Here is a 48,430-nt window from a genome sequence, read left to right as displayed (position 1 = left end):
GAAAGTAAAATCAAAACGATGTTTTTTCTTCTTGTTGGACTGTGACTCGTTGTTCTGAGTGCTTGTCCGTGTCAGCGAGGGCGTATATTAAGGATCTACAGATTTAGTGCAACCCTTTTCATGATTTTTTTACAAAAAACTTCAACACATTAATAATTCAGTAACAATCACAAAAAAACATCTATTTTTTGTACTATTTTAATGTCTTTTTCATTAATTTCGGCCTTATAGGCAATCACTTCCACCCCTAAAGCGACAACTTCTTTTAACGCCTCTGCATAGCTAGGGTCAATTGATGAAGCGGGCCGAACATCATCAATGCCCGTATGACTTGCACAAAAGAGCAAAACAGCTCTATGACCTTGATTTACCATAGAAGCCAGCTCATATAAATGCTTCTTGCCTCTTTCAGTTATAGCATCTGGAAAGTACCCCCTTCCATCTTCTTCTAATAAAGTGACATTTTTAACCTCTACGAAGCACAAATTTTCTTTCATATCTTTCGATGAAGACAGCAACCAATCAATCCGACTATTCCCACCGTATTTAACTTCTGACTTATGGAAATCATACCCCTGAAGCTCCTGAATAATACCAAGATCAATTGCTTCTTTAACCAATTTATTAGGGAGTCCCGTATTTATGCATGCAAGATGAGTCTGATCAACTTCTACTAATTCCCATGTATAAGCATACTTCCTTTTGAGGTTACCGCTTTTTGAAATCCAAACTCTCGCACTCTCTTGCTGACAACGCTTCATTGACCCCGTATTTGGACAATGCACAGTTATTACAGAACCATCACCTAACTGAACATCCGCAAGAAAGCGTTTGTATCGCTTAATTAGCCTTGCTTCAACTAAAGCATTTACAAATTCCACTTTAAACACCTTTTTCAATGAATAAAAAAACCGCAAAAAAATGCGGCTTTTTACAATAGTTATTTTAATAATGCGTAGATTAATCCGCTTTTTTATTCCCACTCAATCGTTGCAGGAGGCTTCGAGGAAACATCATAGGTAACACGTGAGATATTTTCGATTTCATTAATAATTCGGCTTGAAACCGTTTCCAACAGGTCATAAGGAAGATGAGCCCAACGCGCAGTCATGAAATCAATTGTTTCAACAGCACGCAATGCAACAACATACTCATAACGACGACCATCACCAACAACACCAACCGATTTAACAGGAAGAAATACCGCAAACGCTTGGCTAGTTTTTTCATAATAACCAGCATTACGCAGCTCTTCTATAAAGATAGCATCCGCGCGACGAAGAGTGTCTGCGTATTCTTTTTTTACTTCACCTAAAATACGCACACCTAAACCCGGCCCAGGGAACGGGTGGCGATAAACCATGTCATACGGCAAACCAAGTTCCAAGCCAAGCTTACGAACTTCATCTTTAAACAATTCACGTAAAGGCTCAATCAAAGACATTTTCATATCTTCTGGCAAACCACCAACATTATGATGCGATTTTATAACGTGAGCTTTACCTGTTTTAGACGCTGCAGACTCAATAACATCAGGATAAATCGTGCCCTGAGCTAAAAACTCGACTTCGTTTAACTTAGAAGACTCTTCATCGAAGATTTCAATGAAGGTATTACCAATAATTTTACGCTTCTTCTCAGGATCTGCTTCTCCCTTCAAACAACCCAAGAATAGATCTTCCGCATCAACCCTGATCACTTTTACACCCATGTTTTCAGCAAACATAGCCATAACTTGATCACCTTCATTTAGGCGTAACAAACCATTATCAACAAACACACACGTTAATTGAGAACCAACAGCCTTGTGCAATAAAGCAGCAACCACAGAGGAATCAACACCACCAGAAAGCGCTAGTAAAACCTGCTTGTCACCGATCTCATCACGCATACGATCAATTGCATCTTTCGCAATGTTGGCTGGAGTCCATAAAGTGTCACAAGCACAGATTTCTTCAACAAAGCGAGATAAAATACGACCGCCTTGTTTTGTATGAGTGACTTCTGGGTGGAATTGAACACCGTAGAATTTTTTGGCTTCGTGAACCATGCCCGCAATAGGGCAACTTTCTGTAGACGCCATTAAAGAAAAGCCTTCAGGCATCTCTGTAACTTTATCACCATGACTCATCCACACATCAAGCAGAGGCACGCCATTGTTCGCAATATGATCTTCAATACCACCAAATAAAGAGGAATTATCATGAGAACGAATTTGCGCATATCCAAATTCACGAACATCAGAAGCAGCAACCTTTCCGCCCATTTGCCCTGCCATGGTTTGCATACCATAGCAAATACCTAAAACAGGAACACCTAACGTAAATACCGAGTCAGGTGCACGAGGGGAACCTGGCTCAGGCACGGACTCAGGACCACCAGCTAAGATAATACCTTTAGGGTTAAAATCTTTGACTTCCTGATCATCCATATCAAAAGCACGAACCTCACAATACACGCCAATTTCACGTACACGACGTGCAATTAATTGCGTATATTGAGAACCAAAATCAAGAATCAGAATTTTATGAGCGTGGATATTTTGCGACATTATTCAGCCTGTCCTTTGCCCTTTATCATCGGGCTAATCAATAAAAAAGATGGGGCAAATAAGCCCCATCTGAAATCATACATACTATTGAGGGTTAACCCGCATGATAGTTTGGCGCTTCTTTTGTAATCGTAACATCATGTACATGACTTTCACGCATCCCTGCACCCGTAATTCTAGAGAATTGAGTTTTGGTGCGCATATCATCAATACTTGCTGATCCAGTATACCCCATTGAAGAACGAACACCGCCCATTAATTGGTGCACAACCGTAACCATAGGTCCCTTACAAGGAACACGGCCTTCAATACCTTCAGGAACCAGTTTTTCTACACCGCTGCTTGCATCTTGGAAGTAACGATCACTTGAACCTTGAGACTGGGCCATAGCCCCCAAAGACCCCATACCACGATAAGACTTAAATGAACGACCTTGATACAAAACGATTTCACCCGGTGCTTCATCCGTACCCGCCATCAAGCCACCAACCATGATGGCACTTGCACCAGCAGAAATGGCTTTTGCTATATCGCCAGAAAAGCGAATTCCGCCATCCGCAATAACAGGAACACCGTATTCAGCCATCGCTTCAGCAACGTTACCCACGGCAGTAATTTGTGGAACACCAACACCAGAAATAATACGAGTAGTACAGATAGAACCTGGGCCAATACCCACTTTTACGCCATCAGCACCTGCTTTTGCTAATGCAATTGCCGCGTCTGCCGTCGCTATGTTTCCACCAATAACTTGAACTTGAGGGAAGTTTTCTTTCACCCAACGAACACGATCAATAACGCCTTTAGAATGTCCATGAGCAGTATCAACAACAATAACATCCACGCCTGCGTCAACCAAAGCAGCCACTCGATCAGATGTATCGGCACCCGTTCCGACGGCTGCACCAACACGAAGTCGGCCCTCAGAATCTTTACACGCATTAGGGTATGCCGTTGCTTTATCAATATCAGTTACTGTATGCATACCACACAATTCAAAATCATCGTTTACAACAAGAACTTTTTCGATACGATGTTCGTGTAATAACTTACGAACCGAACCAGATGAGGCACCTTCAAGAACCGTCACTAAACGATCTTTTGGTGTCATAATATCAGCAACTGTTTTTTCAAAGTTCTTCACAAAACGTACATCACGACTGGTCACTATACCTACAAGTTTTTCGCCTTCTACAACAGGAACTCCTGAAATATTATAGCTTGTTGTTAGTTGAACCAATTCACGAACAGAGGCCGTTGGTGAAATAGTCACGGGATCACGAACAATGCCAGATTCGTATTTTTTTACGCGACGGACTTCAGCAGCCTGCTCTTCAACAGTAAGGTTTTTGTGAATAAAACCGATGCCTCCTTCTTGAGCCAACGCAATCGCCATACGGTATTCAGTAACCGTATCCATTGCAGCTGATACAAGTGGCAAATTCAGTTCTATGTCTTTGGTTATACGAGTTTTTAGGCTAACGTCCTTCGGAAGGACTTCAGAATAGCCAGGGATAAGCAATACGTCGTCAAACGTTAAAGCTTCTTGCGCAATTCGTAACATAATGAGGTGTTTCCAATGCCAACTAGAGGGTTTAAGATGGCAAGTAATTCTATCTGAATAGTCCCCATCGGTAAATCAAAAGTACGAGAGATTGATGAATTATTTTACAACTCCCACAATAAAAGAAACTGCCTTCACTGTATCCAGTTTAAATCGGCAAATACAACAACTACTTGAAGCAAGTTTACCGTGGATTTTAGTAGAGGGAGAAATTTCCAATCTTGCCCGTCCAAACTCAGGGCATTGGTACTTTTCATTAAAAGATGACAAGTCTCAGATTCGTTGTACTATGTTTAAAAACAAAAATAATTTGGTTCGCTTCAAGCCAAAAGAAGGAGACATGGTTAGACTTCGAGCAAAAGTCACTTTTTATGGGCCTAGAGGTGATTGCCAACTTTCTGTTGAATCAATGGAGTCCGCAGGAGAAGGCGCACTACAAATGGCTTTCGAACGACTCAAAGCTAGCTTAAAAAGTGAAGGGTTATTTAATTCTTCAACAAAAAAAGCATTGCCTAAAATGCCTGAAAGAGTCGCTTTAATCACCTCTTCCACAGGGGCCGTTATTCGAGACATAGTAACAACGTTTAAACGCCGTTTTCCTCTGACCGAATTAACACTCTTCCCTTCCACGGTTCAAGGGAATGGCAGCGTTGAGAACTTAATCAAACAATTGCATCGCGCTGATTCCAACAATTACTTCGACGCTATCATTATTGGTCGAGGTGGTGGATCTTTAGAGGACTTATGGAGTTTCAATGACGAGGCATTAGCCAGAGCTATTTTTTCAGCCAATACACCCATTATTTCAGCGGTCGGGCATGAGACAGACTTCACCATTTGTGACTTTGTCGCCGATACGAGGGCCCCCACCCCCACAGCAGCAGCGGAATTATTAAGCCCAGACCAAAACACGCTAATTGAACGTTGTCTACATCAAAGTGATGCCCTCGAGCATCGTATTGAACAACAAATTCAACAACACCAACAACGTCTTGATTTCTTAATAAAAGCCATTCGTCACCCTAAAGAACGCCTTGAACAACAAGACCAACAACTCAATCAACTGACTCAACGCTTAATTCAATCGATTAGACTGACTCTAGAAAAACAGAACACCAACGTCAATCACCTTTCTCAGAGGCTTGAGTATACCTCACCACAGAAAACCTTATCTCAAAACAAAGCACAGCTTGATCAATATCAAAATAGACTTGGAAAAGCATTGCAACAGAACCTAACGAATCAACAGCAACGCTTTATCAACATTATGGAGAAGCTCAATTTAGTGAGTCCTTTAAACATATTGTCTCGTGGCTATGCCATTCCCACGAAAGACAAGCATGTTATCCGATCGATCAATGATGTAACAAAAGGCGATGCCATCCACGTTAGGATCGAAGACGGCATAATGGAATGCGAAGTGAAGTAACAAGAAAAGATACTTTAACAACACAGTGGCCTTCTTGACATAGGCGGCCGTGTTACTTAAAACGCCTGAACGAATCATGCATTAATGAACGTCTAACTCGTAACGTTCTATTTTTTTCAATAATCCTTGCCTTGATAAGCCGAGCTGACGTGCCGCTTGGCTGCGGTTTCCTTGACTTTGCTCTAATGCACAATAAATCAACTGTATTTCTAATTGCTTTACTTGTTGCTCCATTGTCTGTGTTAAGTCTACCGCAGCCGCTGTTTTTTTAACGTTAAAAACATTCTCACTTTCTTCAATAAAACTTGCGTCTTCAAGTGATGCATTATTTGCCATTCCTTCCCCCGCTGTAACAGGTGCGTTAGGATACAACAAAGCAATATCCGATAGGGTCACTTCCCCGTCACGCGCAATAGACACCACACTGTCTAACGCATTTTTCAACTCTCTCACATTACCCGGCCACGGCTGTAATCGAAACCAATTAAATGCATCGCTAGATAAAAAATACGTTTGTTTATGACTTTTTGAAAGCTGCTGTAAAAAATTAGGCACCAATACTGAAACATCTTCCAACCGTTGGCTTAAAGGCTGAGTTTCAATATTAACGCCTTTTATTCGATAATATAAATCCTCCCTAAACTCGCCTTCCTCTATTTTCGTAACAAGGTCAGCATTGGTTGCCGAAATAACGCGAACATCAATGTGCTGCTCTACTCTTCCACCAATGGGAAAATAGGTTCCTTCCTGCAACACCCTTAATAACTTAACTTGCATTGGAAGCGGCATTTCACCTATTTCATCTAGAAATAGAGTGCCATTATTTGCCAGAGACAATAGCCCCTTTTTATCTTTATCTGCTCCAGTAAAGGCGCCTTTCGTGTAACCAAACAATTCGCTTTCCAACAAATCAGCCGGAATCGCCCCACAATGCACAGAAACAAAAGGCTTATCCGCCCGTAAACTCAGCGAATGTAGCGTACGCGAGATCACTTCTTTTCCAGTGCCTGATGGCCCAGTCACCAACACTCTTACATCCGTTGGTGCAATACGTTCGATTAACGCTCGAACTTGTAACGCATTACTAGAACAACCAATAAAGGCACTGGCATCCTTTTCTTGCTTAACCTGTTGCTTTATCTGTTTAAGCTCTTTTTCCAAGAAGCGTTTACTTACAGCACGCTTTACAACAACCTCAAGTAAATCAGGATCAATAGGCTTTGCTATAAAATCCCATGCTCCTTGAGAAATCGCTTCTAGTGCTAATTCCCGATCGGCGTGTCCAGTAATGATAATAACGGGGCGACTACCAAATTCAGGCAGTTTAGATAAGGTTAGTTGCGGACTAAATTCAGGAGGCAATGATAAGTCCAGCAACACAAGGTCTGCATTGAATCTCTTTAACAAAGTCAGCGCTTTATCTATTTGCCCTGCTGTCATCACTTCGTACCCACTATTAGTCAGCCATAAAGAAGCCAGTTCGCAGAACGCAGGTTCATCGTCTATCAGTAAAATTTTACCAAGCGCCATAGTATTACTCTCTTTTCACACCTTCTAAAGTTGCTGTATATGAGGAAAAGTCAGTTCAAATGTTACTGGCCAGCCCAAATCAGTTCTATGATGAATGCTTCCTTTATGTGCATCCATAATGCGTTTCACTATCGCCAACCCCAATCCACTCCCGCCAGAGCGCCGAGTAACAAAGGGTCGAAAAAGCGTTTCATCCGTTAGGTCTTTATTTAACGCAGGTCCATTGTTATGAACCCGCAGCATCATAGCTTGATCGTCCTCGCTTAATAGCGCCTCCACCAATAAACGACTGTCATTTTCATTACGCAAAAAAGCCACCGCATTGTCTAACAAATTAACGATAACTTGTTGAAACCGATGTGTATCCACTTCAATTTTTAACATTGAATCGACATTAATTGTGCAATCGATGCCTTTCATATCCATTTGCTGCACAACCGCGTGGATCAGAGGTGCAACTACTAATGTGTTTTTTTGTATGGTCAACTTACCGGAATAAATCAACATATCTTGAATAAGACGATCTGCTCTTGTGAGTTGGGTTTGTATATGACGTTTCGTTTCTGGTGTCGTGCTATGAGCTGCTATCGAAATAATATTTAGAGGATTGCGTAATTCATGCGCCATTGCCACAGACAAACCACCTAGTTCTACCAAGTGGCGCTCACCCAATCGTTTTCTCTCTGTCTCCGCTAACACTAAAGACTGCTCCAACAACCCACATTGTGTTGAAAACAATGAACCAAACACTTCCGCCGTCAATCTCTGCCCTGGGCTTGCCTCTTCCCAACCGTGTAAAACAAACAACCAACCCGACGATGTTTTATAAACCCACATTTCAGGCACGTTATTATCACAAAAAGAATCAAAATTATCTTTTTCCTGTTCACTAAATACGTCATCGGCATTAATGGTCACAATGACTTTTTGGCCTAACTGTTGCCCTAATATCCCTTCTCCAGTGTTCACTAACTCATGCCAATCTGTTGACTCTTTAAGTAAGTTTGACCAAGACTCAAGCGCCGATTCACTCAACTCTGTACCAGGGTAAACTAAACGCGCAACCAAACGATTTAACGGAGAATAAGTAAAGGTCCCCACTAGCAAAATAACCATTGAGTAAAGCCATAATTGCCAACTAGGAACATTTGCTAATGCCTGCAAACCCAAGCGCCCTGAAACCACACTGACCAAAGCCATCACGCATAACACAACAATCATCATAGCCAACCAAAGCAAAGCCCTATTGGCAAACGCATTGACGGATAGAATTTTATAACGCAATACGGCATACACGAGCAGTAAAAGGTACGAAGGCAACAGCAGCATAGGGTAAGGAAACCAATTAATACCAAAAGAAGGGAACACAAAGCTAGTCGCCAATGTGAGTCCCCAAGCCGCCACACCAAAAATAACCAAAATGGATCGCTTCTTATTACCTTTGTGCTTACGCCAACCAAAGAGCAAAACCGCATGGGCGAACACACCAATAAAGACGGTATAAATTAAGTTAAACCACCCCGAGTCCGTAAAAACAAAAAATACCTCCATTGTTTCTGATGAACTTACTCCGCCAGCATCAACAAACCAACTTAGTAGCACAACAGAAGTACTGACAACATAAACCCAAGGAAGACGCTTATACAGAAGAGATAACCATGTAGGAGACGTAATACCCGTTTTTACAAACGCGGTTGAAAAATGCAGGAAAAAAGTTGGCATTAAAGGGTTCGCTAAAATCAGTTGAACTCCCAAATCAGAAAAATCATGGAATAAAGCACTGTGCCCCAAACACCAAATCGCCATCATAATGGCAAAGCCAGATAACGCTTGTAAATCTCGCTGCTGTCGTGCTCGCCACACGATCCACCCAGCGACTAAACAACCAATAGCGCTGGTCATTAGCATAGCAATTTCAAAAAAAAACGACAGAGACAATATGTAAACCTCGTTGACAGTCAAAAAATCAATTGTGGATTAAGCGTAAACCAAGTTTACACACTTTGTCAGAAAAAATTAAAAACCTTTAAATTCAGTCGATTAGAACCATTTTGGAGTTTGGCCTAAGTTTTGCTTTTAGTGTGTATACAAAAATTGATCCAACTCAAGCTTTTCTTACTTACAGGGTAATCCACTATGAACAACGACATTTTACTGATGGAAGTCATCACAATTAGCAGCATTGTCTGCTTAGCACTTTTACCTAACCTTGTTGCCGCCATTCGAAATAAGAAGTCATAAAAAAGAGCTGTATTTCTACATGTCATACGTTACCGTTTCACTTAATAAGCAGGTCATACTATGGAACTAGATGTTGCCATTTTATCTCGAGTCCAATTTGCTTTTACTGTTAGCTTTCACATTATTTTCCCAAGCATCACGATTGGATTAGCCACGTTAATTGCGATTTGGGAGGGGTTATGGCTCAAAACCCATAATCCGTATTACCTTCAATTAGCTAAGTTTTGGATAAAACCCTTTGCGATTACCTTTGGTATGGGGGTTGTCTCAGGCATTGTTTTGTCTTATGAATTTGGCACAAATTTTTCGGTTTTTTCCGAGTTGACCGGTGCTGTATTAGGCCCATTAATGGCATACGAAGTGCTAACCGCATTCTTTCTTGAAGCGGGTTTCCTCGGAGTTATGCTATTTGGTTGGCAGCGAGTCAGTCCAAAAATGCATTACATCTCCACTCTTGTCGTCACTTTAGGAACTTGGATATCGGCTTTTTGGATCATCGTTGCAAATTCATGGATGCACACACCTGCGGGTCACATTATTGTTGACGGAAAATTTGAAGTCGCCAGTTGGTTTGACGTCATATTTAACCCTTCAATGCCTTATCGCTTTACTCACATGCTTACAGCCAGCTTTATCACTGCAACATTTGTTGTTGCAGGTGTATGTGCTTGTTACTTATTAAAGAAACAACATCAAAACATGGCGAAAAAAGGATTGTCCATGTGTATGTGGATTGCCCTTATACTCACTCCGTTACAAGCCTATATTGGCGATTTGCACGGCTTAAATGTACAAGAGCATCAACCTATAAAATTGGCGGCTATGGAGGGTATATGGCCCGCTGAAGAAAAAAATGTGCCATTACTTTTATTCGCATTGCCCGATATGGAAGCAGAAAAAAACCATGCAGAGATCGGCATCCCCAATTTAGGAAGCCTGATTCTGACGCATTCATGGGATGGCGCGGTACAAGGGCTTAAATCGGTTCCACCGGAAGATCGTCCAAACGTTCCTCTTGTCTTCTGGTCATTCAGAGTGATGGTTGGCATTGGTTTTGGCATGATTGGCATTGCTCTGTTTGCACTTATTTTAAGACGAAAAGGCGCACTGTATAGCAACAAGGTATTTCTTTTCATTGTCACTCTATTCACCCCAACAGGTGTGATTGCGGTACTCGCTGGTTGGTATGTTGTAGAGATTGGACGCCAGCCTTGGCTTGTTCAGGGGTTAGTAAGGACCATCGATGTTGTGTCGCCCCTACCTCCAGAAAGAGTGCTCTTTTCACTGACTTTATTTGTGATCATCTATACCTTGTTATTTGGTGTGTATCTTTACTTTATGCGCAAACTCATTAAAAAAGGCCCTCCAAGTATGGAAGCACTAGAAAAGCAAATGATTGGTATGAAAGCGCCGGGGTATGCCTTAGCTTGGGTAAAAACCCTAAACAAATCTGAACAAGGAGACAAGTAATGGACTTAGCCTTTTTTTACTTCCTCATTCTGGGTTTTGCCATCTTTATGTATGTTTTACTTGATGGGTTTGACCTGGGTATTGGCATCTTGTTTCCATGGTTCGAAGAACAAGATCAACGCGACCATTTAATGCGTTCTATTTCTCATGTTTGGGATGGTAACGAAACATGGTTGGTATTTGGTGGCGTTATTTTATTTGCGGCCTTTCCTGCTGCTTACGCCAGCATTTTATCCATGTTTTATTTGCCAATAATGATCATGTTGTTTGCATTGATATTTCGTGGCGTTGCTTTTGAATATCGCTTTAAATCTGACCGATCAAAACCTTGGTGGGACATTGCATTTAGTGCAGGCTCAACCATTGTCGCGTTTTGTCAGGGCATTTTACTGGGGTCGCTTGTGCAAGGTGTACCAGAAAATGCCATCACGGCATCTAGTTGGATTTGGCTAACACCCTTTTCAATATTAACAGGCTTTGCTGTTATAACTGGCTATGCTTTGCTGGCAGCGTGTTATTTATACATGAAAAGTCGGAATGAAATACAACAAAGAGCATCAAGCTATGCAAAACGCCTGTTGTTAGTCATTGTGTTTTTTATGCTTGCCGTTAGTTTGTGGACTGTCATTGCTCAAACAGACATTCGTCATCGTTGGCTTGATGGTATGAACCCTATTTTATTAAGCCCTCTTCCCATTTTGAGCATTGTTTTGGGCGTTATTACATGGCGCAGTTTGAGTAATACAAAATTTGAAAGCCGCCCTTTTTGGTGTGTGGCGGGGTTATTCCTATTAGGGTTTGCTGGTTTGATTGTGAGTTTGTTCCCTTACTTGATTCCAAGACAACTGACATTTATGGAAGCCGCTGCACCCGACTCAAGTTTGATATTTTTACTCTACGGGGTTTGTATTTTTATTCCTCTTATTTGCGGATACACCTTATGGGGATATCGTGTCTTCGCAGGTAAAATTGAAGATTATCAGGAGGGGTATTAATGATTAATTTCTCTAAGGTCAAAAAGCACCTTCTTTCCAATGAAAAAGGCACAGCCTCTCAGCAGTGGATGTGGTTTCTAGGTCTTTACATTTTAGGTTTCATTGCATTAACAAGCAGCGCTTATTTTTTAAAGGGGCTAATGAGCTTCTTATAAAAAATATCGACATGGATTCCAGCCTTTCCCCTGCTTATCTTGTAATACGCCCTAAATAAGCAGGGGCTTTTAAATCATCAACCCTTATCGATTGAGCTACGAACAGCTAGAGCAAAAAGAATAAAACAGTTTTACGCCACTCGTGCCTTATAAAGCGGACCCTAAAAAAGCTTTTTATCAACGCTGTACAAATTCATCACACAACGCTTAAGTGATTTCAATTTCATTCTAAACAATTAAAAAACAGACCAACCAATACTTGCTGACAAGGCTTCTAATGCCGCCATACCAGCTAGGGAATTACCGGCTTTATTCAACTCCGGAGACCAAACACAAACCGAAAATTGATCCGGTACAATGGCAACAATACCACCACCTACACCGCTTTTTCCTGGTAAACCCACCCGATACGCAAAGTTACCCGCTTCATCATACAAGCCACTTGTCGCCATTAGCGCATTTACTTGTTTGGTTTCTTGACCTGTTAATACGTTTTCGCCACTGTGTGGACAATTTCCTTGATTGGATAGAAAACTAAAGGCCTTCGCCAAATCTACACAATTCATTTTAATCGCACAGTTATTAAAGTAATTACGCAAGACTTGTTCAACATCGTTATCAAAGTTTTTAAACGATTGCATTAAGTACGCCATCGATGCATTTCGTGCTCGAAACTCAAATTCTGAATCCGCTACTCTACGATCGTATTGAATATTTTTATTCCCAGATAAACGTCGAACAAACTCTCGCATGGCATGTTGAGGAGAAGCAAAACGGGATTGATTCATATCGCTTACGACTAAAGCGCCAGCATTTATAAAGGGATTTCGAGGAATACCAGATTCATACTCAAGTTGAACCAATGAGTTAAAAGGCTGACCGGAAGGCTCTCGACCCACTCTGTCCCACATGGTTTCGCCGTAGTGTTTCATTGCCAAAGTAAGACTAAAAACTTTGGAAATACTCTGAATGGAAAACTCCACACGTGTATCACCAATTTCAAACAGCTCACCCATATTACTGTATATGGCAATACCAAACTGATTGGCGTTTACCTCTTTTAACGCGGGAATATAACTCGCTACTTGACCTGTACCAATGAGTGGAGCGACTTGCTTAACAATTTCTTTTAGAATCTGATCCAATGGAATGACCTACTTTTATTATACTTTTGCTTAGCGTGTTAAAAAGACATGCATTTTTCCGCGTAAGTATAAAGCAAGCTCAAATCAATAGAACATATTTACTGCAATAAATTAGCAATAAACATATGTAATGCAGGTATATTAAGAAAAAGGAAGAAACAGTAGAGTGACATGATGAGCGCAGCATTTTGATGAATCTAAGTGCGCTTGATCCGAACAACCTTCATTATTTCCATGGACATACCCGCTACTAACTCGGTATCCGCATAATAGGTTAAATTCACCCGACAACCATCAAGAGACATATATTTTTTTTGCCGCTTAAAACGAAAAGGAACGTCACAATCTTCTAGCATGATAGTGTGTAATATCCACTCACCTTTCTGACGTTGAACATGTGATACCACTCTTTTGGCATCAGAGTGAATCAATTGCTCATTCTTTTTTAGCAAGTCCTTTGGATCTGAAATCACCAGCACACCTCATTTAAAATAATCGTTGCACTAGTATCTCATAAGTACCCATAAGTTTGTGTGTATTTTTTAACCAGCCCTATTCATGACCAACCGAGCCTCCAGATGGTTTAGTCGGTTCATTAGACAGCGTAACGCCCTCATTGGCAATGTAAGACTGCTTCAGTAGTTCAACATTATGACTCGACATTTTAATGACGGCTTTTTGCAATATTAGACTATTTGGATAAGTGATAATGTCTCCACCCAAGCGCTGAATAATCACATGGAAGGTAGAAATTTCAATAATATGACCCGTTATATCTTCATCCTTATCGCATACTTTAATCCAATCACCAATACGGTATGGAAAACCAAAAAAGATCAATAAGCTCGCCGTGATGTTACTTAAAATTGACCATTGAGCAAATAACGCCACCCCCATAACAGCAAACACTGAAGAGAAAAACACCGTCAACTGACCGTATTCAATTCCTAAAATCAAACAAGCCAAAATAATAACGGTTCCTGTCAGTCCTAAATTCAGCATTTTGCTAACGTAACTGACCCTCATGTCACTCACAGATTTCTTTTTACCCAATAACCGAATACTCGATCGAATCAAACGAGAAACAATGAAGTACCCTAGCAACACAAAGCAGACTAACAGCATCTTCATATTATTTCCCAAATCCAGCATAGAAACCTCATTCACAATCAACAGATACTCATAATACGAAGAACAATACCAAAGGAACCACTAATAAACTAAACAGATTCCCGATTAATACAATCGACGCCACTTTTTGGGGCTCCTGTTGATACAATTCCGCTACCATGTAATTTAAAATAGCTGGCGGTAAACAGGCAAAAATCAACAGATAAGTAAAATAATCCGCGCGTAACGCAAACAACAGGTTCCAAATAAATAAAACAATCAATCCACTTAGAGGACACAATATCGCTCCCAATACACCGATACGCCAATTTTTCAGATCCACCTGAGTCATACGTACACCCAATGCAAACAGCATCAATGGAATCGCAATTTGCCCTATCATATCAATGGGCACACTCAAGGCAATGGGCAAATGCCAGCCATTTAAACTCCATATCACGCCTAAAATAGTCGCTAATACCATAGGCATTTTTATAATATTCATGGGATTGGTTCTGGGGTTCATTAGGTACATGCCCAATGTAAAATGCAATATGTTTTCTGTCAGAAATAAAATAACCGCAATCGGTAAAACAGACTCACCAAAAGCCAGAACCAATAAGGGTATGCCCAAATTACCACTGTTATTAAACATCATTGGAGGCAATAAGGTTTTCACAGATATGCCCATCACTCGGCATACGGGCCAAACGAGAAAACCTGATCCGATGATGATCACGCTACTGGCTATAATTAATGTTTGATAATCCGCAATTTGAAAGTTCTTCGACGCCATAACAGAAAAAACCAGGGCAGGAATAAACACGCTCATGTTTACCTTATTTGGAATAGTCATGTCCGTTGGCCTAGCACGAGCATAGAAAAAACCAACGAATACGATGGCAAATAACGGAAACACAGTTTCAAATATTTTAAGGTAAAGCGATGATGTAACGTCCAAAGAAGCCTCTTGTCCATATATTCGTTAGTATTAATAAAAGAAGTGTAACCAGTTCGCTTTTTACGCGCCACTTAAAGTATGATTTAACGTCTGGCGAATCATGTAAACAAACCAAACTCTAAAGAGCTTTACCGTTTCCCTTGTAAAGTAGCCTTCTCTTTAAGGTAGCAATACAATGAATAAATGCACTTACTCTTTTAATAATTCCACTCAAGGCACGATTCAAATATCTCCTGAGAAAACCCTATTAGACGCGTTATCAGAAAACACATTGCCAATGAAAAAAGCCTGCATCAATGGAGCATGCGGAACTTGTCTGATGCAACTGGTAGAAGGTGAAGTTGACTATAATGGCCGTGTACCACGAGGATTAAACAGTAAAGAAATCGATACGGGGCACATACTTCCTTGCATTGCTCGATGCAAAAGTGATGTCGTTATTCGAGCAATATCTCCCCGTAAATAACGCTATTTCATTACAAGCGCTTACAAAGCATCCCTCAACTACGTATTATACGATCATTCAATTTGACGACACCTTCTCATGACAATCGACTCCAGCACACTGCCGATCCATTCTGTAATTCCATCCTTAAAGCAGCAATTAACGCATCGGGATACGGCTATCTTAGAAGCTGCTCCGGGTGCGGGAAAAACAACGCTTGTGCCTATTGCGCTACTTAACGAGCCATGGCTGGCAAAACAAAAAATCATCATGCTTGAGCCAAGGAGACTGGCAGCCAAGTCTGCGGCTCAAAAAATTACGATGAAGCAAAGCCGTAATACAACTTAATGTTTAAGAAAGAATGGTATTTCGCACAAGCGCTATACAGAAAAATACATCCAGTAACACTGCTTACAACTTTAAAATTGTATTTATTTTGATCAACTGGTACAGTTTATGGTCAAAAATATAAGCTTTCAGCTTTAATATAGAAGGTAATAATGCTCAAGTAGAAGGTAATAATGCTCAAGGTCCTCACCCACTACTTCAAAGCGATTGTACATAATTACGCATTTTGCGGTTTGTCAGGTGACGACTTATCTGAGCAGTCAAGAAAAGTTTTACTCATTAACTTATTCTGCTTTGTTGGTGTCTTATTCACTCTTCCATTGGGTTTAATCGCCATCGTAAATCAAGATGTATGGGTGGCCTCTTCAACCTTATTCATTTCATCACTTTATACACTTAATCATGTCTATTTGAGGTTCACTTTAAATTACGAGGTGTCTTCGAATGTTATTCTATACCCTCTTTTTATATTGATGCTTTTTTTAGTCTTTAGTGGAGGAGTCAATCAAACAGGTTTTGTATGGATTTACTGTATCCCTCCTGTTGCCATGTTTTTACATGGGCTAAAGCGAGGCATGATTGAAATTGTATTGTTCCTTTGCGTTTTACTGCTTATTTTCTTATTTCCTTCTGAGCTCGGTGCCACTTATAACTGGTCTCAAGAGCTTAAGAAAAGAATCGTTTATTCCTTTTTAGTGCTGGGGTTCTTATCCGCTGTTTATGAATACTCACGTATGAAATCAATTAGCATGCTGCGTAACCTAAGTGAAGAGTTACAAGTAGCATCTAAGACAGACCCTCTAACCACGCTACTAAATCGTCGAGGGATGCTTGAAGTTATTAATAAGGAGAGCAGCAATGATAAACAGGTTTTTGATAACGCACTTATTATTTGCGATGTGGATTTTTTTAAGAAGGTAAACGATAAATACGGCCATAACATTGGTGATGCGGTACTTATTGAATTATCCAACATATTCAAAGAAAATTGGGGAAAAGATGCTCACATCAGCCGATGGGGAGGAGAAGAGTTTTTAATTTTCATTCCATCGACGCTATTCGATATCATTCACCCTGAAGTCGAACGTTTTAGGAAACGCATTGAAAAAGTACGTTTTGGCGATTTAGATAATCCATTTCATGTAACACTCAGCTTCGGTATTGCACGCTTTAATTACCAAGAGTCAATAGATAACGCCATAAACAGAGCAGATAAGCATTTATACAAAGCAAAAAGTAATGGTAGGAATTGCATTGTTTCTGATTAGTTCTGAGTTTAGGAGTAATTGGCCGTCGTTATGTTATGTCGTATTCATGCCTCAACCCACCCTAGAAAGAGATAGAAAATAATCAATAAAGTGCCTATATGTGTATTTTTATTGGCAGCGAACTCAGACACATTTTTTCAACTTCTTTATCTTTTATTGGTCTTGAGAAGTAAAAACCTTGAAACTTTCTGCACCCAAGCGCTTTTAAATGATCAAACTGTTGCTCCGTTTCAACACCTTCAACAATGATATCGAGATTAAACTGCTCAGCAATACTCATAATACTTCTGATCAAACCATCTCCTTGTAAGCCCATATCAATAACAAAGCTGCGGTCAATCTTTAATGTACTTGCTGGCAGTGTTCTTAAACGAGTCAGCGATGAATAGCCTGTGCCGAAGTCATCGATGTGAATATTTACACCTATGCGTTGCAGTGCTTCAATTTGATAGATTATATTCTCTAAATTAATGTCTTCTAAAAAAGACTCGGTAATCTCTAATGATAATACACTGGCAGGCAAGTCATGCTTGCTTAAAAGCGACTGCACTGAGTGGTGGAAGTTCTCTTCTTTCAACTGTATAGGTGACACATTTACTGAAATAGACAATGCAGGGTTTAATCGACGTAACTCCTTTATGTAGGTTAATGCAGTTTCCAACACCCATTTACCAAAGTCCATTATATGCCCTGTATTTTCAACAACAGAAATAAATTCATCAGGAGGTACCTTTCCTAACAAAGGGTGATCTAATCGTACAAGCGCCTCAACTGCAGAAATCGCACCATACTCATTCACAATCGCCTGATATTCTAAATGGAAATACCGACCGTATTTCTTTTCATGCAGTACATTAATGACACCAGAGGCTAGCTCACTTGTACGAGCTAATTCGTGATTGAAACGCAATATACCACCTCGCTCTCCTTTACGTTTCAAATGCGTTGCCGCTAAATCAGCGAAATGAATGGCCTCTTCGATATTGCTTACGTCTTCTGGGTAATGAGTCACACCGATGGTCATGCGAATTTCTATGCGCTTATTACGAATGTATATCGACTCAGAAAAAGACTTATACAAGCTTGCTAGTACACCTAACGACTCAAGATCATCAATTGAGCAAATAACAAATTCATCGCCCCCCCAACGTCCAACAACTGTGTGTTTAGGTAGAATATCTATTAATAAGCTGCTGATGTGCTGCAACACTAAATCGCCGACTTCATGGCCTTTGCTGTCATTGATTTGTTTAAATCGATCCAAATCAAAAAAATAAAACTTTAAAGATCGGGACTTTTCTGCAAGTTGGCCGCAACGGTCTAAAAAACCTTCCCTATTATTCAGTTGTGTCAGACGATCCGTTAATGCCATTTTCTCTAAATCAGCCGTTCTTTCTCTCACTCGATTTTCTAAACGATGGTTTAGATCAAGTATTTGATTATTTTGCTCTTTTAAATTTTCAACCAAATCATCGTTTTTAAATGTCAACTCAATGTTATTAACAATTTGACGATGATGATTATGATGCCCAACTAACATGACAATACAAAAGAAAGCACCTAAAAAACCTAATAATGGCAACGAAGGAGTAATAAAAATTAATGTGATACTGGTTGGCAACAATGTTAGTACAATAAACACCTTACCTATAATTTTACTCGGGGCTAACACTCCTGTTGCACCACCAGCCAAAGCGCTGGCAATAACGGTAACTAAAAATCGCCCTTCTGTACCTAAATTGGGTAATGCAATGACAGCAATAATGGCCCAAGAAATCCCTCCAAGAGCAACACCAAGTACATAGTATTTAGTCCATACACTCAACGACTGAGGATCAGTAAGATGGTCATCAGAAACATTCTGTTTTCTATACAAAATATCTACATACAAACGACCGAGCATGAAGAAAACAGTGCAGTAGAACCATGAGTCTATATAAGGAATATTTAACGACGCTATTTGGTAGTAAACACTCAATAATGCAGTGAAATTCACTAAAATGCTGTATAAATTATTTTTATACGCAAGTTTTAGCAAACTCGACTCTATGTAAAATTGCTGTGTTTTTCGTTCCATTAACCTTCCTTACTGAACATAAGTAATCAGCATCTAATTTTTATTTATTCAAAGCAAAATTACCAATTAAAAAATGTGTGGTTTTGTCATCTCCAAAAAGCCCTGCTGCCAATATTAGAGAAAAGTCCTAATTTTCTAATATTGAGCATTGTATTTCGTGTAAAAAAGAGCAAAATAAAAAGATCGATAGTTGCATTTGAAACAACTGTTGAAAATTTTATTTTCTTCGTTATGCATGAAGAACTTCTCAGACTTTTAATGAGAATTGTGAATACTTTGTTTTCTATGTCGTACCTAACGACGCTTCCAAGAAAGTATTCAACATAGTCATTAAGCGTCTTTGCTTATCGCTCTATTTTAGGACTTGTTTTTATTATGTTTAAACATCTTAGTGCCGTCCCTGGTGACCCGTTACTGGCCTTAATCACTGCTCACAAAAATGATCCCAATCCCAATAAGGTAGATTTAGGTGTTGGAGTTTACAAAGATGATCAAGGAAATACACCTGTATTAAACAGCGTAAAAAAAGCAGAAGCTATTTTATTAGATCAAGAACATTCCAAAAGCTACTTAGGAATCAATGGCGCGCCTGAGTTCACACCGGTTATTCAAGAACTCCTTTTGGGCGAAAATAGTTCTATTATTGACGAAAAGCGCATATTTTCAGCACAAACTCCAGGTGGGACAGGCGCATTAAAAGTCGCGGCTGATTTTATCAGTTCTAGTTTACCTGATACCCGTATATGGGTGAGTGACCCAACTTGGGGAAACCATTTACCTATTTTTCGCAGTGCAGGTTTGAGTATTGAAACATACCCATACTATGATGCGAAAACAAATGGTGTTCGCTTCGACGATATGATGTCGTCATTAAAAGAAAACGCCAAAGCTGGTGATACAATTTTATTACACGCTTGCTGCCATAACCCTACAGGTATTGATCTGTCTTTTGAGCAATGGAAAATCGTTACTGCTTTTGTTGCAGAGCGTAGTCTATTACCTTTAGTCGATGCCGCTTACCAAGGGTTCGGTGATGGACTAGATGAAGACATGGCAGGGCTTCGTCATATGGCGTCACAGATACCTAATATGCTTATCTGTAATTCATTCTCAAAAAACTTTGGTATTTACCGTGAGCGTTGCGGTGGTTTAACAGTAATTGCAGAGACAACGGAAGAAGCAAGTAATGCTTACTCTATCATTGGCCTAGCCATTCGTGCCAATTACTCAATGCCACCAGCTCATGGCGCTGCTGTTGTGTATACCATTATGAACCATCCTGAACTAAAAGCAGAATGGATTGATGAAGTTAACGCAATGCGAGATCGCATTAATGGTCTACGTGAAAAGTTAGTCGTAAAATTAGCAGCATCAGGCGTATCCAAAGATTTTAGCTTTATACGTAACCAACGAGGCATGTTCTCATATTCAGGACTTACTTTGGAACAAGTCAGAAAGCTAAGAAGTGACTATTCCATTTATATTGCAGATACAGGCCGCATGAACGTTGCAGGCATTACTGACAATAACATTGATTATGTATGCGATGCGATTACTTGTGTTGTAGGATAAAAAAACACATCAAATAGGTTTTCTGTATTTTTGAAAGCACCAAGTTATTAATGTAATTTGGTGCTTTTTTGTACTCTTGCATTCAAGATCTTAATAAAAAGTAGTATTGTTATTTATGAAATACTTATAGACTCATCTCTTCATTAAATGAAACCAAACCTTTCTTGCTTATGGACATTAAGACATTCAAAATATTTCTCCACCTTTCTGAATCATTGCACTTCAGCCGTACAAGTGATGCATTCCACATTAGCCCTTCCACTCTCAGTAGACACATAAAACAGCTCGAAGAAGATTTAGGTTACTGTCTCTTAACGAGAGATAATCGATCGGTTTCTTTAACTAGGGAAGGTCAAGTTTTTCAAAGTTATTGCAGAGAAAGTCTTGCTCATTGGCAAGTGTTCAAACGATCTCTTGATGATCAAAATGCTCAACTGACAGGTGAAATTAGTCTCTATTGCTCCGTTACCGCAAGTTACAGCTTTTTGTATGATATTTTAAGCCAGTTTCGAGGACTTCACCCTAAAATAGAAATGAAACTCCACACTGGAGATCCAGCGCCAGCATTGTCTAGAGTATTAGAAAAGCACGAGGACATCGCTATCGCTGCAAGGCCATCGAATGTCCCTGCAAACTTAGTATTCAAGCGTATTGCTATTTCCCCCTTGGTGTTTATCGCCCCGAATGACGCATTGGCAAACAATGTAATAGGTGTGTCTAACAAGTTGGATCTACAGTGGGATAAAATCCCAATGATCCTATCTGAAGAAGGGCTTGCTCGCTCGCGCTCAGATCAATGGTTTAAACAAAAAGGAATTAAACCCAATATCTACGCCCAAGTATCCGGCAATGAAGCCATAGTAAGTATGGTATCCCTTGGATTTGGAATTGGAATTGTACCTAAAATTGTCTTAGATAACAGCCCATTAGCCAGCAAGATTACAATATTGGACATACAACCGGAATTGGACGCCTTTGATGTTGGCTTTTTTACGCTAAAGAAAAGTTTGAATAACCCTATTGTTAACGCATTTTGGAAACAGATTGGAGTGCGTTGACTATAAAACATATTTATTACAATACACAAAAAACCCATATTAATTAAAATCAATATGGGTTTTAAACATCAATTATACATAAGTAAACAGCATACTAAACCAGCTAGGTCGCGATTAAACACTGAGCACTTTCTCTCCGCGAGCAACACCAGAAACACCAGTACGAACGACTTCAAGTAAATGAACAGAACCGAGAGCACTTAGAAATCCATCCAATTTATCAGACTCACCCACAATTTGAACCGTATATATGGAAGGCGTCATATCAACAATACTTCCTCTAAAGATGTCAACAGTGCGTTTTACTTCTGCTCTTTGAGCACCCGTTGCACGGACTTTCACAAGCATTAGTTCACGCTCAATATGCTGCCCTTCAGTTAAGTCTACTAACTTAATAACATCGACAAGTTTATTAAGTTGCTTAGTAATTTGCTCAACAACTTGATCCGAACCAAACGTTGTCAATGTTAAACGAGATAACGTAGGGTCATCCGTAGTGGCAACATTTAATGATTCAATATTAAAATTACGCTGAGAAAACAAACCTACTACTCTAGACAAAGCACCCGGCTCATTTTCCATTAAAACAGAGATTATATGTCGCATATTAGGTTCGCTCCGTCTTGCTCAAGAACATATCACGCATAGCTCCACGAGGAACTTGCATTGGGTAAACATGCTCTTCTTGGTCTACAAAACAATTAATAAACACAAGTTGATCTTTCATCGCGAAAGCTTCAGCCATCTTCTCGTCCAGTTCGTCTTTGGTTACAATTTCAACGTACTTATGACGATAAGCTTCCATCAACTTAGCAAAGTCAGGCAATGAATCCATAAAGGAGTTTGAATAACGACCTTCGTAGTTCATGTCTTGCCATTGACGAACCATACCTAAATAACCATTATTTAAGCATAATATTTTCACAGGGAGGCCATATTGCAAGCAAGTAGAAAGCTCTTGAATATTCATTTGAATACTGCCTTCTCCTGTTACACAGACAACATCGCTTTCAGGGAAATTCAGCTTCACCCCCATCGCCGCGGGCAAACCAAAGCCCATGGTTCCTAGACCACCAGAGTTAATCCAACGGTTCGGCTTATCAAACTTATAATATTGCGCGGTAAACATTTGATGCTGACCCACGTCGGATGCAACAAAAGCATCTCCGTTTGTGGCTCTCCAGCATGCTTCAACCGCTGCTTGAGGTTTGATTTTTTCACTGCTGGTGTCGTAACGACCACCGTGAACCAAACGCCATTCATTAATTTGCTTCCACCAATTTGATAGACTTGCTGTATCGGCTTTCTTTTCCGATTCATTAACAAGAGACAACATTTCTGTTAACACTTGCTCTACAGGTCCAACAATCGGCACATCAGCACGAATTGTTTTAGAAATTGACGCAGGATCAATATCAATGTGCACAATTCTCGCGCCTGGGCAGAATTTATCAGGGTCATTTGTTACACGATCATCAAAACGAGCGCCAATACACACAATCAAATCACTGTGATGCATGGTCATATTCGCTTCATAACTACCATGCATGCCTAACATACCTACAAATTGCTTATCTGTTGCAGGATAAGAACCAAGGCCCATTAGCGTGTTGGTAACAGGGAAGTTTAGCTTTTTGGCTAATTCGACCAGTAAATTAGATGCCCCACCTAAAATGACACCACCGCCCGCATAAAATATAGGGCGTTTAGCCGCAAGAATAAGATCAACCGCTTTCTTTATTTGACCGCTATGACCTTTTATTGGTGGCGCATAAGAACGAAGCGAGACAGACTGAGGATAAGAATATTCATACTTATCATTTGGCATCGTCATGTCTTTTGGCACATCAATGACGACAGGCCCTGGACGACCTGAAGACGCAATGTAATACGCTTTTTTCAATACCATAGGTATTTCTGACGGATGCTTAATAGTAAAGCTGTGCTTCACTATTGGACGAGAGACACCAATCATATCCGTTTCTTGAAATGCATCCTCACCAATCAAGTAACTCATAACTTGACCACAAATAACAACCATTGGAATTGAATCCATATAGGCCGTTGCAATACCTGTAATTGTGTTAGTCGCCCCAGGGCCTGAGGTAACCAGTACCGTACCAGGCTTGCCTGTTGCTCTGGCGTACCCATCAGCCATATGTGTAGCAGCTTGTTCATGTCGTACTAGAATATGCTGTACATCTGATTGACGGTGCAGTGCATCGTAAATATGCAAAGCTGCACCACCTGGGTAACCGTATATAAATTCAACTCCCTCATCTTTGAGAAAGCGGGCGATCATTTCACCACCGGATAATAACTCCACCTTTTGATACCCTCTATATTTTATCTGTATGCTCATTTTATATGCACGTATTGTAACCGCATCAGCTAAGCAGATAAAAGTTGATTAGACAAATTTGCACAAGATATGCAGACACTTAGTAATTATTTAATTAAATAACACAAAATAATTGCAGTTCAACACTGCCCGCGTCTTTTCGCGAGAAATAACGCAAACAGAGAATCAATGTCGGCGTTATGTAGTATATGAAGAAAGACATGCTTTCTCAGGATAGGCTGTTGGCCTAAAGTAGGAATCCAACAAGGGTGTTTGTTGAAAATATGCACTGATTTTCACAAACTTTCCTTTAGGTTGTCAACATTTTTTATCTGCAATGCATTCAACTATTGCTCTTAAGAAGCCTTCGTGGTGAGATACGCTTAATGACATCTAAAGGAGTCAAAGAAATGGTAAGTGAACTAAACCAACAACGTATTATTGATGAATTTTTACGCTGCTTTCGTAAAATGTTAATGGAACCAGAAATTTCAGCTGAATTGGTTAGAATTGCAAAAGATCACATCAATGATCCTGATGCGTTTAACACCATTGCAATGGAAGTCTCTAATCAAACAACACTAAAAATCCCTGAAGACATGACAGAAGCCGATAAAATGTTTATTAAAACATTGATCGATGTCGTTAAAGGCGATTCGATGCTGTACTAATACGGACTCACCTAACAATTATTTATGTTGTATTTGTTAGGCGAGTTTTTACTGCTTTCTGAGTTTGCCCATTCCCTTCCTATTTGTAATGTTTTATGACCTCTCAATCTGATACCTCTACCGCATTTAATGTGTCTCCAGAATCATTAGATGCACTCACATCAAACATTAAAGAATGGGCAAAAGAGTTTGGTTTTGCCGAAGCGAAAGTGACAGGCATTGATCACAGCCATCACAAAGAGAACTTCGACCAATGGATTGAAAAGGGCTATCAAGGCACCATGTCGTACCTGGAAAATCATGGAGACATGCGCTTTAAAGCGGATTTGCTGCATCCAGGGACACGACGAGTTATTTCTTTAAGAATGCATTATTTACCACAATCGGTAGAAACAGTCAGACGCTTAAAAACATCCGATAAAGCCTATATCGCACGTTATGCTCTGGGGCGAGATTATCACAAGCTCATGAGAAAACGCCTTACGCAACTAGCAAAACGTATCCAAGAACGCATAGGAGACCATGGCTATAGAGCTTTTGTTGATAGCGCGCCAATCCTTGAAAGACAAGTAGCAGAAGAAGCCGGTATGGGATGGGTAGGTAAAAACACTCTATTACTTACACCAAAAGCAGGTAGCTGGTTTCTCTTAGGAGAAATTTTCACAAATCTTCCGCTTCCTATTGATCCCCCTCAACTTACCAAACACTGTGGAAGTTGCACCGCTTGCTTAGACCTTTGCCCTACTAATGCATTCGTTGAGCCTTGGGTATTGGATGCTAGAAAGTGTATTTCGTATCTTACCATTGAATACGATGGAATCATCCCAGAAGAGTTAAGATCGAAAATGGGGAATCGCATTTTTGGTTGCGATGATTGTCAATTAGTTTGCCCTTGGACAAAATACGTAAATTACACCGAAGAAGAAGACTTCCAACCAAGACACAATCTCGATAGCGCCGATTTAACGGAATTATTCTTATGGGATGAAGCATCTTTTTTGAGAAAAACAGAAGGATCGCCAATTCGACGTACTGGCTACATCAATTGGCTCAGAAACATCGCCATCGCTCTTGGTAATGCAAAAACATCCGATGCGATTATTAACGCTCTACAACAAAGACAACACCATGACTCCAACATCGTGACAGAACACGTTTTATGGGCACTAAAAAGGCATCAGAATAATGCTTAATGCCTTTGTAAACACACCCTAACTACGTCTTTTTGTAACGCAATAAACCTTCTTGTACTGTAGAAGCAACCAAGACGCCATCTTGATTATAAATTTGCCCTCTTACAAATCCTCTAGCACTACCAGCAGACGGGCTGTCAGCCACATAGAGCAACCAATCATCTAAACGAAATGATCGATGAAACCAAATGGAATGATCAAGGCTAGCAATGTTTAAGTACGGATTCCCAATGGAAAGACCATGAGGGACAAGTGCGGTATCCAAAAACCCATAATCCGTCGCATACGCTAACATCGATTGACTAATCAGTTCATCATTTGGAAGAGGCGCGATACTTTTAATCCATACATGACGCTTGGCAATACCGTGACGCGGACGAAATGGATTTTGATTCTCTACAATTCTACGTTCAATCGGTCTTTCAGCAAGAAACACCCCTCGTATTTTTTCAGGAAGCTCATTCGAATGTTTTTTATACAGATTCCACTCAGATTCAAAACACTCCGGTCCAGGTACATTAGGCATGGCATCATAATGTTCAAACCCCTCTTCTTGGATATGGAAAGACACAGACATAGAAAGAATCACCTTACCTGCTTGGCTCGCATTTACGTGCCTAACACTAAAGCTACCACCATCTCTTACCGTTTCAACCGCATATTCAACAGGCATACGGGCATCACCAGGGCGTAAAAAATAACAATGCAAAGAATGAGCGGTTCTGTTCTCTACCGTTTGGTGAGCCGCACTTAGCGCTTGACCAACAACTTGACCACCAAAAAGTTTGGGCAAACCTAAATCTTGGCTCTTGCCTAAGAATTTGCCCTCTCCAAGGGGTTCTAGTTTCAATAATGTTATAAGATCTTCTACAATTTGGCTCACAGGAATTCCTTGTTAATACAGACAGCTTTCATTGGTAAGACTAAGTTTTCACAACATAAAACTCAACATCTAAAAACACCGAGCACGTTGAATTCATTTTTACTGACCCAATATGTAAATATAGGGATTCATTTTTGCATATTCATAGGTAATTTGCTTTTATGGACAATATTCTTCATGAGGTAACTTCTTTGAACTCTGCAAACCTTATCGACCCATTTGGGCGCCATATTGACTATGTACGCATATCCGTTACAGACCGCTGTGATTTTCGCTGTACCTATTGCATGGATGAAGATGTCACTTTTTTACCTCGCAAGGACATTCTTTCTCTGGAAGAGATCGTCAATGTTGCTCAGACCTTTATTAAGCTAGGCAGTAAAAGAATACGCATTACCGGTGGTGAACCACTGGTTCGAAAAAATATTCTTTGGGCATTAGAGCAAATAAGCAACACTCCGGGATTAGAAGAATTAACACTAACAACAAATGGTTCTCAGTTAAAAAAGATGGCAAAGTCGTTATATGATGTAGGAGTAACTCGTATCAACGTCAGTCTAGATACACTAGAACCAGAACTGTTCGAGCGAATAACACGCAGGGATCAATTTCATCAAGTCGTTGAAGGTATCGATGAAATGACTCAATACGAGTTTAAGAGAAATAAAATCAACAGCGTCATTTTAAAAAAACACAACGACCATGAAGTTGCTGATTTAGCTCGGTTTGCCTTAGAGCGTAATATGGACATTAGCTTTATTGAAGAAATGCCACTAGGTGTTATTACGGACCATGACAGAGCGGAGGCCTATATCTCTAGCGACGAAGTTATTTCCATATTGGAAAATCATTTCACACTCACTCCCAGTGAGTTAAAGACCAGTGGCCCATCAACCTATTTTGATGTAAAAAATTACCAAGGCCACGTCGGAATTATTTCTCCTCACAGCCATAACTTTTGCGCTACATGCAATCGAATTAGATTAACCGCAGAAGGTCGATTACTTCTCTGCCTTGGTAATGAGCACTCGATGGATTTAAAACCTTACCTTCGAACACCAGAGGCTCAAGAAATTTCATTAGATGAAGCGATAACTCAATCTCTTGCATTAAAACCTGAAAAACACCACTTTAACTTAAACGAAGAACCACAAATACTGCGTTTTATGAGCGCAACCGGTGGCTAGAACGGATCATAAAATGACGAAAACACGTGCACCCTTTAGAGAGCTTAACATTGCCGTATTAACTGTTTCAGACACTCGCAACTTAGCTGAAGATACGTCAGGAGACGCTCTTGTTTCAATGCTTACAGAAGCCGGACACACACTAATTAAGAGAGAATTGGTCAGAGATGACATCTACGACATGCGTGCGGTTGTCTCTCAATGGATCGCAAACAAAGACGTTCATGCCGTATTAATTACTGGCGGAACAGGGTTTTACTCAAGAGACAGCACACCTGAGGCAATGATTCCTCTATTTGATAAAAACATTGAAGGTTTTGGCGAGTTGTTTAGGCAGGTCTCTTATGAAGAAATAGGCACATCAACCATTCAGTCTCGCGCTGTAGCGGGATTATCAAACCGAACACTTATCTTTTGTTTACCAGGGTCAACCAGCGCTTGTAAAACCGCATGGAATAAAATTCTTGCCAAGCAATTAGACGCAACATGTAGACCATGCAACTTCGTCGAAATGTTGCTAGGGCCTTATCAAGCTAACGAATCAAGTTAAATTATTTTGGAAAATGTAAGACCATGTCACACACCCCAATGATGCCTTTTAAAGACGCACTAATAGCAATAGAAGAGGCCAGCGCCTGCATTGTAGGACAAGAGCCTACTGAATTAAATAATGCGCTCAATAGAATATTAGCGGTAGACATCATTGCTGAAATTAACATCCCACCTTCTGATAACAGCGCCATGGACGGATACGCACTAAGCGTGCAAGATTTAGAAGAGGGTAAACCTCTTGCAATAAGCCAGCGCATCCCTGCAGGAATAGCACCCCACTCTCTTCAACCAAAAACATGCGCTCGCATTTTCACAGGTGCAACCATACCGGAAGGCGCTGACACGGTCATCATGCAAGAAAATACAGAGTTCGACCAACAAGGGAGAATTGTATTTAATCACACAGCACAAAAAGGCAATAATGTTAGACTCAAAGGTCAAGACGTTAAAATCGGTCAACGCATACTAACTAAAGGAACACGACTTCAGCCCCAACACATTGGCATGTTAGCCAGCCTAGGGGTTTACGAAGTCACTTGTTTTAAGCAACTAAAAGTGGGCGTGTTAACGACTGGTAATGAGCTTGTCCCAGTAGAGACTCGTATACTCAAAGCGGGGAAAATTTACAACAGCAATGGCCCAATGCTCATTAGCTTAATTCAAAAACTAGGCCATTCAGCCCATTCTTGCTTACATGTAAACGATAATATAATAGAAACTGAAAACGCTTTAAAATCTCTTTCCGAGGACTGCGATCTCATTCTATCAAGCGGAGGAGTATCCGTTGGAGAAGAAGACCACGTAAAAAATGCTATAGAAAAAAACGGCTCTCTGAGCCTATGGAAAGTAGCGATAAAACCAGGTAAGCCATTAGTATTTGGTGATGTTTTTGATACACCGTTTATCGGGCTGCCGGGAAATCCCAGCTCTTCATTGGTCACTTTTCACTGGTTCGCTCGAACCGCTATTTGCGCTTACTCAGGAGAAGTAATCAAACATCCTAAGAAATTCAAAGTTTACCCAAATTTTTCTCGACAAAAAACAATCAGTCGCGATGAGTTTTTGAGAGCAAGCCTTACGGAAGAAAATAAAGCGGTACCTCATCCACAACAAAGCTCAGGCGCTCTTTTTGCCTCTTGTGTTTGTGATGGTTATCTTCATATCCCTGCGAACACATCAATTGATTTGAATCAGCGCTTTGATTTTTACCCATTCTCAAGTTTCTAAACTATACTTTTAATAATCTATAATTATTTAAGACGTAACCAAGAGAGCTCCTTATGAGAAACAAAGAATGGGAATTGTCATTGATAGAACATCAACACTCTATGATTCAACGACTAGACAAATTTAGGAAGCAAAAGAAAAAAAACACCATTAACCAAGATGAAAAAATGGTTATCGAACACTCCTTTCAACTGCTAGTTGCTTCCATGCTGGATCTGGCAAAGTATGTATTACTTAATCACTACCAAACAGAGGCAACATCAAGAAAGGATGTATTAGATCTATTGCTAGAGCACAGAGACATTACATTTGAACAGGGCGAACAAATGAAAGCTCTAATTCATTTAAGAGAGCAAATTTTGTTTGATTATCTAGATGAAAACTTTTCTTTTTTAGAAAGTGCAATGGATTTAAGACGATACAGTCTAGTTGAAGTGCTGGCTAAAGAATGGATAACACAGCTATCAAATGTAGGAGAGAGATAATTAACAGCCCCATTTCAAACATTTGATTACTGTGCTAAAAATTAAATAAATGCTTTTTGTATAATTTCTCTTAACCATTGGTGCCCAGGGTCATATTCATACCTTTCATGCCAAATCATGGAATAATCAAATGTTTTTGTTTCAAATGGCAAATCATAGATCTCCAAATTAGAATGCATTGAAATAATATCCGAAGCAAAAAGCCTAGGGATCGTTAATAACAAGTCACTACTCTCCACAACTCGAACCGCAGGAACAAAATTGGGTAACTGAACAGCTATATGCCTCTGATGACCCAGTTTAGCAAGTATTCGATCAACGGCAGCAAACTCTCTCTTACCCAATACTACCTGTGCATGATGCAAGTTAACATAAGACTCAAGCGTCAATCTGCCATCCAAATGATCATGATCCGCTCGCGCAAGACAAACCATTTCATCGGTATCAAGCTTAACCGATTGAATGCTGTTTGGTGGCTCTTTAGATAAAACCGCAACAGCAATATCGATTTCATTTGAATCAAGTTCAAATGACGTTTCTTCATTCCAGTTTTTAATTTCTAAAATCGCATTGGGCGCAGCCTGTCGAAAATTATCTAAAATTTTAGGCAAAACCGTTAACACACCAAAGTCGGTCGTCGACAACGAAAATCGACGACTCGAAGTTAAGGGTGTGAATTCTGGCGGCTGAATAAGGTTTTCCAACCCCTTAAGCGTGTCTGTTAGAAAGGGGGCCAAACTTTCTGTTCTTGCAGTAAGAGATAATCCATGTGATGTTCTCACAAAAAGAGGGTCACCAAATACCTCCCGAAGACGAGATAATGATCTACTTACAGCAGGTTGACTCACATTTAAGCGTTGAGCTGCTTTGGTCACATTCAGCTCTTCGATCAAAACTTGCAAAATATACAACAAATTCAAATCGACCTCAGATAACTTTATTTCCTGCAAGAACACACTCCATTAAATTAATTGTTTAAATGTCAGCAATTGCTCGAATCTCTGACGAACTCATACCAAGCAAATATAAAATACCGTCCAGACCTAGCGCATTAATTGGTTGAGGCGCTTCCTTCCTAACCAAAGGCTTAGCATGCAAAGCCACACCCATTGAAGCGGTATTTAACATCAATAAATCGTTTGCACCGTCACCACAAGCGATTGTCTGCGTCCATGGTGTTGCACTAGCTAGCACAATTTCTTCTAATAATTGCTTTTTCCGAACTGCGTCCACAATCGGACCTATATGCTTCCCTGTTAATTTTCCTGCTTCGATTTCCAAAACATTTGCATGAACCTCAGAAATTGAATATACCTCTGCAATACGATCTGCAAAATACGTAAAGCCTCCCGATAGGATAGCGGTACGCCACTGAAAATGATTTAACACTTTCATTAATGTACCAACACCTTCCATATGAGTTATTCGATCATAGACACCATCCATGACATCACTTTTCAAACCATCTAATAACGCAAGACGCTGAACAAAGCTTTCGGTAAAATCGATTTCACCTCTCATCGCGCTCTCAGTAATACTCGCTATTTGCTCACCGATACCAAACTCCACAGCCAATTCGTCCATGACTTCTGCTTGTATCAAGGTGGAATCCATATCGAAAACAGCCACCCCAGGTAACGTTATATCAATGGAAATAGATTGATATACGTGATCAATTTTTGTACTGTCTGATAAGGATAATAAATGAGCTCTAATTTCCGACGCTTTAGTGTCATAATAAGCATTTCTCAAATTATATCGAATAACAACATTAATATCCGAGTTATTTGTTAACTTTTGTTTATTTGTAATTGAATTATCTTTATTCAGCCATGCTTCAAAGCTTTCTTGATAAGACGGAGTAACAGAACCAATTAACGTAATACTAGCAGACATAAGACTTCCCTAATTCAAGTTAAGCACACTATATCAAATTTATTAATTTACTCTAAGTAAACGTTTATATTAAAGATTCTATTTTATAGCCGATATAGAATAGATACTGAGAACTCAACACCACAGTTTCAGGGAACAAATCATCAATGGAAACTACCAAAGCCACTCACCGCTTTTTACGCTTTTGCCAACAGCATGTAAGCGCAGCGATTATTTTGATTACCACGTTTGTACTTTTAATCGCTTTTACAGTTGCACTTTTTTGGTACACATTAACAAGCTCACTGGAAACCTATTTAGCACAACAAACCGAAGTGCTAGGCAGCAGTTTGGCCACTCAAGCCGCATTCAATGCAACTCAATCTATTTTAAACAATGACTTACTGAGCCTAAACGTTCTGTTAACTAGATTAGTGGTTGACGATAACATCATCAGCGCCCGAGTTTTCAACAAACAAGATGAACTATTAGCTGAAGCGAACAGTGGCAATGCAAAAAGTTTCGTCCAAGAATCTGAGATTAGACCAGATGAAGCACACCTTGTTTACAGTTCTAGTGTTAAATTTCGTAACGAGGTAGTCGGTCACGTATTAATCACATTGGATAGAACATCATCGCAAAAAACGTTAGCCAACATAAACAAAATTTTGATAAGTCTTGCTATTTTTATCTGTGCATTTTCAACTGTCATTATTTTGCTTTTAAGCAAAAGGCTGTTTTTCTCTATAAATAAAATAACCGACGTACTAGAAGCACTCACTCATAGACATAAAGACGCGAACATACCGAGTACGTTCTACACAGAAGCCTTTCAGCTTGCCAATGCAACGAAGTCAGTGCAACTAACTGATTGGACAAAAGAAGAAGTCGACCCAAGCTTACCTAAAGTAGAGGTGCCTCAATTCGAAATAGATTTTGATCAAATTCTAAAAGAACAATCCCAGAGAAGTTGTGCACTATTTTTTGAGATACGAAATTTAGAAGAATGGCATGAACAAATGCCACCTTTACACGTTGCGAACTTGCTCACTCCCATTTATAGGGCGCTATTTCAATCCAGTGAATCTTTTAATGGGCAGGTACATCAATATGAAGGGCATTCTGCCATCATATTTTATTCAGCCAAAGACTCAGGGGATAACTTGTATACAAATGCCGTCTGCACTGCTGAAGTCTTTTTGGGTGTTGTCAAAGAATTACTTTTAACAGACATGTACACTGACGCACCCGATATCCATTTCCATATCAGCCTTCACCAAGGAGACTCCCACGTCAATGACATCATTAAAGAAAATGCATTTCACACTGATGATATCCAACCTCTGATCACTCAAATGATGCGTTTTCGCGAGTCGGAAAGTCTTGATGCTTTATTATTAAGCGAAGAAGTATTTATGCTACCGGATATACAGAATCGTGTTTTTTCAGGACTGCCAGAAGTACTAGGAGAGGGAGAAGAAGAAATTATGGTCTATTCAGTAAAAGGCACATCGGAGAAGCTAAACCTTAAAATTCGTCCAAATATAGAAAGCATGAATACTGCCCATCAAGAAGAAAACCAACACTTAGTACAAGATGATTACGATTTAGATGAAGACTTAAACATTACAGCGTCAAGGTAAAAGACAAACTTTGTGTGTCGTCTTTTACCTTAGCATCAAATAATTAGACTTCTTCAACGTGCAAAACATCACTCAGTGTTAAACCTTGCTTATCAAGCATTAATCTTAATTTTTTCAGTGCTTCAACCTGTATTTGTCTCACTCTTTCACGAGTTAGACCAATTTCAGCCCCCACATCTTCTAACGTACTTGCTTCAAATCCTCTCAAACCAAAGCGACGGGAAATCACCTCTCTTTGCTTTTCATTTAAGCTATCCAACCAATTATCAATATTATGTAAGACATCACTTACTTGACGCTCACTTTCTGGACCAACATGCTGAGTGTCTGCCAAAATTTCCACAAGACTCTTACCAGAATCCATCCCCCCCATAGGAGAATCAATAGAACTCACTTTCTCATTGAGCTTCAGCATCTTCTGTACGCCTTCTACAGGACAGTCCAACAAGTCTGCTATCTCATCTGGCGTTGGTTCGTGATCAAGCTTCTGCGTCAACTCACGTGCCGCTCTCAGATACACATTAAGCTCTTTCACTACATGAATAGGCAAACGAATGGTTCTTGTTTGGTTCATGATTGCGCGTTCAATAGTTTGTCTAATCCACCATGTTGCATAGGTAGAAAACCTAAATCCTCTTTCAGGATCAAATTTCTCTACTGCTCGAATTAACCCTAAATTCCCCTCTTCAATTAGATCTAGCAACGAAAGACCTCGATTCAAATAACGTCGAGAGATTTTAACAACCAATCTCAGGTTACTTTCAATCATTCTCTTACGAGAAGCTTCATCTCCTTTTAACGCCTTGCGAGAGAAGAACACCTCTTCTTCTGCCGTCAACAATGGCGAAAAGCCAATTTCGTTTAAATACAATTGAGTCACATCAATATTTTTTCCAGAGTCTTCATTGGCATAGCGCGAACTCACAGCCAAATCGAACTCAGTCGCATCTAATGTGCCATCTTCTACGTTGAAATCGAGTTTCTCTTCATTTTCTAATGTTCCTTTCTGAATATCTTGATCAAGCGTCTTCATAAATTCCTCCTTAGCCTTCCAAGCCATAATATCTACTGATTTGGTAGCACTGTTAATGGATCTATTGGTTGACCATCTCGACGAATTTCAAAGTGCAATAACGGCCTTTCTTCACCTTTGCCTCCAATAATCGCCAGAGAGTCACCAGCTTTCACAACTTGCTGTTCTTTAACTAAAATACTTTGGTTATAAGCGTAAGCACTTAGGTACGTTTCATTGTGCTTTACAATCACTAAATTCCCATAACCAATCAATCCATTACCTGAATATACAACAACACCATCTTCTGCTGCCCTTACAGGCTTACCAGTAATGCCTTTCACATCTATACCTTTACTACTAACGCCAGCGTTTGAAAAGCTTCTTACAACAAAACCCTTGATAGGCCAACGCCAATTAAGGTTACTTTTCTCTGGAATCTCCCCTTTAGTCGCCATTTTTGTAGTGCCGTTCACTTTTTTGTTAGACGCCTTTTTAACGACCTTGGCTTGCTTAGACGGGGATACTTTATTTGTTCCCCTGTTCGTTTTCGAAACCGAAGAAGAAGGAAATGCAGCCTTTCCTGATGCTTTTGACACGCTTGTAGGCACTTTGAGGCGTATTTTTTGTTGGGGATAAATAACATATGGCATGGGGATTCTATTTGCCCGCGCAAGCGCCTTATAATCAATTCCGTAACGAAAGGCGATGGAGAATAAGGTATCACCACCTTTCACTAGATAATAACCACTTTGAGGAATCTCAGAAACTTGCGCACTCGAAGGCGAAGGGCGAGCAACACCGTCCTGATAATGAAAGCTATCAGAAGCGCAACCAGCCAGAACCAGAATTATGACAAAAACGCCAATAAAATCACGCACCCTGATTAAAGCACTGCAACGCAAGTTCACAAATAACAAACGCTCCCCTTAAAAAATCGAATTAGAAGTTGACTTTGTATACGTTTTTATTACTTTTGGTAAAAATATGTAGCTAATGAGAACCACACTTATTACCCCTGATCCCATATAGAGAATTGGTATGACCAAATCTCTTATAAAATCATACATAACCAAATCCCATGGCATCACCAACGACTCAACAATAGGTATTTTTTTATCTCCCACAATTACCCAATCTTGAGCTTCTTTCCATGGCCACACCTTAGTTAACGCTCCCAACATTATTCCCGTTAATCCTGCAAGAGTGATTGATTTATATGTCGATAGCAGCCATTTGAGCAATCTAGAAAAGCTTAGAAGACCAATCAATGCGCCACTAGCAAAAGCAGCCACCACATCGAGCTGCATAAGCCTTATTGAGGAAATGATAAATTCATACATTCCCATCAGAAGTAAAAGAAAACTTCCGGAAATACCAGGTAAAATCATGGCACAAATAGCAATCATGCCAGCAAAGAAAATTATGCTGTATGTCACATCAAACTGAGAAGGCACCAGCACAGAGGCTATCACTCCGGTTGCCACACCACATAAACACACAAATACAGTATGCAAGCCAATCGTTTCGATTTGCTTCAATAACAATACCGCTGAAGCTAATATAAGACCGAAGAAAAAACTCCATAAGTTCACGGGATATTCGTTTAACCAATAGGTAATGACCTGAGCGAACAGAACAACACTTGTCACAATACCAAGGCCCAAAGTTAATAGAAAACCAAGGTCAAAGTGGTTCCATAACCCCTTCAGATCACCTTTAAACAACATAGTAACACTTTCTTTATTAACACCACTCAATGCATTAATTAACCGATCATACACACCTAATATAAACGCCATCGTGCCACCCGACACACCAGGAACGATATCTGCGATCCCCATAAGCAAGCCACTAAAGAACACTTTTATTAGATTACTCACACACCAACCCTTCTAACATAGGAACAAATTGAGCAGGACTCTCTTCAAGACACTTCCATTGAACGCCCATTTTTCTCCAACACCCAATCATAGGCTCTGGCTGATCAAGAGGCATAATCAACACACCTCCGTCTTTTAAACAATCCGTTAAAGCCAAAGGAATTTTGCTAGCCATTGCCGTTACAATCACAGCGTCCACAGTCAACGTAGTCGGCCAACCTACATGGCCATCACCATGCAGATACTCAACATTATTAACACCAAGTTGAGACAGCCTTTTTTGAGCACGTTCAAATAACCTTTGCTGCCTTTCTATAGTATGAACTTTATTAAAAAAATGAGATAAAATGCAGGTTTGATAACCTGATCCTGTGCCCACCTCTAAAATACGCCCCATTCTAGAGTACTCCAACAGCCATTCAGTCATACGGGCCACTGTCAACGGCTGGCTGATCGTTTGATTACGCCCTATTGGTAAAGGCGTAGCAGAATACGCAAGGTGAGAAAAAGCAGGTTCAACAAAGTCATGCCGTGGGATTGTTAACATCAATGACAATAATGACTCGTTATGAATCCCATGCTTCTGCAACTCTACTATCATTTTTGATGCTTTCGAATTAGAATTTTTAAGTTTATGTAAATCCTCAGCCATCACAGTAGCCCTCCAGAGATCCATTCCTCTAATGACGACATAGCTTGATAATACGTCATATCTACATGAATTGGTGTAACGGAAACATACGCATTTTCTACAGCCCAGAAATCGGTTCCAACCGCATTGTCGTGGGCCTCAGACAAAGCACCAATCCAAAAACTCGGAATGCCTTTTGGATGCTGAGCTGGTGTCGCTGGCTGAGCACATTTTCTATACCCTAAGCGAGTTACTTGCACGCCTCTTAATTGATCATAAGGAAGGTTCGGGACGTTCACATTCAATAAGATACCTGGATGTAAGTTAAGCGTATGAGAGTCAGATAAAAGCTGGAGCAATACTTGCGCTGCCGTTTCAAAATGCACCTTCCCATCCAAAGAAATAGCGATCGACGACCTCCCTAAATGCCTCGCTTCCATTGCGGCTGCAACCGTCCCAGAATAAATAACATCATCACCAAGGTTCGGGCCATGATTAATTCCAGAAACAACCACATCAAACTGGCCATCAATCACTCCTGATAACGCTAAATTGACGCAATCCGAAGGTGTCCCATCAACCGAATATTCATTTCTTCGGATTTCTTTTGGTTGTAACGGACGAGATAAAGTCAATGAGTTACTCGCACCACTACGGTTTCTATCCGGTGCAATTAATACGCACTCGTACGATTCTTTGATTACGCGATACAGGGTTTGAATTCCTACCGCGTCAATTCCATCATCATTTGCTATCAAAACTCGCATTATGTTTCTCTATTGAACAATCATTAGCATCGACTAATTCACGTAACACACTCGTCGCAAACGCGCCTTTGGGTAAAGAGAATTGCATCATTAACTCAGGCGATTCCGAGCCTTTATTAATTAGCTCCCACTCCATATTATTTGGACTTAAACGAGACGTTCGACTGTCTCTTGATAAATCCAAATTCAATAAACCTTCAACAATGAATTCACTTCCACTCAGAGATTCAGATATCCACTGAGCACGCTCCCCACTGGTGCCGTCTTGCCAACCTTTACTTATTAACGGCAAGACAGGCTGAATTTTCATAGTCATTAATCGAAGCTGCACACCTGGCTTTATGTTTTTCACCCGAAACTGCACTGAGCTGTCCGTTTCTTGAGCAATATCACCCACTAATACTTTATTCCACTCCCTTTGAAAAACTTGGTCACTGAGCGATTGATTAAAGCACCAAGAGCGCATTGCAGAAAGCCAAAAAGACTCAGTTTTACTTAATCTTTTCTTTCCTACTCGCCCCTTTTCCAACCAGCGAGCACCGTTTTCAAGGTTATTGCCATTAATGCCAAAACGCTGAGCGCCATAATAATTAGGTACACCAGCCATTTTCACAAGGGACAATCGATTTTCTAATTCAATCAAATCACCCTTTAAAGAGCGTATACGAATAACAAATCGATTCTCTTTATGTGTCCCTACTTTAAGTTTTTTAGAATGTCGAGTAACCTCTAAAATACGAACTTGTTCATCATTTATAAACCCATGAACAATTTCAGAAAAATCCACTTCTTTATTAAGCAGATGCAGACAAAACCATTGACGAGTACAGGCATGACGATCTTTGACACCACTGTACGTCACCTTGCTTGGATCAATTTCAGCAAAACTCGCTAAACGCTTTGCCAAGAAATCCGTATTGACGCCAACCTTCTCAATGAAAACAAATGCAAACTCACCCACCCCATCAGGCTGAAAACCCAATACCTCTTCGACAAAAAAATCTTGAGGAGTAGACTTCAAATCCCCAGTTAACGTCGGTTTTGTCCATGCATAATGCCAGTTTGTATTCATAGATTTGCGTACCTTAATATACACGAGAGGAAGGATTGCTTTTATAATGACAACGAAAGGAAATAATTAGACTTGAAAAATAAGAGCGACCGCTTCAACAGCAATACCTTCTTTTCGACCTGTAAAGCCCAGCTTTTCAGTTGTTGTTGCCTTCACATTGACTTGATCCAAAGCGACATCTAAATCCGATGCGATATTGCGCCGCATTACATCAATATGCGGGGACATCTTCGGTGCTTGAGCGATAATAGTCAGATCAACATTATTCACTAGAAACTGCTTATCTTTTAATAAAGAGACCACATGCCTTAAAAAAACACGGCTGTCCGCACCTTTGAAATTCGGGTCTGTATCAGGGAAATGACGACCAATATCCCCTAGAGCAGCCGCTCCAAGCAGAGAGTCTGCTAACGCATGCAGTGCCACATCTCCATCTGAATGAGCCATCAACCCTTGCTCATACGGAATAACCACACCGCATATGACGATTTGGTTTCCAATGCCAAACTTATGAACATCAAAACCATGACCAACCCTAAAAGGCACCATACTGCACTTTCCTCTTTTTCATATCTATAAATCACGACTCTTCTAAGGAATTATGAGCAAGTAAAGCATTCGCAATCACTAAATCAATCGGTAATGTTATTTTAAAATTACGTGCATCACCCTCAATCAAAGCAGGTTGATAACCAGCCAACTCCATGGCGGAACTCTCATCAGTAATAATCACACCTTGAGATTCAGCATAATCAAGTGCAGCAATCAGCTCACTCATAACAAATTTTTGAGGCGTTTGTGCCTGCCAAATAAAAGATCGATCAATTGTTTTATCAACCACTGCTTTTTCATTAATAACACAACTTTGCTTGATAGTATCTTTAGAAATAATGGCTAAAAGACCACCACTAGAATGATCATTTAACAATAAACTATCAATTGAAGAATGAGAAACCAAAGGTCTAGCCGCATCATGAACCAGAACAAAACCGTCTTCTATTTGCTTCACATACATTAAAAACTCAAGACCTAAACGCACAGTATCACTGCGCTCTTTCCCTCCAACATACCTCTCTATCTTAGGGTGTTCATACCAAATCGAATCGGCCCAAAAATCGTCTTCAGCTCCTAATCCTAAGGCAACACCTGCAATCTGCTCATGGGAAATAAGCTGACCTAACGTACGATCTAGCACTGTTTGATGACCCAACATAAGATACTGTTTAGGAAGAACGGACTTCATGCGCTTACCAACGCCAGCAGCAGGAACCACCACCCAGATTTTGTTCTTCATTGATCAACGATCCGATAAAAGACTTCATTTTCTTTAATATATTGCAGTTCAGTTCGAACGTGCTCCTCAATCGCATCTTTCCCTTTGCGTAAATCATCCACCTGAGCTCGTAGGGCATTATTTCTCTGACCTAATCGCTGGTTTTTATTTTCTTGATATTCAATTTGTTTCGCTAGCTCTTCCTGTCGCTTGATACCTTGCTCCCCACTAATAAGTTGGTAACTGGAATAAATAAAAACAACGATAAACAGCAAAAACACAACACGCCACATAATCTTCTCTAAAACATCACTATTAAAGTATAGAAGTCATTATCATCAAACCATCCTAACAAAAAAAGGAGAACATATGTTCCCCCTTTTGAAGCCTACTCAACAAGTTAAGCTTGGCCTTTTATCTCAGACAAACCATTGTAAGTAGCTTTAGAACCTAATTGCTCTTCGATACGCAGCAATTGGTTGTACTTAGATACTCGATCAGAACGGCACAACGAACCTGTTTTAATTTGGCCGGCTGCCGTACCAACTGCAAGATCCGCGATTGTTGAATCTTCTGTCTCACCTGAACGATGGGAAATAACCGCCGTGTAACCAGCCGCTTTCGCCATACGAATTGCTTCAAGAGTTTCTGTCAATGAACCAATTTGGTTGAATTTGATCAGAATAGAGTTAGCAATACCTTCATCAATACCACGCTTCAAAATTTTAGTGTTAGTAACGAACAAATCATCACCCACTAATTGAATCCTATCACCTAGGATTTTTGTTTGGTAAGCAAAACCTTCCCAATCAGATTCGTTTAGACCATCTTCGATTGAAACAATTGGGTATTGATCGCAAAGGTTCGCTAGGTAATCAGAAAAACCTTCTGAAGAAAAGATTTTACCTTCCCCTTTTAGATTGTATTGACCATCTTCATAGAATTCAGATGCCGCACAGTCCATTGCTAATGTAATGTCTTTACCTAATTCATAGCCCGCATTGGCAACGGCTTCTTTAATTACAGCAAGCGCTTCTGCATTAGAAGCAAGGTTTGGTGCGAAACCACCTTCATCACCTACCGCCGTACTAAGGCCACGATCACTTAATACCTTTTTCAAAGCATGGAAAATTTCTGCGCCATAACGTAATGCTTCACGGAAATTTGGCGCACCCACTGGCTGAACCATAAACTCTTGAATATCAACATTATTATCAGCGTGTTCACCACCATTGATAATATTCATCATAGGAACAGGCATAGAGTAAACACCCGGCGTTCCATTTAAGTCAGCAATGTGTACATATAAAGGGACTTTCTTAGATGACGCTGCCGCTTTTGCTGCTGCAAGAGAAACAGCAAGAATTGCATTAGCACCAAATGTTGATTTATTTTCAGTTCCATCTAAATCAATCATCACTTTATCAAGTTCAGTTTGAGCCTGCGCATCTTTACCTAACAACGCTTCGCGGATTGGGCCATTAATTGCCGATACGGCTTTTAATACGCCTTTACCTAGGTAACGGCTTTTATCACCATCACGTAACTCAAGCGCTTCGCGAGAGCCAGTAGAAGCACCAGAAGGTGCACAAGCAGAACCAAAAGAACCGTCCGCCAGAATAACGTCAGCTTCAACAGTGGGGTTACCACGAGAATCTAAAACTTCTCTCGCTTTAATATCAACAATCTGACTCATAACACACCTTTTAATAAATTAAATCTTTAAGAATGAAAACTATTCAGGCCTATTTGCTCTATCTACTTCTCTTTTCCTGCATACTTTAATGCAGCATGAACAAATGCACTGAATAATCCATGACCATAACGAGGTGATGAAGTAAATTCAGGATGGAACTGGCAAGCAACAAACCAAGGATGATCTGCAATCTCAACCATTTCGACCAAAGAGTTGTCAGCAGAACGACCTGAAATCGTTAAGCCAGCCCCCTCAAGCTCTGAGAGATAATAGTTATTTACTTCATAACGATGACGATGACGTTCACTCACAACTGATTTACCGTATGCTTGATGGGCTTTTGACCCTTCCAGCAAATTGCAGTTTTGAGCACCTAGGCGCATCGTTCCACCTAGATCGGACTCCTCTGACCGGATCTCTTTGGAACCCTCTGCATTCGTCCATTCTGTGATTAGACCAATGACGGGATTCTCTGCTTTAAGATTAAATTCTGTACTATGTGCACCGGTAAGATTTGCGACATTACGTGCAAATTCAATAACAGCGACTTGCATACCTAAACAAATCCCTAGATAAGGAATTTTATTTTCTCGTGCGTATTGAGCGGTTCTAATTTTGCCCTCTACACCACGCTCGCCGAATCCACCAGGAACAAGGATGGCATCCATTCCTTCTAACATATCAACACCGTTTGTTTCGATGCTTTCGGAATCAATGTAGTGCACTTTCACTTTGGTACGAGCATGAATTCCGGCATGATCCATTGCTTCAATCAGTGATTTATAGGCATCCAAAAGTTCCATATATTTACCCACCATAGCAATGTTAACTTGCTTTTCTGGGTTTAATTTCGCTTTAGCAACTTTATTCCAAATGGAAATATCAGGAATACCGCAATCTAGATTAAAACGTTCAACAATAAGGCTATCTAAGCCTTGATCATTCAAAATAGAGGGAATGCTATAAATTGTTTCTGCATCAGGCAAAGAGATAACGGCACGCTCATCCACACTCGTAAACAAAGAAATCTTCTTGCGCTCAGGCGCTTCGATAGATACTTCAGAACGACAAATTAAGATGTCTGGCTGTATGCCAATAGAACGCAGCTCTTTTACAGAATGTTGAGTTGGTTTGGTTTTTGTCTCACCGGCAGTACGAATATACGGTACCAATGTTAAGTGCATAAACATCGCACGATGAGAACCTAGTTCAACTTTTAGCTGACGAACAGCTTCTAAAAAAGGTTGTGACTCGATATCACCAACCGTACCACCAATTTCGACAAGGGCAACATCAGCGCCTTCAGCACCAACCAAAACTCGACGCTTAATTTCATCGGTAATATGAGGAATAACCTGAACAGTACCGCCTAAGTAATCTCCACGACGCTCCTTTTTAAGAACGTGCTGATACACTCGACCTGTTGTAAAGTTATTTCGCTTACTCATTTTAGTCGAAATAAAACGCTCATAATGCCCCAAATCAAGATCCGTTTCCGCACCATCATCGGTTACAAAAACTTCACCATGCTGAAAAGGGCTCATTGTACCCGGGTCAACATTAATGTAAGGATCCAATTTAAGCATGGTTACTGACAAACCACGGGATTCAAGAATTGCAGCAAGAGAGGCTGCCGTGAGACCTTTACCAAGGGAAGAAACCACGCCGCCTGTGACGAAAATATATCGTGTCGCCATGAGTGTTAAAACCGCCTTAAATTGAATATTCGTATGAGTATGAATTACACATTTATATGTGCATTTTGACGGGAGGAAATAGTAGCATTTGATGGTCATTCACTCAATGTAAAATTCCATTCACCTACTTACCTACACAGTTGGATGTCTATTTATAGGCATGACTTACTAGATACGGCTTATTAGGTAAGGCTAACACAATACCTATACGTGATTTGACATTAATACATTAATTAGAAAAAGCTAATAAAAAACTCGCTATTCATTAATTAACTTCTTCTCGGCACCTTTTTTACTAGGTATTTTTCAACCAAACATCACCGTTTACTGACACCTTATTTTTGCGTTTTTTCTTTCCGCTTCCCTCAGGCTTGGCCATCGGCTTATCAGCAACACTCACCACCTTACTGGGTTCAAAACCGTCAATGGATTCACGCTCAAGCAAAATTTTATTCTTCTTTTCAATCACTTTAAAATGGTGATAATCCTCATGATCAATAAGAGACAATGCTAACCCTACTTCACCAGCACGACCACTTCGCCCAATGCGATGCATGTAGTCGGATGGACTCCTTGGTAAATCAAAATTAATAACCACGGGTAATTTCTCAATATCTAAACCACGAGCAGCAATGTCCGTCGCAATCAGCACATCAAGTTCGCCCGATTTGAACGCATCAAGCACGCGACTTCTAGCTCCCTGCCCCTTATCCCCATGAAACACTTCCGCCACCACATCACGCTTAGCCAATTTATCTGCCAAATGATGACAGCTGTTCTTAGAATTGACAAAAATAAGTACCTGCTCCCATTGATATTGTTTAATCAAATGCACGAGTACGGCCGTCTTCTCACCTTTATTAACGGTAAAAACACGCTGAACCACAGTGCTCGCATCAGCACTTTGTAACTGTATCTCTATAGGGTTGCTAAGCAATTCTTGAGTTAATGTTTTGACCTGTTCTGGAAACGTAGCAGAAAACAGCAACGTCTGTTTTTTCTTGGGTAACAACGCTAATAACGCCGCTATTTCATCAGTAAAACCCAAACTCAACATGCGATCTGCTTCATCAAGCACGAGCGTTTCCACCCTATCAAGCTTAATCGCATTACTTGAAATCAAATCCAGCAATCGACCCGGCGTAGCTACCAATACATCCGTACCGCCACGTAAAGCAAGCATTTGAGCATTGGTTGATACACCACCAAAAACAGCCACAGTGTTAATCGCTCCGTTAAAATGCACGGCATACGATTTAATGCTATCCGCTACTTGCTTAGCAAGCTCACGAGTCGGCACCAATATCAGGCCCGTTACGTAATTCCCCTGACTATCGTCGCTGCGTTTTAATGCTTTTTTCGCATGTAAATGCTGCAATAAAGGCAATGCAAAAGTCGCTGTTTTACCTGACCCCGTATTTGCCCCCGCAATCAAATCACGCCCTTCCAATACACTTGGTATCGCTTGCGCTTGAATAGGCGTGGGTTGATGATATTCCAGCTCAATTAAACGAACTAACAAAGGAGAAATTAGGCCAAGTTCAATAAAGTTTGCAGGTGCGGTAACAGTGGTCATGTATATAGGGCTCAAAGCTAAGTTAATAACCTACTATTTTAGCGTACTTATTGACTATTAAGTTAATTAAATAAAAAGGCAACCAAGAACTTCATAGACGTTCATTTTTAAGCCTTGTGTACCCCACATTCCACTTTTGAGTTTGAGCACTCAGCTCTTGGTACATAATTACAAATAAAAGCGGTGATATGGCGATGAGTTTTGAAAGAGTCGTAACGAAATGTGGCGTTTTCTCTGAAAGACCTGCAGGGCATGGTCTAAAAGCCAGTATTCTTTGTTGAGTATCTCGAAAATAGGCCAGCTATTCACATTCAATACTCGCCTCGAATAGCCGGCTTTTATCCACATGCTGAGACAAGAGGGCTTATTCGCACCTTCCCTAGGTACATAGTTGGTTTGTATTATTTAGAAACGCAGACTGTAAAAAACACTCAAAATCACTGGCCACAACCCCTTTAGAATAATAATACCCTTGAGCATAGTCGCAACCGATATCGGCTAGTTTTTCAGCTTGCTCATACGTTTCTACACCTTCAGCAATGACTTTTAAATGTAACTTATGCGCTAGCACTACAATAGCTTCACAAAGCGCAATATCATCGGGGCTGTCAGTTAACTCTTGAACAAACGATTGATCAATCTTAACAAAGTCCACGTCCAACTTTTTCAAATACGCCAAAGAGGAATAACCAGTACCAAAATCATCTATCGCAATTTGCATTCCAATTGATCGAAACAACGACAGTATTTCATCAGCACCCTCATTTAGATGCATAATAGTACCCTCTGTTAATTCGATAATTATTCCGCTGCCTAAGAGGTTTATTTCATCTAAATAATGACACCAGTTTTTCAAATTTAAGTGAAAGCTATCCAATTGAATGGGAGAGGTATTGACTGATATTTGGAGTTTCTCACCAAAAGCTTCCCGCCATGTTTTTAGCTGTTGCGCAATCTCATAGAAAATCCAATCACCAATATCACCAATCATGCCATTTTCTTCTGCAATTTGAATAAATTCACTCGGCTCAATAGCGCCTTTTTCAATGTGATCCCAACGTATTAAGGCTTCAGCCCTCTTACACTCTCCAGTCTTTAGATCAACAATTGGTTGATACACTAAATGAAAATCTTGTTTATCAAATGCCTCTCTTAATGCAGAATTCATCCAGCTGCGCGCATCAAGTTCTGCCTGTATCGAATGATCAAATAAGTGATAGCGTTTTCTTCCTAAGCTTTTAGCAACATACATAGCTTGATCTGCATATTTTAATAACACGTCGGCGTTGTCACTGTCTTTAGGAGAAAAAGTGATTCCAATGCTGGTTGATATATGACTTTTAATTAACCCAGAAGTAAAGGGTTTCGATAGGCTGTCAATAATATCATTGGCAATACGAATAGCGCCGTCTGTGTTTTTCAAATCATTGATAATTACTGTGAATTCATCCCCACCCATACGCGCAACAAGATCGGAATCCCGAACACATCCTTTAATTCTGGAAGCGACTTCTATCAATATTTTATCACCAGAATGATGCCCAAATTTATCATTGATGTCTTTAAAATGGTCAAGGTCTAAATAAAGTACGGCAGTAGAATGGTCTGGATTGCTTCTTTTTATCAAACTTTTTGATAAACAATTATGCAACATACTACGATTAGCCAAACCAGTTAATGAATCAAAATTAGCTTGTTGCCAAATAATATTTTCAGCTACTTTTCGCTCAGTAATATTACGAACTGTAGCAAGCATATAATCACTATCATCTTGTTTTACGTAGCTCACACTGACTTCGGCGGGATAAGTTGAACCATCTTTACGTTTATGCAACCCTTCTAAAATCATGCCTTTGCTTTCTTTAAGACCATCAACGTGCCGCTTCCAAGAAAAATCATCAGGTAAAGCCGCTTCGATCTTCATCACCGACAGAGTCAGCATTTCTTCGTAGCTATATCCTAAGTTTTGACAGGCGGTTTCGTTTACATCGATAATTTTTGACGTTACAGGGTCAATAATAATAAAACTGTCGTTGGAATGATCAATTAATGTTCTAAATAATTTGCGCGCTTTTTCTATTTTTTGCTTTTCTGTTACGTCGACGATTTGAGCAATAAAACGCTGAACTTCACCCATCTCATCAGATTGAGCAACAATCGTTAAGATACCCGGTATTACTCGACCTGTTTTATGAAGATAACGTTTTTCAACTGTAATGGGGGTGAAAGGATCTTGCTGCAAGCTAGACCTAATTTTTTCATTAATAACCATATCGTCGGGATGGGTAATCACAATGTTTTTTTGATAAATTTCTTGTTCTGTATAACCAAGCATATTTAACAGAGCAGCATTTACATACTCCAAATTACCGTTCACTTTCGATATCGCCATAGGTACAGGCGTTGCATCAAAGACTTTTCTTAAATTTCCATCTAATGAAATAGAGACAGGATCTTTCTTCATACAGTATCATTCATAAAGGTTATAATAGCTTTAATTTAAAGAAAAAATTCAAATCATGCAGAACAATACTTTAAATATAATACTAAAAACAATAAAAAAAAATCCGATTAACCAAACAAAACAAAACAAAACAAAACAAAACTAATTAAATAAAAACAAATGTATTTTTTGTTAATTTAAAAAAGAACTGATGCATATTTAAAAACTCACAAACTAAAAAAATTAGTATCATGATTGGTTCATCCCTAAGTTCAGATAACAAGTGCGACACTGCTAATCAGGTGTAGAAGAAGCCAACTGCTGAAGTGGGTACACTTCTTTTCACCACAAAACTAAGCAGTACCAACATGAATTATCAGCAGTTGACCGAAGGCAAAAGATAC

The 48,430-nt window shown here is 40.0% G+C and carries 44 protein-coding genes; 16 read left to right on the top strand and 28 right to left on the bottom strand.

Going from position 1 to position 48,430, the window contains the following annotated elements:
- Positions 1–167: 167 nt before the first annotated feature.
- From sfsA to guaB, 3 genes are all read right to left on the bottom strand, one after another.
- Positions 168–881, bottom strand: a complete 714-nt coding sequence (sfsA, locus tag ACMUMJ_RS14275; protein ID WP_414679526.1) for a DNA/RNA nuclease SfsA — start codon at positions 879–881, stop codon at positions 168–170.
- A 92-nt stretch (positions 882–973) separates the two neighbouring features.
- Positions 974–2,551, bottom strand: coding sequence for a glutamine-hydrolyzing GMP synthase (guaA, locus tag ACMUMJ_RS14270; protein ID WP_414679525.1), 1,578 nt, complete (start codon positions 2,549–2,551; stop codon positions 974–976).
- Between the two features lie 94 nt (positions 2,552–2,645).
- The gene (guaB, locus tag ACMUMJ_RS14265) at positions 2,646–4,115 is read right to left on the bottom strand and encodes an IMP dehydrogenase (RefSeq protein WP_414679524.1); all 1,470 of its coding nucleotides are present in this window, start codon (positions 4,113–4,115) and stop codon (positions 2,646–2,648) included.
- Between the two features lie 94 nt (positions 4,116–4,209).
- Here guaB and xseA point away from each other — a divergent pair, with 94 nt between their 5' ends.
- The gene (gene xseA, locus ACMUMJ_RS14260; protein WP_414679523.1) at positions 4,210–5,544 is read left to right on the top strand and encodes an exodeoxyribonuclease VII large subunit; all 1,335 of its coding nucleotides are present in this window, start codon (positions 4,210–4,212) and stop codon (positions 5,542–5,544) included.
- An 81-nt stretch (positions 5,545–5,625) separates the two neighbouring features.
- Here the strand turns inward: xseA and ACMUMJ_RS14255 are convergent, their stop codons facing one another.
- Together ACMUMJ_RS14255 and ACMUMJ_RS14250 are read right to left on the bottom strand one after the other, a co-directional pair.
- Positions 5,626–7,074, bottom strand: a complete 1,449-nt coding sequence (locus ACMUMJ_RS14255; protein ID WP_414679522.1) for a sigma-54-dependent transcriptional regulator — start codon at positions 7,072–7,074, stop codon at positions 5,626–5,628.
- A gap of 24 nt (positions 7,075–7,098) precedes the next feature.
- Complete coding sequence (locus ACMUMJ_RS14250; RefSeq protein WP_414679521.1) at positions 7,099–9,012, bottom strand: ATP-binding protein; 1,914 nt, start codon at positions 9,010–9,012, stop codon at positions 7,099–7,101.
- Positions 9,013–9,375: 363 nt separating this feature from the next.
- Here ACMUMJ_RS14250 and ACMUMJ_RS14245 point away from each other — a divergent pair, with 363 nt between their 5' ends.
- The 3 genes from ACMUMJ_RS14245 to ACMUMJ_RS14235 are packed head-to-tail and all read left to right on the top strand — an operon-like array spanning position 9,376 to position 11,935.
- On the top strand, positions 9,376–10,785 hold the full coding sequence (locus tag ACMUMJ_RS14245; RefSeq protein ID WP_414679520.1) for a cytochrome ubiquinol oxidase subunit I: 1,410 nt from the start codon (positions 9,376–9,378) through the stop codon (positions 10,783–10,785).
- Entirely contained in the window at positions 10,785–11,780 is a 996-nt protein-coding gene (cydB, locus tag ACMUMJ_RS14240; protein ID WP_414679519.1) for a cytochrome d ubiquinol oxidase subunit II, read from the top strand. The genes ACMUMJ_RS14245 and cydB overlap by 1 nt, the downstream gene beginning before the upstream one ends.
- Positions 11,780–11,935 carry a hypothetical protein gene (locus ACMUMJ_RS14235; protein ID WP_414679518.1) on the top strand — a complete coding sequence of 52 codons (156 nt, stop codon included), beginning with the start codon at positions 11,780–11,782 and terminating at the stop codon, positions 11,933–11,935. Before cydB ends, ACMUMJ_RS14235 begins: the two co-directional genes overlap by 1 nt.
- Before the next feature lie 236 nt (positions 11,936–12,171).
- Here the strand turns inward: ACMUMJ_RS14235 and glsB are convergent, their stop codons facing one another.
- The 4 genes from glsB to ACMUMJ_RS14215 form a co-directional block, all read right to left on the bottom strand.
- Positions 12,172–13,080, bottom strand: a complete 909-nt coding sequence (glsB, locus tag ACMUMJ_RS14230; RefSeq protein WP_414679517.1) for a glutaminase B — start codon at positions 13,078–13,080, stop codon at positions 12,172–12,174.
- A 197-nt stretch (positions 13,081–13,277) separates the two neighbouring features.
- Positions 13,278–13,553: a hypothetical protein gene (locus tag ACMUMJ_RS14225; RefSeq protein ID WP_414679516.1), complete on the bottom strand. Its 276-nt coding sequence runs from the start codon at positions 13,551–13,553 to the stop codon at positions 13,278–13,280.
- A gap of 79 nt (positions 13,554–13,632) precedes the next feature.
- Complete coding sequence (locus ACMUMJ_RS14220) at positions 13,633–14,232, bottom strand: mechanosensitive ion channel family protein (protein WP_414679515.1); 600 nt, start codon at positions 14,230–14,232, stop codon at positions 13,633–13,635.
- 28 nt (positions 14,233–14,260) lie between these two features.
- Positions 14,261–15,151 (bottom strand): AEC family transporter, encoded by an 891-nt coding sequence (locus ACMUMJ_RS14215; protein WP_414679514.1) that lies wholly within the window; start codon positions 15,149–15,151, stop codon positions 14,261–14,263.
- 175 nt (positions 15,152–15,326) lie between these two features.
- Here ACMUMJ_RS14215 and ACMUMJ_RS14210 point away from each other — a divergent pair, with 175 nt between their 5' ends.
- From ACMUMJ_RS14210 to ACMUMJ_RS14200, 3 genes are all read left to right on the top strand, one after another.
- On the top strand, positions 15,327–15,617 hold the full coding sequence (locus ACMUMJ_RS14210) for a 2Fe-2S iron-sulfur cluster-binding protein (RefSeq protein WP_414679513.1): 291 nt from the start codon (positions 15,327–15,329) through the stop codon (positions 15,615–15,617).
- A gap of 78 nt (positions 15,618–15,695) precedes the next feature.
- Entirely contained in the window at positions 15,696–15,944 is a 249-nt protein-coding gene (locus ACMUMJ_RS14205; protein WP_414679511.1) for a hypothetical protein, read from the top strand.
- Positions 15,945–16,117: 173 nt separating this feature from the next.
- The gene (locus ACMUMJ_RS14200; RefSeq protein WP_414679510.1) at positions 16,118–17,212 is read left to right on the top strand and encodes a GGDEF domain-containing protein; all 1,095 of its coding nucleotides are present in this window, start codon (positions 16,118–16,120) and stop codon (positions 17,210–17,212) included.
- 94 nt (positions 17,213–17,306) lie between these two features.
- Here the strand turns inward: ACMUMJ_RS14200 and ACMUMJ_RS14195 are convergent, their stop codons facing one another.
- On the bottom strand, positions 17,307–19,289 hold the full coding sequence (locus tag ACMUMJ_RS14195) for a putative bifunctional diguanylate cyclase/phosphodiesterase (protein ID WP_414679509.1): 1,983 nt from the start codon (positions 19,287–19,289) through the stop codon (positions 17,307–17,309).
- Between the two features lie 375 nt (positions 19,290–19,664).
- Between ACMUMJ_RS14195 and ACMUMJ_RS14190 the strand changes: the two genes are divergently transcribed.
- Both ACMUMJ_RS14190 and ilvY read left to right on the top strand, forming a co-directional pair.
- Positions 19,665–20,861: an amino acid aminotransferase gene (locus tag ACMUMJ_RS14190; protein ID WP_414679508.1), complete on the top strand. Its 1,197-nt coding sequence runs from the start codon at positions 19,665–19,667 to the stop codon at positions 20,859–20,861.
- A 170-nt stretch (positions 20,862–21,031) separates the two neighbouring features.
- The gene (gene ilvY / locus ACMUMJ_RS14185) at positions 21,032–21,919 is read left to right on the top strand and encodes an HTH-type transcriptional activator IlvY (protein WP_414679507.1); all 888 of its coding nucleotides are present in this window, start codon (positions 21,032–21,034) and stop codon (positions 21,917–21,919) included.
- Between the two features lie 114 nt (positions 21,920–22,033).
- Here ilvY and ilvN read toward each other — a convergent pair whose 3' ends face one another.
- Both ilvN and ACMUMJ_RS14175 read right to left on the bottom strand, forming a co-directional pair.
- Positions 22,034–22,525 carry an acetolactate synthase small subunit gene (ilvN, locus tag ACMUMJ_RS14180; RefSeq protein ID WP_414679506.1) on the bottom strand — a complete coding sequence of 164 codons (492 nt, stop codon included), beginning with the start codon at positions 22,523–22,525 and terminating at the stop codon, positions 22,034–22,036.
- A gap of 1 nt (position 22,526) precedes the next feature.
- Positions 22,527–24,245 carry an acetolactate synthase 3 large subunit gene (locus tag ACMUMJ_RS14175; protein WP_414679528.1) on the bottom strand — a complete coding sequence of 573 codons (1,719 nt, stop codon included), beginning with the start codon at positions 24,243–24,245 and terminating at the stop codon, positions 22,527–22,529.
- Positions 24,246–24,646: 401 nt separating this feature from the next.
- Between ACMUMJ_RS14175 and ACMUMJ_RS14170 the strand changes: the two genes are divergently transcribed.
- Both ACMUMJ_RS14170 and queG read left to right on the top strand, forming a co-directional pair.
- Positions 24,647–24,931 (top strand): hypothetical protein, encoded by a 285-nt coding sequence (locus ACMUMJ_RS14170; protein ID WP_414679505.1) that lies wholly within the window; start codon positions 24,647–24,649, stop codon positions 24,929–24,931.
- Positions 24,932–25,026: 95 nt separating this feature from the next.
- Positions 25,027–26,124, top strand: a complete 1,098-nt coding sequence (gene queG / locus ACMUMJ_RS14165; protein WP_414679504.1) for a tRNA epoxyqueuosine(34) reductase QueG — start codon at positions 25,027–25,029, stop codon at positions 26,122–26,124.
- Positions 26,125–26,146: 22 nt separating this feature from the next.
- Here queG and ACMUMJ_RS14160 read toward each other — a convergent pair whose 3' ends face one another.
- Positions 26,147–27,007, bottom strand: coding sequence for an acyl-CoA thioesterase domain-containing protein (locus tag ACMUMJ_RS14160; protein WP_414679503.1), 861 nt, complete (start codon positions 27,005–27,007; stop codon positions 26,147–26,149).
- A gap of 161 nt (positions 27,008–27,168) precedes the next feature.
- On the opposite strand from ACMUMJ_RS14160, the gene moaA reads away from it, so the two are divergent.
- The 4 genes from moaA to ACMUMJ_RS14140 are packed head-to-tail and all read left to right on the top strand — an operon-like array spanning position 27,169 to position 30,458.
- A complete protein-coding gene (gene moaA, locus ACMUMJ_RS14155; RefSeq protein ID WP_414679502.1) occupies positions 27,169–28,194 on the top strand; it encodes a GTP 3',8-cyclase MoaA in 1,026 nt (341 codons plus the stop codon).
- A gap of 13 nt (positions 28,195–28,207) precedes the next feature.
- Positions 28,208–28,744 (top strand): molybdenum cofactor biosynthesis protein B, encoded by a 537-nt coding sequence (moaB, locus tag ACMUMJ_RS14150; RefSeq protein ID WP_414679501.1) that lies wholly within the window; start codon positions 28,208–28,210, stop codon positions 28,742–28,744.
- Between the two features lie 23 nt (positions 28,745–28,767).
- Positions 28,768–29,973 (top strand): molybdopterin molybdotransferase MoeA, encoded by a 1,206-nt coding sequence (locus ACMUMJ_RS14145; protein ID WP_414679500.1) that lies wholly within the window; start codon positions 28,768–28,770, stop codon positions 29,971–29,973.
- A gap of 53 nt (positions 29,974–30,026) precedes the next feature.
- On the top strand, positions 30,027–30,458 hold the full coding sequence (locus ACMUMJ_RS14140) for a HepT-like ribonuclease domain-containing protein (protein ID WP_414679499.1): 432 nt from the start codon (positions 30,027–30,029) through the stop codon (positions 30,456–30,458).
- A 41-nt stretch (positions 30,459–30,499) separates the two neighbouring features.
- Here the strand turns inward: ACMUMJ_RS14140 and ACMUMJ_RS14135 are convergent, their stop codons facing one another.
- Together ACMUMJ_RS14135 and serB are read right to left on the bottom strand one after the other, a co-directional pair.
- A complete protein-coding gene (locus ACMUMJ_RS14135; protein WP_414679498.1) occupies positions 30,500–31,414 on the bottom strand; it encodes a LysR family transcriptional regulator in 915 nt (304 codons plus the stop codon).
- Positions 31,415–31,433: 19 nt separating this feature from the next.
- On the bottom strand, positions 31,434–32,354 hold the full coding sequence (gene serB / locus ACMUMJ_RS14130) for a phosphoserine phosphatase SerB (protein ID WP_414679497.1): 921 nt from the start codon (positions 32,352–32,354) through the stop codon (positions 31,434–31,436).
- 146 nt (positions 32,355–32,500) lie between these two features.
- On the opposite strand from serB, the gene ACMUMJ_RS14125 reads away from it, so the two are divergent.
- Positions 32,501–33,976: a hypothetical protein gene (locus tag ACMUMJ_RS14125; protein ID WP_414679496.1), complete on the top strand. Its 1,476-nt coding sequence runs from the start codon at positions 32,501–32,503 to the stop codon at positions 33,974–33,976.
- Positions 33,977–34,019: 43 nt separating this feature from the next.
- On the opposite strand, the gene rpoS is transcribed toward ACMUMJ_RS14125, so the two are convergent.
- From rpoS to ACMUMJ_RS14060, 13 genes are all read right to left on the bottom strand, one after another.
- Positions 34,020–35,009, bottom strand: coding sequence for an RNA polymerase sigma factor RpoS (gene rpoS / locus ACMUMJ_RS14120; RefSeq protein ID WP_414679495.1), 990 nt, complete (start codon positions 35,007–35,009; stop codon positions 34,020–34,022).
- Between the two features lie 32 nt (positions 35,010–35,041).
- Complete coding sequence (locus ACMUMJ_RS14115; protein ID WP_414679527.1) at positions 35,042–35,899, bottom strand: peptidoglycan DD-metalloendopeptidase family protein; 858 nt, start codon at positions 35,897–35,899, stop codon at positions 35,042–35,044.
- Between the two features lie 18 nt (positions 35,900–35,917).
- Positions 35,918–36,871, bottom strand: coding sequence for a DUF368 domain-containing protein (locus ACMUMJ_RS14110; RefSeq protein ID WP_414679494.1), 954 nt, complete (start codon positions 36,869–36,871; stop codon positions 35,918–35,920).
- Positions 36,864–37,523 (bottom strand): protein-L-isoaspartate(D-aspartate) O-methyltransferase, encoded by a 660-nt coding sequence (locus tag ACMUMJ_RS14105; RefSeq protein ID WP_414679493.1) that lies wholly within the window; start codon positions 37,521–37,523, stop codon positions 36,864–36,866. Before ACMUMJ_RS14105 ends, ACMUMJ_RS14110 begins: the two co-directional genes overlap by 8 nt.
- A complete protein-coding gene (gene surE / locus ACMUMJ_RS14100; protein ID WP_414679492.1) occupies positions 37,523–38,269 on the bottom strand; it encodes a 5'/3'-nucleotidase SurE in 747 nt (248 codons plus the stop codon). Before surE ends, ACMUMJ_RS14105 begins: the two co-directional genes overlap by 1 nt.
- Positions 38,247–39,341 (bottom strand): tRNA pseudouridine(13) synthase TruD, encoded by a 1,095-nt coding sequence (truD, locus tag ACMUMJ_RS14095; protein ID WP_414679491.1) that lies wholly within the window; start codon positions 39,339–39,341, stop codon positions 38,247–38,249. Before truD ends, surE begins: the two co-directional genes overlap by 23 nt.
- Before the next feature lie 66 nt (positions 39,342–39,407).
- Positions 39,408–39,890, bottom strand: coding sequence for a 2-C-methyl-D-erythritol 2,4-cyclodiphosphate synthase (ispF, locus tag ACMUMJ_RS14090; RefSeq protein ID WP_414679490.1), 483 nt, complete (start codon positions 39,888–39,890; stop codon positions 39,408–39,410).
- Between the two features lie 31 nt (positions 39,891–39,921).
- Complete coding sequence (ispD, locus tag ACMUMJ_RS14085; protein ID WP_414679489.1) at positions 39,922–40,635, bottom strand: 2-C-methyl-D-erythritol 4-phosphate cytidylyltransferase; 714 nt, start codon at positions 40,633–40,635, stop codon at positions 39,922–39,924.
- A complete protein-coding gene (locus tag ACMUMJ_RS14080; RefSeq protein ID WP_414679488.1) occupies positions 40,632–40,907 on the bottom strand; it encodes a septum formation initiator family protein in 276 nt (91 codons plus the stop codon). Before ACMUMJ_RS14080 ends, ispD begins: the two co-directional genes overlap by 4 nt.
- Before the next feature lie 107 nt (positions 40,908–41,014).
- Positions 41,015–42,310 (bottom strand): phosphopyruvate hydratase, encoded by a 1,296-nt coding sequence (gene eno / locus ACMUMJ_RS14075; RefSeq protein WP_414679487.1) that lies wholly within the window; start codon positions 42,308–42,310, stop codon positions 41,015–41,017.
- Between the two features lie 62 nt (positions 42,311–42,372).
- Entirely contained in the window at positions 42,373–44,007 is a 1,635-nt protein-coding gene (pyrG, locus tag ACMUMJ_RS14070) for a CTP synthase (RefSeq protein ID WP_414679486.1), read from the bottom strand.
- A gap of 295 nt (positions 44,008–44,302) precedes the next feature.
- On the bottom strand, positions 44,303–45,583 hold the full coding sequence (locus ACMUMJ_RS14065; RefSeq protein ID WP_414679485.1) for a DEAD/DEAH box helicase: 1,281 nt from the start codon (positions 45,581–45,583) through the stop codon (positions 44,303–44,305).
- Positions 45,584–45,962: 379 nt separating this feature from the next.
- Entirely contained in the window at positions 45,963–48,047 is a 2,085-nt protein-coding gene (locus ACMUMJ_RS14060; RefSeq protein ID WP_414679484.1) for a sensor domain-containing protein, read from the bottom strand.
- Positions 48,048–48,430 lie beyond the last annotated feature (383 nt).

This window comes from Marinomonas phycocola, assembly GCF_047525455.1.
Classification (GTDB): domain Bacteria; phylum Pseudomonadota; class Gammaproteobacteria; order Pseudomonadales; family Marinomonadaceae; genus Marinomonas.
Note: the sequence above shows the minus strand (reverse complement) of the source record. Positions and strands in the feature narration are given on the sequence as shown.

Excerpts from the sequence above, each read along its gene's own strand:
- xseA (WP_414679523.1), top strand. The coding sequence starts at position 4,210 with ATGAATTATTTTACAACTCCCACAATAAAAGAAACTGCCTTCACTGTA.
- ilvN (WP_414679506.1), bottom strand. The coding sequence starts at position 22,525 with ATGCGACATATAATCTCTGTTTTAATGGAAAATGAGCCGGGTGCTTTG.
- rpoS (WP_414679495.1), bottom strand. The coding sequence starts at position 35,009 with ATGAAGACGCTTGATCAAGATATTCAGAAAGGAACATTAGAAAATGAA.
- ACMUMJ_RS14255 (WP_414679522.1), bottom strand. The coding sequence starts at position 7,074 with ATGGCGCTTGGTAAAATTTTACTGATAGACGATGAACCTGCGTTCTGC.
- ACMUMJ_RS14200 (WP_414679510.1), top strand. The coding sequence starts at position 16,118 with ATGCTCAAGGTCCTCACCCACTACTTCAAAGCGATTGTACATAATTAC.
- ACMUMJ_RS14170 (WP_414679505.1), top strand. The coding sequence starts at position 24,647 with ATGACATCTAAAGGAGTCAAAGAAATGGTAAGTGAACTAAACCAACAA.
- ACMUMJ_RS14125 (WP_414679496.1), top strand. The coding sequence starts at position 32,501 with ATGGAAACTACCAAAGCCACTCACCGCTTTTTACGCTTTTGCCAACAG.
- ACMUMJ_RS14080 (WP_414679488.1), bottom strand. The coding sequence starts at position 40,907 with ATGTGGCGTGTTGTGTTTTTGCTGTTTATCGTTGTTTTTATTTATTCC.
- ACMUMJ_RS14220 (WP_414679515.1), bottom strand. The coding sequence starts at position 14,232 with ATGCTGGATTTGGGAAATAATATGAAGATGCTGTTAGTCTGCTTTGTG.
- cydB (WP_414679519.1), top strand. The coding sequence starts at position 10,785 with ATGGACTTAGCCTTTTTTTACTTCCTCATTCTGGGTTTTGCCATCTTT.
- ilvY (WP_414679507.1), top strand. The coding sequence starts at position 21,032 with ATGGACATTAAGACATTCAAAATATTTCTCCACCTTTCTGAATCATTG.
- ispF (WP_414679490.1), bottom strand. The coding sequence starts at position 39,890 with ATGGTGCCTTTTAGGGTTGGTCATGGTTTTGATGTTCATAAGTTTGGC.
- truD (WP_414679491.1), bottom strand. The coding sequence starts at position 39,341 with ATGAATACAAACTGGCATTATGCATGGACAAAACCGACGTTAACTGGG.
- ACMUMJ_RS14190 (WP_414679508.1), top strand. The coding sequence starts at position 19,665 with ATGTTTAAACATCTTAGTGCCGTCCCTGGTGACCCGTTACTGGCCTTA.
- ACMUMJ_RS14145 (WP_414679500.1), top strand. The coding sequence starts at position 28,768 with ATGTCACACACCCCAATGATGCCTTTTAAAGACGCACTAATAGCAATA.
- pyrG (WP_414679486.1), bottom strand. The coding sequence starts at position 44,007 with ATGGCGACACGATATATTTTCGTCACAGGCGGCGTGGTTTCTTCCCTT.
- ACMUMJ_RS14195 (WP_414679509.1), bottom strand. The coding sequence starts at position 19,289 with ATGGAACGAAAAACACAGCAATTTTACATAGAGTCGAGTTTGCTAAAA.
- guaB (WP_414679524.1), bottom strand. The coding sequence starts at position 4,115 with ATGTTACGAATTGCGCAAGAAGCTTTAACGTTTGACGACGTATTGCTT.
- ACMUMJ_RS14060 (WP_414679484.1), bottom strand. The coding sequence starts at position 48,047 with ATGAAGAAAGATCCTGTCTCTATTTCATTAGATGGAAATTTAAGAAAA.
- moaA (WP_414679502.1), top strand. The coding sequence starts at position 27,169 with ATGGACAATATTCTTCATGAGGTAACTTCTTTGAACTCTGCAAACCTT.
- ACMUMJ_RS14140 (WP_414679499.1), top strand. The coding sequence starts at position 30,027 with ATGAGAAACAAAGAATGGGAATTGTCATTGATAGAACATCAACACTCT.
- guaA (WP_414679525.1), bottom strand. The coding sequence starts at position 2,551 with ATGTCGCAAAATATCCACGCTCATAAAATTCTGATTCTTGATTTTGGT.
- serB (WP_414679497.1), bottom strand. The coding sequence starts at position 32,354 with ATGTCTGCTAGTATTACGTTAATTGGTTCTGTTACTCCGTCTTATCAA.
- ACMUMJ_RS14235 (WP_414679518.1), top strand. The coding sequence starts at position 11,780 with ATGATTAATTTCTCTAAGGTCAAAAAGCACCTTCTTTCCAATGAAAAA.
- moaB (WP_414679501.1), top strand. The coding sequence starts at position 28,208 with ATGACGAAAACACGTGCACCCTTTAGAGAGCTTAACATTGCCGTATTA.
- ACMUMJ_RS14105 (WP_414679493.1), bottom strand. The coding sequence starts at position 37,523 with ATGGCTGAGGATTTACATAAACTTAAAAATTCTAATTCGAAAGCATCA.
- ACMUMJ_RS14205 (WP_414679511.1), top strand. The coding sequence starts at position 15,696 with ATGACAATCGACTCCAGCACACTGCCGATCCATTCTGTAATTCCATCC.
- eno (WP_414679487.1), bottom strand. The coding sequence starts at position 42,310 with ATGAGTCAGATTGTTGATATTAAAGCGAGAGAAGTTTTAGATTCTCGT.
- queG (WP_414679504.1), top strand. The coding sequence starts at position 25,027 with ATGACCTCTCAATCTGATACCTCTACCGCATTTAATGTGTCTCCAGAA.
- surE (WP_414679492.1), bottom strand. The coding sequence starts at position 38,269 with ATGCGAGTTTTGATAGCAAATGATGATGGAATTGACGCGGTAGGAATT.
- ACMUMJ_RS14210 (WP_414679513.1), top strand. The coding sequence starts at position 15,327 with ATGAATAAATGCACTTACTCTTTTAATAATTCCACTCAAGGCACGATT.
- ACMUMJ_RS14245 (WP_414679520.1), top strand. The coding sequence starts at position 9,376 with ATGGAACTAGATGTTGCCATTTTATCTCGAGTCCAATTTGCTTTTACT.
- ispD (WP_414679489.1), bottom strand. The coding sequence starts at position 40,635 with ATGAAGAACAAAATCTGGGTGGTGGTTCCTGCTGCTGGCGTTGGTAAG.
- ACMUMJ_RS14065 (WP_414679485.1), bottom strand. The coding sequence starts at position 45,583 with ATGACCACTGTTACCGCACCTGCAAACTTTATTGAACTTGGCCTAATT.